The sequence below is a fragment of the Actinoallomurus sp. NPDC052274 genome (assembly GCF_040679475.1).
Lineage (GTDB): Bacteria > Actinomycetota > Actinomycetes > Streptosporangiales > Streptosporangiaceae > Actinoallomurus > Actinoallomurus liliacearum.
The window spans coordinates 1-45,305 of record NZ_JBFAUT010000065.1 but is presented as its reverse complement, the minus strand read 5'-3'; the positions used below and the strand labels follow the sequence as shown (position 1 = coordinate 45,305).

At 72.3% G+C, this 45,305-nt stretch carries 46 protein-coding genes and 1 tRNA gene; 13 read left to right on the top strand and 34 right to left on the bottom strand.

Translation table 11 applies throughout. The features are described 5' to 3' along the window. Nucleotides 1–79: 79 nt before the first annotated feature. The 5 genes from AB0K82_RS37265 to AB0K82_RS37245 all read right to left on the bottom strand — a co-directional run bounded on the left by AB0K82_RS37265 (nucleotide 80) and on the right by AB0K82_RS37245 (nucleotide 4,491). Entirely contained in the window at nucleotides 80–1,210 is a 1,131-nt protein-coding gene (locus AB0K82_RS37265) for a hypothetical protein (RefSeq protein ID WP_364406181.1), read from the bottom strand. Further along, nucleotides 1,203–1,619 (bottom strand): hypothetical protein, encoded by a 417-nt coding sequence (locus AB0K82_RS37260; protein ID WP_364406178.1) that lies wholly within the window; start codon nucleotides 1,617–1,619, stop codon nucleotides 1,203–1,205. Before AB0K82_RS37260 ends, AB0K82_RS37265 begins: the two co-directional genes overlap by 8 nt. Next, nucleotides 1,616–2,146: a sigma-70 family RNA polymerase sigma factor gene (locus AB0K82_RS37255; RefSeq protein ID WP_364406176.1), complete on the bottom strand. Its 531-nt coding sequence runs from the start codon at nucleotides 2,144–2,146 to the stop codon at nucleotides 1,616–1,618. Before AB0K82_RS37255 ends, AB0K82_RS37260 begins: the two co-directional genes overlap by 4 nt. Before the next feature lie 102 nt (nucleotides 2,147–2,248). After that, nucleotides 2,249–3,007, bottom strand: a complete 759-nt coding sequence (locus AB0K82_RS37250; protein ID WP_364406173.1) for a hypothetical protein — start codon at nucleotides 3,005–3,007, stop codon at nucleotides 2,249–2,251. 320 nt (nucleotides 3,008–3,327) lie between these two features. Then, on the bottom strand, nucleotides 3,328–4,491 hold the full coding sequence (locus tag AB0K82_RS37245; protein WP_364406170.1) for a S8 family serine peptidase: 1,164 nt from the start codon (nucleotides 4,489–4,491) through the stop codon (nucleotides 3,328–3,330). A 142-nt stretch (nucleotides 4,492–4,633) separates the two neighbouring features. Here AB0K82_RS37245 and lnt point away from each other — a divergent pair, with 142 nt between their 5' ends. Further along, nucleotides 4,634–6,142, top strand: coding sequence for an apolipoprotein N-acyltransferase (gene lnt, locus AB0K82_RS37240; protein WP_364406167.1), 1,509 nt, complete (start codon nucleotides 4,634–4,636; stop codon nucleotides 6,140–6,142). On the opposite strand, the gene AB0K82_RS37235 is transcribed toward lnt, so the two are convergent. Next, nucleotides 6,102–6,461, bottom strand: a complete 360-nt coding sequence (locus AB0K82_RS37235) for an FxLYD domain-containing protein (RefSeq protein WP_364406165.1) — start codon at nucleotides 6,459–6,461, stop codon at nucleotides 6,102–6,104. The genes lnt and AB0K82_RS37235 overlap by 41 nt on opposite strands. Nucleotides 6,462–6,686: 225 nt before the next feature. Here AB0K82_RS37235 and AB0K82_RS37230 point away from each other — a divergent pair, with 225 nt between their 5' ends. Together AB0K82_RS37230 and AB0K82_RS37225 are read left to right on the top strand one after the other, a co-directional pair. Next, on the top strand, nucleotides 6,687–7,181 hold the full coding sequence (locus AB0K82_RS37230) for a DUF3145 domain-containing protein (RefSeq protein WP_364406162.1): 495 nt from the start codon (nucleotides 6,687–6,689) through the stop codon (nucleotides 7,179–7,181). An 85-nt stretch (nucleotides 7,182–7,266) separates the two neighbouring features. After that, nucleotides 7,267–8,223, top strand: coding sequence for a TIGR03619 family F420-dependent LLM class oxidoreductase (locus AB0K82_RS37225; RefSeq protein WP_364406159.1), 957 nt, complete (start codon nucleotides 7,267–7,269; stop codon nucleotides 8,221–8,223). Here AB0K82_RS37225 and AB0K82_RS37220 read toward each other — a convergent pair. Beyond that, entirely contained in the window at nucleotides 8,220–8,678 is a 459-nt protein-coding gene (locus AB0K82_RS37220; protein ID WP_364406156.1) for a MarR family winged helix-turn-helix transcriptional regulator, read from the bottom strand. The genes AB0K82_RS37225 and AB0K82_RS37220 overlap by 4 nt on opposite strands. 97 nt (nucleotides 8,679–8,775) lie before the next feature. On the opposite strand from AB0K82_RS37220, the gene AB0K82_RS37215 reads away from it, so the two are divergent. Continuing rightward, nucleotides 8,776–9,999: an amidohydrolase family protein gene (locus AB0K82_RS37215; protein ID WP_364406153.1), complete on the top strand. Its 1,224-nt coding sequence runs from the start codon at nucleotides 8,776–8,778 to the stop codon at nucleotides 9,997–9,999. A 19-nt stretch (nucleotides 10,000–10,018) separates the two neighbouring features. On the opposite strand, the gene AB0K82_RS37210 is transcribed toward AB0K82_RS37215, so the two are convergent. Then, on the bottom strand, nucleotides 10,019–10,276 hold the full coding sequence (locus AB0K82_RS37210; protein ID WP_364406150.1) for a hypothetical protein: 258 nt from the start codon (nucleotides 10,274–10,276) through the stop codon (nucleotides 10,019–10,021). 86 nt (nucleotides 10,277–10,362) lie between these two features. Next, nucleotides 10,363–11,337, bottom strand: a complete 975-nt coding sequence (locus tag AB0K82_RS37205) for a C45 family peptidase (protein ID WP_364406148.1) — start codon at nucleotides 11,335–11,337, stop codon at nucleotides 10,363–10,365. Between the two features lie 455 nt (nucleotides 11,338–11,792). On the opposite strand from AB0K82_RS37205, the gene AB0K82_RS37200 reads away from it, so the two are divergent. After that, entirely contained in the window at nucleotides 11,793–12,197 is a 405-nt protein-coding gene (locus tag AB0K82_RS37200; protein ID WP_364406145.1) for a hypothetical protein, read from the top strand. A gap of 263 nt (nucleotides 12,198–12,460) precedes the next feature. Here AB0K82_RS37200 and AB0K82_RS37195 read toward each other — a convergent pair whose 3' ends face one another. After that, nucleotides 12,461–12,967, bottom strand: coding sequence for a MarR family transcriptional regulator (locus tag AB0K82_RS37195; RefSeq protein ID WP_364406142.1), 507 nt, complete (start codon nucleotides 12,965–12,967; stop codon nucleotides 12,461–12,463). A gap of 69 nt (nucleotides 12,968–13,036) precedes the next feature. Here AB0K82_RS37195 and AB0K82_RS37190 point away from each other — a divergent pair, with 69 nt between their 5' ends. Beyond that, nucleotides 13,037–14,314: an MFS transporter gene (locus AB0K82_RS37190; RefSeq protein ID WP_364406139.1), complete on the top strand. Its 1,278-nt coding sequence runs from the start codon at nucleotides 13,037–13,039 to the stop codon at nucleotides 14,312–14,314. A gap of 127 nt (nucleotides 14,315–14,441) precedes the next feature. Here the strand turns inward: AB0K82_RS37190 and AB0K82_RS37185 are convergent, their stop codons facing one another. The 11 genes from AB0K82_RS37185 to AB0K82_RS37135 form a co-directional block, all read right to left on the bottom strand. Next, nucleotides 14,442–14,852, bottom strand: coding sequence for a VOC family protein (locus tag AB0K82_RS37185; RefSeq protein WP_364406190.1), 411 nt, complete (start codon nucleotides 14,850–14,852; stop codon nucleotides 14,442–14,444). A gap of 271 nt (nucleotides 14,853–15,123) precedes the next feature. Beyond that, a complete protein-coding gene (locus tag AB0K82_RS37180; RefSeq protein WP_364406136.1) occupies nucleotides 15,124–16,572 on the bottom strand; it encodes a carboxyl transferase domain-containing protein in 1,449 nt (482 codons plus the stop codon). Then, the gene (gene fabF, locus AB0K82_RS37175; RefSeq protein ID WP_364406133.1) at nucleotides 16,569–17,822 is read right to left on the bottom strand and encodes a beta-ketoacyl-ACP synthase II; all 1,254 of its coding nucleotides are present in this window, start codon (nucleotides 17,820–17,822) and stop codon (nucleotides 16,569–16,571) included. The genes AB0K82_RS37180 and fabF overlap by 4 nt, the downstream gene beginning before the upstream one ends. Nucleotides 17,823–17,851: 29 nt before the next feature. Further along, a complete protein-coding gene (locus tag AB0K82_RS37170; protein ID WP_364406130.1) occupies nucleotides 17,852–18,106 on the bottom strand; it encodes an acyl carrier protein in 255 nt (84 codons plus the stop codon). Between the two features lie 79 nt (nucleotides 18,107–18,185). Next, nucleotides 18,186–19,151, bottom strand: coding sequence for a beta-ketoacyl-ACP synthase III (locus tag AB0K82_RS37165; RefSeq protein ID WP_364406127.1), 966 nt, complete (start codon nucleotides 19,149–19,151; stop codon nucleotides 18,186–18,188). After that, a complete protein-coding gene (locus AB0K82_RS37160; RefSeq protein WP_364406187.1) occupies nucleotides 19,148–20,083 on the bottom strand; it encodes an ACP S-malonyltransferase in 936 nt (311 codons plus the stop codon). The genes AB0K82_RS37165 and AB0K82_RS37160 overlap by 4 nt, the downstream gene beginning before the upstream one ends. 102 nt (nucleotides 20,084–20,185) lie before the next feature. After that, nucleotides 20,186–21,307, bottom strand: a complete 1,122-nt coding sequence (locus tag AB0K82_RS37155; RefSeq protein ID WP_364406184.1) for a helix-turn-helix domain-containing protein — start codon at nucleotides 21,305–21,307, stop codon at nucleotides 20,186–20,188. Between the two features lie 73 nt (nucleotides 21,308–21,380). Next, nucleotides 21,381–22,583, bottom strand: coding sequence for an acyltransferase (locus AB0K82_RS37150; protein ID WP_364406124.1), 1,203 nt, complete (start codon nucleotides 22,581–22,583; stop codon nucleotides 21,381–21,383). Between the two features lie 134 nt (nucleotides 22,584–22,717). After that, nucleotides 22,718–23,629: an alpha/beta hydrolase gene (locus tag AB0K82_RS37145; RefSeq protein ID WP_364406122.1), complete on the bottom strand. Its 912-nt coding sequence runs from the start codon at nucleotides 23,627–23,629 to the stop codon at nucleotides 22,718–22,720. Nucleotides 23,630–23,836: 207 nt separating this feature from the next. Continuing rightward, nucleotides 23,837–24,496 (bottom strand): response regulator transcription factor, encoded by a 660-nt coding sequence (locus AB0K82_RS37140; protein WP_364406119.1) that lies wholly within the window; start codon nucleotides 24,494–24,496, stop codon nucleotides 23,837–23,839. Continuing rightward, nucleotides 24,493–25,752: a sensor histidine kinase gene (locus tag AB0K82_RS37135; protein WP_364406116.1), complete on the bottom strand. Its 1,260-nt coding sequence runs from the start codon at nucleotides 25,750–25,752 to the stop codon at nucleotides 24,493–24,495. The genes AB0K82_RS37140 and AB0K82_RS37135 overlap by 4 nt, the downstream gene beginning before the upstream one ends. A gap of 107 nt (nucleotides 25,753–25,859) precedes the next feature. Here AB0K82_RS37135 and AB0K82_RS37130 point away from each other — a divergent pair, with 107 nt between their 5' ends. From AB0K82_RS37130 to AB0K82_RS37120, 3 genes are all read left to right on the top strand, one after another. Further along, entirely contained in the window at nucleotides 25,860–26,882 is a 1,023-nt protein-coding gene (locus AB0K82_RS37130; protein WP_364406113.1) for a PHP domain-containing protein, read from the top strand. Between the two features lie 169 nt (nucleotides 26,883–27,051). Further along, nucleotides 27,052–27,693, top strand: coding sequence for an amino acid-binding protein (locus AB0K82_RS37125; RefSeq protein ID WP_364406110.1), 642 nt, complete (start codon nucleotides 27,052–27,054; stop codon nucleotides 27,691–27,693). 29 nt (nucleotides 27,694–27,722) lie between these two features. Further along, nucleotides 27,723–28,724: a cation diffusion facilitator family transporter gene (locus tag AB0K82_RS37120; protein ID WP_364406107.1), complete on the top strand. Its 1,002-nt coding sequence runs from the start codon at nucleotides 27,723–27,725 to the stop codon at nucleotides 28,722–28,724. A gap of 92 nt (nucleotides 28,725–28,816) precedes the next feature. Here the strand turns inward: AB0K82_RS37120 and AB0K82_RS37115 are convergent, their stop codons facing one another. Next, the gene (locus AB0K82_RS37115) at nucleotides 28,817–29,194 is read right to left on the bottom strand and encodes a hypothetical protein (protein WP_364406105.1); all 378 of its coding nucleotides are present in this window, start codon (nucleotides 29,192–29,194) and stop codon (nucleotides 28,817–28,819) included. Between the two features lie 200 nt (nucleotides 29,195–29,394). Between AB0K82_RS37115 and AB0K82_RS37110 the strand changes: the two genes are divergently transcribed. Next, nucleotides 29,395–30,093: a WYL domain-containing protein gene (locus AB0K82_RS37110; RefSeq protein WP_364406103.1), complete on the top strand. Its 699-nt coding sequence runs from the start codon at nucleotides 29,395–29,397 to the stop codon at nucleotides 30,091–30,093. A 27-nt stretch (nucleotides 30,094–30,120) separates the two neighbouring features. On the opposite strand, the gene AB0K82_RS37105 is transcribed toward AB0K82_RS37110, so the two are convergent. After that, nucleotides 30,121–30,516 (bottom strand): hypothetical protein, encoded by a 396-nt coding sequence (locus AB0K82_RS37105; protein WP_364406100.1) that lies wholly within the window; start codon nucleotides 30,514–30,516, stop codon nucleotides 30,121–30,123. A gap of 56 nt (nucleotides 30,517–30,572) precedes the next feature. Further along, nucleotides 30,573–31,283: a hypothetical protein gene (locus AB0K82_RS37100; RefSeq protein WP_364406097.1), complete on the bottom strand. Its 711-nt coding sequence runs from the start codon at nucleotides 31,281–31,283 to the stop codon at nucleotides 30,573–30,575. A 244-nt stretch (nucleotides 31,284–31,527) separates the two neighbouring features. Here AB0K82_RS37100 and AB0K82_RS37095 point away from each other — a divergent pair, with 244 nt between their 5' ends. Beyond that, a complete protein-coding gene (locus tag AB0K82_RS37095; RefSeq protein ID WP_364406094.1) occupies nucleotides 31,528–32,139 on the top strand; it encodes a hypothetical protein in 612 nt (203 codons plus the stop codon). Between the two features lie 38 nt (nucleotides 32,140–32,177). On the opposite strand, the gene AB0K82_RS37090 is transcribed toward AB0K82_RS37095, so the two are convergent. From AB0K82_RS37090 to AB0K82_RS37055, 8 genes are all read right to left on the bottom strand, one after another. Beyond that, nucleotides 32,178–32,924, bottom strand: coding sequence for a glycosyltransferase (locus AB0K82_RS37090; RefSeq protein ID WP_364406091.1), 747 nt, complete (start codon nucleotides 32,922–32,924; stop codon nucleotides 32,178–32,180). A gap of 154 nt (nucleotides 32,925–33,078) precedes the next feature. Continuing rightward, nucleotides 33,079–33,154: transfer RNA gene (locus tag AB0K82_RS37085), tRNA-Val, on the bottom strand. Between the two features lie 63 nt (nucleotides 33,155–33,217). Then, on the bottom strand, nucleotides 33,218–35,323 hold the full coding sequence (locus AB0K82_RS37080; RefSeq protein WP_364406088.1) for a PIG-L family deacetylase: 2,106 nt from the start codon (nucleotides 35,321–35,323) through the stop codon (nucleotides 33,218–33,220). A 222-nt stretch (nucleotides 35,324–35,545) separates the two neighbouring features. Then, the gene (locus tag AB0K82_RS37075; protein ID WP_364406085.1) at nucleotides 35,546–35,878 is read right to left on the bottom strand and encodes a hypothetical protein; all 333 of its coding nucleotides are present in this window, start codon (nucleotides 35,876–35,878) and stop codon (nucleotides 35,546–35,548) included. Between the two features lie 53 nt (nucleotides 35,879–35,931). After that, nucleotides 35,932–36,393 carry a peroxiredoxin gene (locus AB0K82_RS37070; RefSeq protein ID WP_364406082.1) on the bottom strand — a complete coding sequence of 154 codons (462 nt, stop codon included), beginning with the start codon at nucleotides 36,391–36,393 and terminating at the stop codon, nucleotides 35,932–35,934. 145 nt (nucleotides 36,394–36,538) lie between these two features. Beyond that, entirely contained in the window at nucleotides 36,539–36,961 is a 423-nt protein-coding gene (locus AB0K82_RS37065) for a DUF3052 domain-containing protein (protein ID WP_345364100.1), read from the bottom strand. 155 nt (nucleotides 36,962–37,116) lie between these two features. Continuing rightward, nucleotides 37,117–37,530, bottom strand: coding sequence for a secondary thiamine-phosphate synthase enzyme YjbQ (locus AB0K82_RS37060; RefSeq protein ID WP_364406079.1), 414 nt, complete (start codon nucleotides 37,528–37,530; stop codon nucleotides 37,117–37,119). A 10-nt stretch (nucleotides 37,531–37,540) separates the two neighbouring features. Then, the gene (locus tag AB0K82_RS37055) at nucleotides 37,541–37,726 is read right to left on the bottom strand and encodes a DUF1918 domain-containing protein (RefSeq protein ID WP_345364104.1); all 186 of its coding nucleotides are present in this window, start codon (nucleotides 37,724–37,726) and stop codon (nucleotides 37,541–37,543) included. Nucleotides 37,727–37,925: 199 nt separating this feature from the next. Between AB0K82_RS37055 and aceE the strand changes: the two genes are divergently transcribed. Beyond that, a complete protein-coding gene (aceE, locus tag AB0K82_RS37050; protein ID WP_364406076.1) occupies nucleotides 37,926–40,712 on the top strand; it encodes a pyruvate dehydrogenase (acetyl-transferring), homodimeric type in 2,787 nt (928 codons plus the stop codon). A gap of 98 nt (nucleotides 40,713–40,810) precedes the next feature. On the opposite strand, the gene AB0K82_RS37045 is transcribed toward aceE, so the two are convergent. Both AB0K82_RS37045 and AB0K82_RS37040 read right to left on the bottom strand, forming a co-directional pair. Continuing rightward, nucleotides 40,811–41,770: a CU044_5270 family protein gene (locus AB0K82_RS37045; RefSeq protein ID WP_364406073.1), complete on the bottom strand. Its 960-nt coding sequence runs from the start codon at nucleotides 41,768–41,770 to the stop codon at nucleotides 40,811–40,813. Continuing rightward, the gene (locus AB0K82_RS37040) at nucleotides 41,763–42,362 is read right to left on the bottom strand and encodes an RNA polymerase sigma factor (RefSeq protein ID WP_364406070.1); all 600 of its coding nucleotides are present in this window, start codon (nucleotides 42,360–42,362) and stop codon (nucleotides 41,763–41,765) included. The genes AB0K82_RS37045 and AB0K82_RS37040 overlap by 8 nt, the downstream gene beginning before the upstream one ends. Nucleotides 42,363–42,829: 467 nt before the next feature. Here AB0K82_RS37040 and AB0K82_RS37035 point away from each other — a divergent pair. Further along, nucleotides 42,830–45,305 (top strand): hypothetical protein (locus tag AB0K82_RS37035; RefSeq protein WP_364406067.1); only part of this gene is annotated, 2,476 nt, incomplete at its 3' end.

Sequence of the window (45,305 nt, the reverse complement as noted above, 5' to 3'; positions counted from 1 at the left end):
CCCGGAACGTCCGACCTCCGAAGCGGGCTTCGATCACTTACCGGTGGCCTCGACGTAGGCGTCGACGACCGTGTCGGTGTCACAGGCCCGCGACCCGGGCGCTCACGGTGCCACCGCCGACCCGGTGGAGGAGGCGTTCGGCGTGCTCCTGGTCGCCGTGCGCGAGGGCGACCAGGCCCGCCAGCGTACGGGCGTCGGCCGCGGCGGACGCCCAGCCGTGGCCCGCCAGCCGTTCGGCGGCCCGCTCGGCGGCCGCGAGCAGGGAGGCGGACCGGTCACCGGCCGCCCAGCGGGCGCGCAGGCCGACCTGCCCGGCCAGCAGGGCGAATCCGGTGCGGTCCGCGAACTCCGCCTGGGCCCGCCGGGCGGTCGCCGCGGCGGCCCCAGGATCGCCGTCGGCCAGTTCGGCGTGCGCGAGGAGCAGGAGCGCGTCGGCGGTGTCGCATCGGTAGCCGCCGGCCGTCGACCGTTCGAGGGTGTCCGCCAGCACGACGCGGGCCTCGCCGGGCAGCCGGGCGGCGATGAGCGCCTCCGCCCGGTCGATGCGCAGCTGGCAGAGGCGCTCTTCCGCGCCGACGAGCGCCGGCTCGACCGCGTCGTACAGGGCGAGCGCGCGGGGCAGGTCGCCGCGCCGCATGGCGACGAACGCGAGGTTGTGCCGGACCATCGCCGCCTGGTGCCGCAGGCCCGTCCGTTCGGCCACCGCGAGGGCGGCGCGAAGGTCGGCCTCCCCGCCCCCGAGCCGCCCGGCGTACGCCTTGGCCAGCCCGGTGTTGATGCGCAGGCCCACGAGGACCTCCGGGTCGGCGCAGGTCCGTGCGATGCGGGCGACCTCCCGGATCCGCCCGCTCCGGGCGAGGAGGTACGCGCGGTTGGCGCGCAGCCGGTCGGCGTCGGCGCCGGTCAGCACCGGCGCGGCGGCGTCGGCGGCGGCGAGCGCGCCCTCGATGTCCCCGCCGGTGGCCAGGAGGCCGACCAGGTTCATCCGCACCTGGGCGGCGGCGTAGTCGAGGCGCGCGGACTCGGCGACGTCCAGTGCCTCGCGCAGGTGCGCGATGCCCTCCCCGAGCCGGCCGAGCTCCTTGTCGGCCAGGCCGAGGGCGCGCAGTGCCAGCACGCGCTGTCCGGGGTCGCCGGTGTTCCGCAGCGCCGACGCGGTGGCGTACGCGCCGCGCGGATCGGCGGCCGCGCGCGCCAGGAGGTCAGACATGGATCCAGCTCGTCACGATCGATGTGCCGTCGGCCGGCCGGAACAGGAGGCTGACCAGGCCGGCCGGGACGTCGGACAGCACGAACCCGCCCGACTCGTCGGTGCGGGTGCCGCGCTCACCGCGAGGCGATCGGAGGACCACCTCCGCGGCCGCGCCGGGGGCCAGCTGCCCGACGATCTCCCGCCCGTGAACCTCGATCTCCACCCGGACGCCCGGCCCGGCGAACGTCAGCGTCCGCGGCTCGCCGCCGCGCACCCCGGCCGGCGTGTCCGCCGCGTCGTAGGCGAGCGTCGCCAGCGTCGCGTCCGGGGCCAGCCAGCCGAACGCGGCCAGCCCCAGGGCGAACAGACGGCCCGGCACCGGCGGGAACGCCGCGCGCAGGCGCTCGATCAGCTCGTCGTCGGTCACGTCACCCCCAGTCGGCGCCGCAGGTGGAGGAGGCAGCGGGTGCGGGTCGGGCCGACGCTGCCCAGCGGAACGCCCAGTGCCGTCGAGATCTCCGCGTAGCTGAGGCGCGGAGAGGCGATGGACAGCTCGAGCAGCGCCCGGCAACGGGGCGGCACGGCGTCGAGCGCGGCCGCGACCGAGCCGGCGAGCTCCCGCCCGAACACCACGTGGTGCGGCCCGGTCACCACCGGGGTGTGGCCGGTGAGAGGGCGTTCGCGCCCGCGTCGCCGCAGCACGGCCTGACTCTCCCGGCGGGCGGTGACGGCCAGCCAGGCGCCCGCCCGCGCCGGGTCGCGCAGCCGGGGCAGCCGCTCGACGAGCCGCAGCCACGTCGTCTGCACCACGTCGTCGATGTCCGCGCCGCTCAGTCCGTACGATCGCGCGATCGCGCACAGCAGCCGTGAGTAACGGGCGACGAGCGCCCGCCAGGCCGCCGGATCGCCCGCCCGGGCCCGTCTCACCAGTTCGCCGGTCTCGTGACACTCCACGCGCCGGGATATTAGCGGAAAGTGGTCGAGCGATTACAATCGGTTGACGAAGGGGTGGCGCTCCGAAGGCGGCGAGACGCCGCCCCTTCGAACGTCCAGCGGTCAGCCGATGGCGTACGAGAAGTTGTTCACGGCGAGGCCGACGCCGCCGACCCACGGCTCGAAGCCCGCCTGGACGCTCGTGATGTACCAGGAGCGCTGCGCGTAGCCGCGTTGCACCATGTCGTCGTAGAAGGTGTGCACCGGGAAGGAGATCGAGGAGGTCGGGGAGGTGCGCACGTACGACACGACGTTCCAGCCGCTGTTGCCGTACCAGACGTCCCAGGTGCCGCCGGCGAGGCTGACGGTGGCGACCTTGGAGCCGACGGGCTGGACCGAGCCGGTGTGGTTCAGCCAGACCATGAGCTCCGCGCCGGTGTTCTGGCCGTTCGTGCGGGCCGTCGGGTCGAACCAGATGTCGTACGAGGCGTCGTACACCCCGGAGCCGGGGTACGACATGCTCACGCTCGTCTGGATCGTGGCGAACCGGCCGTCGTCGGTCCGCAGGGGCAGGCCGCTGCCGGTGGAGCAGTTCCCGTAGTGGCAGCCGGCGTAGATCGACGGGTAGGAGCCGGGCGCGCCGTTCTGCGGCTTGTTGTGGCTGGCGGTGGTGACCGAGAACCCGGTGCCGGTGACGTTGACGCACTGCGTCGTGCTGTCGCCCCAGTTGTTGTTCTGGACGACGTACCGGCCGTTCTGGATCGTGGTCGAGCCGTACTGCGCGCAGATCTGGGTGTCGGCGTGCGCCGGGGTGCCGGCCATCGCCGGGAGGAGGACCGAGCCGGCCAGTGCCAGGGCGGCCGAGAGGGCTCGACATCTCATGGGGAACCTCCGGGGGTTCGCGAGCGGGTACGGGGAGCCGTACGACCGCCGGGCGGCCGTACGGGCTGAGAGCGCTCTCAAACGTCGAGATGCTAACCCGATGCCACGGAAGCCGCACGGCCCGCGGCCCCTGCCCCGCGCGAGCGATCAGGCGGCAACGGGCCGACGAGGCACGATCGCTCCGCGTGTCCGCCGGACGGGTGAAAAGTCCTTTCACGGCGGACCGGACCGGGGCGGCGAGGCGACCGCCGGCGAGGCGCACGCGATGCCGATGGCCGCCCGTGACTCGCCGCCGAGGAGGGCACAGCCTTCGAGCCCGGTCAGGTGACGAGCACGCCGAGGTCGGGGTGAGCGGGATGGGCCGCGGGGTCGAGGAGGCGGTCGGCGGCGGCCGGGGCGGGCAGCTCCTCGGCGGCGGCGAGCCCGGCGATGGCGCCCGCGACGGCGGGCGTCGCGAAGGACGTGCCGCTCCAGTACGCGTACCCGGTGAAGTCGTCGGGGTCGGTCCCTCCGACGCGCGGCCGGGGGCCGTCGAAGCGGACGAAGCAGCTGTGGACGTCGACGCCGGGCGCGCAGGCGTCCACCCACCAGCCGTAGCCGGAGAACGCCGCGCGCTCGTCGCCGTCCAGGGCGGCCACCGCGATGACGTTCTTGAGGGCGGCCGGCCAGAACGGCCGGTCGCTCGCGTGGTTGCCCGCGCACGCCACGACGACCGTGCGGCGGCCCAGGGCGGCGATGGCGCGGGACACCAGGGGAGAGGGGCGGTCGTCGTACGTGTGGCAGCCGAGGGACAGGTTGACGACGTCCGCGCGTCCCCAGCCGGCCAGCCAGGCCAGGGCGTGCAGGACGCCGAACTCGTCGCCCACGCCGTCACCGCCGAGCACGCGCTTGGCGCGGATCCGCGCCGACGGCGCGCGGCGCAGCAGCACGCCGGCGATGAACGTGCCGTGTCCGGCCTGCGCGTCGAGCGTGTGGTCCAGGTCGGCGTCCAGGACCTCGGTGACCTCCGCGCGCTGCTCGGCGTACCAGGGGGTGGCGGAGTACCAGGGGTGCGGTGACAGGCCCGTGTCGAGGACGGCGACCGTGACCGTACGGCGGGCCGTCCCGTCGGCGGCGGGCGCGTCGAACGCCGGCGCGGGGCGGGGCGCTCCGGCGGGGCCGCTCCACCACATCGGCTGGCCGTGGACGAGGTGGTTCGGCGCGACGGCCAGCCGCCGATGCGGCGCGTCCCCGGCCAGCCGGGCGGACAGGTCGCAGACGTCCACCTTCGCGCCGGCGCGGAGCAGCAGCCGGGCCACTCCCGGCCCGTCGTGCCGCGCGTCGTGCCAGCGGCGCACGGCGTCCTCGACGGCCGGCACGTCGGGGGCCGCGACGAGGATCTGGTCGCGGCGGACGAGCGCCGGGCGGCCGGGAAGCGCCTCGACCACGGTCGCGTCGCGGTGGCGGGCGAGGAGGCGTTCGAGCCGTGCGTCCTGTTCCGTCATCTGCCACCTTCTCGGCGTGTCCGTGTGATTACTCATCGTCGCCGGACGGTTCCGTGTTTCCCGGACAGGGCGGTGTTTCCGGGCGGGCCCGGCCGGGCGGCGGGTCCTTGCCGCCGGGTCACCCCAGGGTCACTCTGGAGCGATGAGAACGGCGGCGGAGCGCACCGGCTCGAGTGATCCCGCGCCGGACGGACGTTCGCCCGCGCCGAAGGGGGCCCGCGCCCGGCCGCGGCTCGCCGCGCTGGCCGCCGGGGCGCTTCCGGTCCTCGCGTTCCCCCGCGCGGGGCTCGACTGGTTCGCATGGGTCGCGCTCGTGCCAGGCCTGCTGGTCATGCGGTCCGCGGCGACTGGCCGGGAGGCCGCGGTACGCGGCTGGTGGTTCGGCGCCGGGTTCCTCGCCGCCGCGCTGTACTGGCTGATCCCCAACATCGGTCCGGCGCTGGCGCTGGTGGCCGCGGGCGCCGGCGTCCTGTGGGCCGGCTGGGGCTTCGCCGCGTGGGCGCTGCTGCGGCCGGGCCGGCTCCTCGCGGCGTTGGTCGTGGTGCCGAGCGTCTGGGTGGCGGGGGAGTGGGCGCGTTCGTGGCACGCCCTGGGCGGGCCGTGGGCGCTGTACGGCGCGACGCAGTGGCGGCATCCGGCGGTGCTGAGCCTGGCCTCGCTCGGCGGCGTCTGGCTGGTGGCCTTCGCTCTCGTGGCGGTCAACACCGCGGTGGCGATGGTCCTCGTCACCCGATCGGCGTCCGCGGCGGTCCTGGCCGCGCTGATCGCGCTGTCCGGACCGGCCCTGTACACCCCCTCGTCCGAGGCCGCGGGCCGGCCGATGCGCGTCGCGCTCGTGCAGCCCGGCGTCGTGGACGGCCCGGACCGCCGGTTCGCCGACGGTGAGCGGATCACGTCCGCGCTGCCGGCCGCCGACCTGGTCGTCTGGGGGGAGAGCAGCGTGGGCTTCGACCTGGACCGGCGGCCCGACCTGGTCGCGCGGCTGACGGCGCTCGCCCGGGCGCACGGCCCGCTGCTGGTCAACGAGGACGCGCGGGACGCGTCCGGGCGCATCGCCAAGAGCGCGGTGTTCATCGGTCCGGACGGCGTCCAGGGCCGGTACGTCAAGAACCGGCTCGTGCCGTTCGGGGAGTACATCCCGCTGCGCAGGGAGCTCGGATGGGTCGCCCGCATCAGCGAGGCGGCGAAGGAGGACCGGCTGCCCGGCACGGGCCTGGTGCTGATGCGGGCGGGCGGCGGCCCGGACGCCGTGACCTTCGCGCCCCTCGTCTGCTTCGAGTCGGCGTTCCCGGACCTGAGCCGGGCGGTCGTCCGCCGGGGCGCGCGGCTCATCGTGTACGAGTCGGCGACGTCGACCTTCCAGGACAGCTGGGCTCCGGCGCAGCACGCGTCGCTCGGCGCGCTGCGCGCGGCCGAGACCGGGCGTCCCGTCGTCCAGGCCGCGCTCACCGGGGTGTCGGCCGCGTTCGACGCGAAGGGGCGCCGGCTCGCCTGGTCGGACACGTCCCGCCGGGGGTCGGTGCTGGTCGAGGTGGTGCCCGCCGGGGGCCGTACGCCGTATGACCGGTTCGGTGACTATGCGGCCTGGGCGGCGGTGGGAGTGGTGCTCGTCAGCGGAGCGTTCGCTCTACGGAGGCGACGCGGCAGGTGATCTTCCCGTTGTAGGTCTGCACGCCGCTGGCGGAGAACTTCACGTTCGCGTCCGGCGCGACCTCCGGCTCGGCGTGCAGCGCGGTGTCGACCGGGTTGCCGCCGCCGTCGATGATGTCGATCTGGACGACGTATCCCGCTGTACGGCCGGCCGTGTTGGTTATCACACCGTGGACGACCCCGGCGTGCAGTTTCCGGTTGAGCACACAAGAGGTGAGCCGGACGTCCTTTTCCGGCGGTCCGGCGGCGGAACCGCGATGCTGACCACCACACCCGGCGAGGAGCCCCGCGGTCGCGGCCAGGATCAGGGCTCTTCGCATACGGCAATCTCCTCGAATGTCATCACCGAACCACGTAGTGGCTCCTGTTGATCACGCACGACCGCCGAGCCTACCAACGAGTAGGAAACGCCCGGGGCGCACCCGCGGCCGGGATCCCGGGCTGGTGCGACTGGTGATGATGAGGCACAATAACCAGGCGGTCATCTACCTGGAGCGCCGAGGACGTAGGGGAAGACGAACCTCGCGACGTTCCCAGGAGGTCCGGTGTCCGCACGTGGCGTTTTCTACGTCCACTCAGCGCCACCTGCGCTGTGCCCGCATGTGGAGTGGGCCGCCGCAGGTGTACTCGGCGTGCCCGTGTCACTGCCGTGGAGCGATCAGCCCGCGGCGCCCGGCACGATGCGCGCCGAGCTGTGCTGGGAGGGCCAGCCGGGCACGGCTGCCGGCATCGTTTCCGCGCTGCGCCAGTGGCGGCTGCTGCGCTTCGAGGCGACCGAGGACGCCAGTCCGGGCTGCGACGGTGTCCGCTACAGCTTCACGCCGTCCCTCGGCGTGTTCACGGCGGTCATCGGCGCCAACGGGGACATCCACGTGCCGGAGGACCGCCTCCGCGCCGCCATGGCCAACGCGCTCGCCGGCAAGGCCGCGTTCGAGCACGAGGTCGACCGCCTCCTCGGCAAGCCCTGGGACGACGAGCTCGAGCCCTTCCGCCGGGCCGGCGACGGCGCGCCCGTCCGCTGGCTGCACGCGGCGGGCTGAGGTCCTCACCAGGAGTCCTCGCCGGTCGGGAACACGGCGAGGACTCCTCGCCCGATCCTCGATCCGCCGCGGGAGGAACACCGGCATGTCGCAGGAGCCACGACCACGGCCCGAGTTGTCGGCGGCGCTGGTGTCGTTCGCGGCCGCCGATCCGGGCGGCTGGGACCACCTCTTCCGCGCCGCGCGCCTGCTCGACCAGGCGGGGTTCGATCGTCTGGTCGTCTCCGACCACGTCGTCCTCGGTGAGCGTCTGGACGAGTACGGCAGGCCGGAGATCGGCGGGCAGCGGGGCGGCCGGCAGCCCACGGGTCCCGACGGCCACTGGCTGGAACCGCTGACCACGCTCTCGGTGCTGGCCGGGATGACCTCGCGGATCCGGCTCGGCACCAACATCCTGATCGCCGCGCTCCGCCGTCCGGCCGTCCTGGCGAAGAGCACCGCCACCCTCGACGTGCTGTCCGGCGGTCGGCTCGACCTCGGCGTCGGGGTCGGCTGGCAGCGCGAGGAGTACGAGGCGGCCGGCCTGGCCTTCGAGGACCGTGGTCGGCTGCTCGACCACACCCTGGAGGTCTGCCAGACCCTGTGGCGGCAGACCCGGGCGTCGTACACATCACCGGAGCTGCGCTTCGAGAACCTCCACATGATGCCCAAGCCGCTCCGGGCGGAGGGGGTGCCCGTCTGGATCAGCGGCACGATCAACCCTCGCGTCGTCCGGCGGCTGGCCCGCTTCGGCACCGGCTGGATCCCCTGGGGCCCGGACGCCGCCGACCTGCCCCGCGCCATCCCGAGGATGCGCGCCGCGCTGCGCGAGGCCGGCCGTGACCCGTCCGGTCTTCAGGTCGTCGGGCGGCCGCCCGTCCACCACCACACCGACGGCACCCTCGACGTGCCTCGCACGATGGCCGAGGTCCCCCCGCTGCTGGCCGCCGGGGTCACCGACGTGCGGCTCGCCGTCGGAGCGCCCGAAGACGACTCGGCGGCGCTCGACCACCTGTCCGCCATCACCGCGCACTTCCGCGCCACGGTGCGGAACCACGCCTAACCGGGCTCGTGCTGCTCCTGCCGGCGCAGCCGAGCGCTGTCCTCGACGTATCTGAGCAGCAGCCGGGCGAACTGGAGCCGCTCTTCCACGGGCCAGTCCCGGGTGATCTCTTCGAACGCCAGGCGTTGGGCCTTCGCGAAACCGTCCCGCGCGGCGGCGCCTTCCGGGGTGACCTCGAGGACGGTCCGCCGGCCGTCCCGCTGCGAGGCCGCACGGAGCAGGTGCCCGGCCGCTATGCAGTCGGAGACCATGCGGCTCGCCACCGACTGGTCCACGCCGAGTTCCTCCGCGACGCCGCCGACGGTCATCTCGCCGTCCCCGGCGGTGACGATGTTCAGGATGAGACTGCGGGACGCGTCCCTGCGTGAGGTGGGCACGCGCCGCCGCAACCGGGAGAAGGCCGGTCCGATGCCGTCGAGGATGGCGTCGTCCTCCGGTTTCGCGCCGCTCGTCATGCGGACATCTTAGAGCGCATGTATGCGGTTGGGAATATGTATGCTGTAAGTCATGCTTCTGCATGAGAGCATGTTCTTGGGAACGAAACGAGGGACAGTGACCACTACAGCCATCACCGGCGCGCGTGTCTTCGACGGGGAGCGGGTGCTGCCGCAGACCACCGTCCTGATCGGCGAGGGCCGGATCGTCGCCGTCGGCGGCGACGTGCCCGCGGGCGCGCACGTCGTGGATGCGAGGGGCGGAACCCTGCTGCCCGGCTTGTTCGACGCCCATGTCCACACCTCCGAGCAGGCGCTGGCGTGCGCACTGAGGTTCGGGGTCACGACCGAGCTGGAGATGCAGGGACGGTGGACGAAGCACAACCGGGCGCACATCAGTGAGGACGACTCCCTGGCGGACGTCCGCTCCGCGGGGTTCGGCCTCACCCCGCCCGGCGGACACCCCAGCGAGCTCTTCCCCGAGGGCTTCCGCCCGGGAGGGGGCGATCGCTCCGCCTTCGAGAACGTCGTGATGCCGTTCTCCACCACTCCGGAGGAGGCGGTGAGCCACATCCCGAAGCTCGTGGCGGCGGGCTCGGACTACATCAAGTTCATGGTCGACGACGGCACGGTCGAGGGCCACCCTGGCCTGCCGATGCTCGACCAGGCGACGTTGAACGCCGGTGTCGCCGAAGCCCGCCGGCACGGAATGCTGACCGTCGCGCACACGCTCACGGTCGACGCGACACGGATGGCGATCGAGGCCGGCATCGACGGCCTCGCCCACCTGTTCATGGACCGGCCGCACGACGAGGAGATCATCGAGCTCATCGCGGGATCGGGAGCGTTCGTCGTGCCCTGCGTCGTCCTCGACGCTTCGATGATGGGCATCACCGGCGCGGCCCTCGCGGACGACCCGCGCGTCAGCACGCGTCTGGACGAGGCGTGGCTCACGACGCTGCGCAGCAGCTTCGACCGATACCCCCAGGGCCGCATCGCGGACGTGCTGGACTCGGTGCGCGCGCTCCACGCCGCCGGCGTCGACCTCCTCGTCGGAACCGACGCCTCTTTCCCGCTGCCCTTCCTCGGCGGCCTCGCCCACGGCGCCAGCGTCCACCAGGAGCTGGGCTACCTGGTCCAGGCGGGCCTGACCCCCATCGAGGCGCTGCGGGCCGCGACGAGCACTCCCGCCCGCCGCTTCGGCCTCGGCGACCGGGGTCGCATCGCGGCCGGTCAGCGCGCCGACCTGCTCCTCGTCGACGGCGATCCCACGGCCGACATCTCAGACACGCTGAACATCCGCGCCGTGTGGCGTCGCGGCGTACGGCTCGCCGGCGGCTGACCGGCGCCGCGCGGGTGGCTCAGTGCACGCGTTCGGCACAGACCGCGGGATACAGCACCGCACCCGCGCGGACGCGGTCTACCGGCACGCCGATGAGGCGTAGGCATGCCTCGTCCGAGTCGGCATCCGGAGGGACCTCAAGCGTCACCGCCGCGATCTGAATGGCGGCGGCGCACTCTGGGCTGTACCAGCCGGCACGGCCGGGGATGGCCGCCCAGTCCACGGCATTGACGGAATTGAGCACATCGGCATTGTCCAGCCTCTGCCGAAGCAGCATCTGTCCGCCATCACCACGCGCTTCCGCGCCACGTCGGCTGAGCGTGAACTCGCAGCGGGCGGGCCTCCGATACCCGGGAGAGGAACTCAGCGATCCATCGGGCAAGGGGCGTCCACGACTCGGGACCCTCCGAGGGTCACGGTGCGCCGGCCGGGCGTGAAGTCGTCGAATGACTGCTCCCAGCTCGCGCCCGGCCAGTGATAGGTCACCCGGCCCTCGGCCGGACGGTAGTGCGCCGTGTAGACCGTCCCCTGCCCCGTCTCGTAGGCGGTCTGGTACAGCGGCGGCCGGAGCATCGCCCCGACGTCCGGGCCGGCGGCGCGAACGGCGGCGAGCCGCTCATGGGTTCGGGTGAACGCCTCCTGGTCCTGCGGTGTCGGCAGGTGCTGGTGGTTCGCGGCGCAGGCGTCCGTCGCCTCGATCAGCGGGGTGTCGGGCCCTACGTACACGGTCGCCGCGCGGTCGTGGTCGGCGAGGGTGACGTTCTGCGGGATGGCGATGGGGAGTTCGCGCAGCCGGCCGATCGCCTGGCCGACGGTCTCGCAGGTCTCCAGCAGATAGCGGAGCACGATGAGGATGGTGAAGCCCGGCCCGTGGACGAAGCGTCCGCCGAACGTCAGCGAGACCGCGAGCCCGGCGTCGTTCATTCCGTCCAGCAGGCCCCACCCCGCCTCCCGCATTCCGATCACCGGCCGCAGGAATCGGGACGAGACGATCGTGCCTTCGCACTCATCGGGCGGGAAATCATAATTGCGCAGCAGAACGCCCTTGCCGCCGATCTGAGTGCAGCCGGAGAAGAACGGCCGGATGGCGGCGTGGGTGAGATACGTCTCGCCGCCGGGCCGGCCGAGTTGCCCGGCGAGCAGGTCGAGGATCGGCACGAGCTCCGGCATGTGCGTCTCGAACAACGCCCGCGCCCTGGCAGCGCCCTCTTCCGTCCGGCCCTCGTCGGTCAACCAGGCCTCTTCGGCCGGCCACAGCACCTGGGCGTGTTCGGCCCACCGTCCGTCGCCGCCGTCACCGATCTCAAGAGCGTGGAAGGTCTTCTGCCGTCTGCTCATGGGACTGTCACTCCCTGCTGCGATGAGCCAGAGACGGCAAGCTAGCGAATTTTCGGGCCGATTTTCCAGCGCTTGACGAGAGGGGGTCAGGCTCTTGCCATCACATCTGGCGGTCCCTACTGTTTGAGCAGTTGCTTGATCCGGCCACTCAATGTCGGGGAGCGGCATGGCCCGAGCAGGTCCGCCGCCCAGTTCACCTCCGGGCTCGGCCCGGAAGTCGCCGCCCGCATTCGCCTCTGGCGCGCGTTCGCCACCGGCAGCGTCCGGGCCGCGCTCGCGGGCTCCCGGCCGCGCGACCGCTACGCCCGAGGAACTCGCCCACGCGGTCGTGGCTCTGTACCCGGGCGGGAAATGCTCGCCGACCTCGAAGGGGAGCGCGAGCCCGCACCGGCGCCGTTCGACCGTGCCGGGAAAGTCGCTTCCGTGCTCGGCATCTTCCGACGAAAGAAGAGGGCATGACCGGAAACAAGCGTGACTGGCTGATGTTCACCGGCTGGCTCCTGATCGGGGCCTGCTACCTCCTCGGCCTGCTGAGCATCCTGTCGATAGGGATCTTCATCCTGCCCATCACCATGGTGGGCACCGTCGCGCTGGCCACGCGCCGGGACACCCAGCGGGGCCTGCCCGGCTTGGTCTCCAGCGCGAGCCTGCCGCTGTTCCTGCTCACGTACCTCAACCGGCACGGCCCCGGCACCCACTGCGCCATCTCTGCCAACGGCGGGAGCGACTGCACCGAGGGGCTGCTGGACCCGTGGCCCCTGCTGGCCGGCGGCCTGCTCTTCCTGGTCGCCGGGGTCGCGCTGTTCCAGCTCCTACGGAGACGGCCGGTGATCGGGCCCGCGCCGGGACGGTCGCGGTAGTCGTCGTGCCGCCCGAGCAGCTCGCGTACCGAATGCTCGGTGATCGGGACCGTGATACCGGGCGAAGCGGTGCGTATGGCTCGCCTGCCTCCGCATTACCCGAGCGTTCGGTTCGCCCGACCTTCCAGCGGCGGCAAGGTGGCCATTGCGGCGGCGAAGCGGACGTCTTGGTGGTCCGGTGAGCAGCGGCTCGATCTTCGGGGGTGCGGAGGCCGCGCCGTACGGATGACGAACGCCCCGCGGATGCGTTCCGAGCGCTGGTGTCAGTGGGGGGAGGTGAAGGCGTCCCGGGTGGTTTCGACCTTGGCGAGCATGCGTTTGAGCAGTTCGTTCAGCGTCTCCCGCGAGGCCGGGTCCAGCGTGGCGATCATGTCGCTTTCGACCACCGCGCGCAGTTCCATCGCGGCCAGCCACTTCGCGTGGCCGGCTTCGGTGAGCTCCACCTCGACCCGGCGCCGGTCGCCGGTGCCGCGTAGCCGCCTGATCAGCCCGGCCTGTTCCAGCGTGTCCAGCCGCCCGGTGGTCCCGGCGGGGGACAACAGCAGCTCCTTGGCCAGCTCCGAGGGCGTCATCGACCCTTCGTGAGAGACCAGCCGGTGCAGAGTCTCGAACTCGAACTCCTGTAGCCCGACGTTGGACAGCGCCCGGTCCTTGGCCTGGCGGATGTGCTTCACCAGGAACTGCATGCGGGTGACGATCGCCTCGGTGCGCTCGTCGTAGGGCGCCTTGCCGCGCCAGCGGGCCAGGTGCTGATCGACGGAATCCTCCATACGGACAGTATGGTACGCCAGCAAAAATTTCGTTGACGAAACATACGCCAACGAACTAACTTTCGGCGCATGCGACGATTGATCTTCGGCCGGACCAACGCGGCCCTGGCCACCGCGCTCATCCCGACGACACTGACGCTCGCGGTGGTGCGGGCCACCGGATCTTCCGGCGCGCTCGGCGTCGTGCTGGCCTGTGAGCTGATCCCGATGCTGCTCCTGTTGCCGGTCGCCGGGGTGGTCGCCGATCGGTTCCCGGCCCAGCGGGTGGTGTTCACCGCCGACCTGCTGCGGGGCGCCGCCCAGGCCGCGATCGGCGTGGAACTGCTGCGCGGCCCGGTCCGAATCCCGGAGCTGGCCGCCCTCGCGGCCGTCACCGGCGCCGGGGTGGCGTTCGGCACGCCGGCGGTGCGGCGGCTGGTCGCGGGCATCGTCGATGGCGCGGACCGCCTCCGGGCGAACGCCCGGCTCGGCGTCGCCGAGGGGCTGGCCCAGATGGCCGCCCCGGCCGCGGCCGGCGGGCTGGTGCTGGCCGCCGGGCCCGGGTGGTCATCGCTGCTCACCGCCGGGCTCTTCGCCGTCTCCGCGACGACGCTCGGGGGACTCGTCCCGCGCCACGCCGCGCCGGTCGTCGAGAGGGAGCGGTTCACGGCGGAGCTTCGCGAGGGCTGGCGGGAGACCCGGCGGCACCCGTGGTTCCTGACCATCGTGACCGGGCACGGTGTCTGGCACCTGGCGGCGGGCTTCCTGCTGACGCTGGCCCCGGTCATCGCGGTCCGGCACCTGGGCGGGGACGCCGCCTGGGTGGTCATCGCCCAGGCCGGTACCGCGGGCATGCTGATCGGGGTGTTCGGCGCGGGGCGGCTACGGATCCGCCGCCCGCTGGTGGCGGTCGCGTTCGGTGGCGCGGCGTACGGGCTGCCGCTGGCCGCGCTGGGGGTGGCCGCGCTCGCCCCGTCCGCCGCGCTGCTGGCGGTCGTCGTCCTGGCCTATTTCACGGCCATGTTGGGACTCGGCGTGCTCAGCCCGCTATGGGAGACGACCTTGCAGCGCCGGATCCCGCAGGACGTCCTGGGCCGGGTCGGCTCGTTCGATTCACTGATCTCCTTCGCCAGCCGGCCGTTCGGGATGGCGGTGGCGGCCCCGGTCGCGGCGGTGACCGGGACGGCCGCGCCGCTGCTGGGACTCGCGGTCCTGGTCGCCGGGGCGAACCTGGCCGTGCTGCTCCTCGCCGACGTCCGGGGGTACCGGGGCGATCCGCTCGGCGAGCCCCACCCGCGAGAGCGAGAGGCGGCGACGGCCGGTGCCGACGAGCGCGACGTGCGACACCTCGTCCGGGACGCTGATTGACGTCGGGCGCGCCGGCGACGTTCGCCGCTCCTGGTGGGCATACCGAATGCTCGGTGATCGAGGTCGCGTGACCGAACGAACCGGCACGAATGACTCGCCCGCGACCCGCCTCATCCGAGCGTTCGGCTCACTCGGCGCTCCCGCCGTAGGCCGGTCCGAGCAGGTCCCAGCGGTTCCCGGCGATGTCGACGAATACGGCGACCCGTCCATAAGCCTCTGTACGTGGTGAGGTGACGAACTCGACCCCGGCAGCCACCATCCGCCGGTAGACGGCGTCGAAGTCATCCACCCGGAGGAAGAATCCCACTCGGCCGGCGACCTGGTTCCCAACGGCCACCGCCTGCCGCTCCCCGTCCACACGGGCGAGCAGGATGCCCGTTTCGGCACCGGGCGGCCGGACAACGACCCACCGTTTCGGACGACCATCGTTCGTCAGCGACGGTGAGTCCTCGATCAGATCGAAGCCGAGCACGTCGACGAAGAACTCGATGGCCGGGTCGTAGTCGTCCACGACCAGCGTTACAAGATCGACTCGCACGCTCCCTGAGCATACGACCTGCCCGGATACCGAATGCTCGGATACCGAATGCTCGGCCATCGAGGTCGCATGACCGGGTGAACCGGTGCGAACGGCCCGCCTGCGGTCGCCTTGACCGAGGGGGCGGCCCGCTCGCCGTTCCCGCAGCCCACCGTCACCGATTCCGCCGCTCCGCGTGATCGCCCTCCACCCATGCGGGGCCGCGCGCGGCGCACGGATGACGAACGCCCCGCCCAGGTCATCCTGGACGGGGCGCTCGGGTCTTCGCGGGCTACAGGGGGATGTTGCCGTGGGCGCCCCGGGCCGGGGTCGCCTCGGCGATGGCCTGCGCGATCGCGCGCCGGGTCTTGGCCGGCTCGATGATCTCGTCGATCACACCGAGGTCATGGGCCCGCTCGACGCCACCGGCGATCTTCACGTGCTCGGCGGCGAGCTGCTCCTCCAGCGCGTGCCGCTCCTCCTCCGGGACGGCCGCCAGCTTGCGGCGGTGCAGGATGCGCACGGCGGCGACGGCGCCCATCACCGCGATCTCGGCGGTCGGCCAGGCGAAGACGCGCGTCGCGCCCAGCGCACGGGAGTTCATCGCGATGTACGCGCCGCCGTACGACTTGCGGGTCACGAGCGTGACGCGCGGCACGACCGCCTCGGCGAACGCGTGCAGCAGCTTCGCGCCACGGCGTACGACGCCGTCGTGCTCCTGGCCGACACCCGGCAGGTAGCCGGGCACGTCCACGATGACCACCAGCGGCACCCCGAACGCGTCGCACATCCGCACGAACCGCGACGCCTTCTCCGCCGACGTGGAGTCCAGGCAGCCGCCCAGCCGCATCGGGTTGTTGGCGATGACGCCGACGGTACGGCCGCCGAAACGGCCGAGCGTCGTGACGATGTTCGGCGCCCACTTCGGGTGCAGCTCGATGGCCTCCGCCGGGTCGTCGAGCAGCTTGTTGATGATGGGGTGCACGTCGTACGCGCGGCGCGGGTTGTCGGGCAGCACGCCGCCGAGGTCGATCTCCTCGACCTCCTCCGGCCGCATGCGGCCCTGGTGGCCGAGGAGGGACGCGACCCGCCGGGCCTTGACGAGGGCCTCGGTGTCGTCCTTGGCCACGACGTGCACGACGCCGCTGCGCTTGCTGTGCGGCTCGGGCCCGCCGAGCGCCGCCATGTCGACGACCTCGCCGGTGACCGACCGTACGACGTCCGGGCCGGTCACGAAGATGCGGCCGCCCTCGGACAGGATGACGATGTCGGTCAGCGCCGGGCCGTACGCGGCCCCGCCGGCGGCGGCGCCGAGCACGACCGAGATCTGCGGGACCACGCCCGACGCCTTGGTCATGGCCGCGAACACGCGCCCGACCCCGTGCAGGGACTCGACACCCTCGGCGAGGCGCGCCCCGCCGGAGTGCCACAGGCCGATGATCGGCAGCCGCTCGCGTACCGCGTGGTCGTAGGCGTGGACGATGGCCTCGCAGCCTTCCGAGCCCATCGCGCCGCCCTGGACGCGCGGGTCGCTGGCGAACGCCACGACCGGCATGCCCTCGACCCGGCCGACGCCCGCGAGGGCGCCGCTGGTGTCCTCATCGGTGAGGAGCCGCAGCGACCCCTCGTCGAAGAGCGCCTCCAGCCGTACGCGCGGATCCCGCGGGTCCGGCGCGGCGGGTTCAGGGGGTGCCGTGGGCTCGGGCGCCCGGGTGGCGGACCTGCTGTCGACAACGGTCACGACTCATGCCTCCTCAGCGCGACGGTCACGTTGTGCCCGCCGAATCCGAACGAGTTGTTCAGGGCGGCGGCGGGACCGCCGGGCAGCTTCCGGGGTTCGTCTCGAACGATGTCCAGGTCGACGTCGTCGTCGAGGTTCTCGATGTTGATCGTCGGCGGTACGAGGCCCTCGCGCAGGGCGAGGATCGCGGCGATCGACTCGACCGCTCCCGTGCCGCCGAGCAGGTGGCCGGTCATCGACTTGGTGCTGGTGATGGCGACCTGGTGGGCCGCCTCGCCGAGCGCCAGCTTGATCGCCTTGATCTCGCCGGTGTCGCCGACCGGGGTGGACGTGCCGTGCGCGTTGATGTGCACGATGTCCGACGGCTCCAGCCCGGCGTCGGCCAGCGCGCGGAGCATCGCCTTCGACATGCCCTCGGGGTCGTTCGACACGATGTCGACCGCGTCGGCGGAGTAGCCGACACCAGCGGCGATGGCGTAGATCCGGGCGCCGCGGGCCCGCGCGTGCTCCTCCGACTCCAGGATGAGGATCCCGGAGCCCTCGCCGAGCACGAACCCGTCCCGGTCCTTGTCGTACGGGCGCGAGGCGTGGTCGGGGTCGTCGTTGCGCGTGGACATCGCGCGCATCGAGCCGAACGCGGCGAGGTTGAGCCGGTGGATCGCGGCCTCGGTGCCGCCGGCGATGACGACGTCGGCCCGCCCGGAACGGATCATGTCGATGCCGTAGCCGATGGCCTCCGCGCTGGACGCGCAGGCGCTGGCGAGCGCGTGCGCGCCGGCCTTCGCCCCGAACTCGATGCTGACGACTCCGGCGCCGCCGTTCGGCATCAGCATGGGGACGGCGAACGGCGAGACCCGCTGCCAGCCCTTCTCGTTCAGGATGTCGTAGTTGTCGAGGGTCGTGATGATCCCGCCGATCCCCGACGACACGACTGCGCCGACCCGGTCGCCGTCGACCTGGAAGCCCGCCTCGTCGCCGAACGCGAAGCCGGCGTCGAGCCAGGCTTCGCGGGCGGCGATGAGGGCGAACTGCTGGCAACGGTCCAGCCGGCGCAGCCGGTGCCGCGGCAGGACCTCGGAGGGTTCCACCGCGATCGGAGCCGCGATTCGCACCGAGAGGCTCTCCGCCCACTCGGCGGTGAGCCGCTTCACGCCGGACCGGCCCGCCAGCAGAGCGGACCAGGTCGATGCCACGTCGCCGCCGAGAGGCGTAGTAGCGCCGAGTCCGGTCACGACGACGGAGGTACTCATATGGTCACGCTCTCCCTTGCTGCTCGACTTCAGGCAGAGACGTCCTTGCTCTGCACGTAGACGACGACGTCCTTGACCGTCTTGAGGTTCTTCAGCTCGTCGTCGGGAATCTCGACGTGGAACTTGTCCTGCGCGGCGACGGCGATCTCGACCATCGACAGGGAGTCGATGTCCAGGTCGTCGACGAAGGACTTGTCCGGGGTCACCTCGGACGGGTCGACACCCGCGATCTCCTCGATGATCTCGCCGAGGCCGTCGAGGATCTGCTGCTCGGAAAGAGCCATGGGGTATTTCTCCATTTCCTGTTGTTGCGATCGTGCTTCGAAGGGAGTTCAGGGGGACGAACGCGCGCGAACGGTCCGGCTACGGAATCCGGACCACCTGCGCGGCGTAGGTCATGCCGGCGCCGAAACCGATCAGCAGGGCCGGCGCGCCGGAGGGCACGTCACCGCGCTCGATCATGCGGGACAACGCCAGGGGGATCGAGGCGGCCGAGGTGTTGCCGGCGTTGACGATGTCGTCGGCGACGACGGCGTTCTCGGCCTTGAGCTTACGCGCGATCGCCTCGATGATGCGCAGGTTCGCCTGGTGCGGGATGAAGGCGGCGAGCTCGGAGGGGTCGACGCCCGCGCGTTCGCACGCCTCTCGCGCGATGGGGTGCAGGGCCGTCGTCGCCCACCGGAAGACGGCCTGCCCCTCCTGGAAGAGGAAGCCGGCACGGTCCTTGATGTAGATCCGGTCGGCCATGTCACCGGCGCTGCCCCAGACCACGGGGCCGACGGCGGCCTCCTCCGCACCGGTCACCACCGCGGCGCCGGCGCCGTCGGCGAAGATGATGGAGGTCGAACGGTCCGTCCAGTCCACCCACTGCGACAGCTTCTCCGAGCCGACCACCAGCACGTTGCGCGCCGAGCCGGCGCGGACCGCGTCGGAGGCGTTGGACAGCGCGTAGCAGAAGCCCGCGCACGCCGCGTTGACGTCGTACGCTCCGGGCGCGGTGATACCGAGCCGGTCGGCCACGCGCGCCGACGCGTTGGGGATCTGCGCCTCCTGTGTGCAGGTCGCGACGATGACCAGGTCGATGTCCTCCGGGGACAGGCCGCTGCTCGCCAGGGCCTTGCCGCCGGCCTGGACGGCCATGTCGACGACCGACTCCTCCGGGCCCGCGATGCGGCGCTGCTTGATGCCGACGCGGCTCTGGATCCACTCGTCGTTGGTGTCCATCGTCTTGGCGAGGTCGTCGTTGGTGACGACGTTCGACGGCTGGTAGTGGCCGAACGCGAGGATGCGCGCCCCGGGGGCGCCGGTGCGAAGCTGGAATGACGTCACGCGTTCTCCAAAGTGTCGTCGCCGGCGCGCGTCTCCTGCTGGATGAGGGCGCGCGCCTTGTCGAGGTCGTCGGGCGTCTTCAGCGCGACCCGCTCCACGTCGGGGAGCGCGCGCCTGGCCAGACCGACGAGAGTGCCCGCCGGGGGCAGTTCGATGATCGCCGTGACGCCGAGGTCCGCCATCGTCGCCATGCAGAGGTCCCAGCGCACCGGCGCGCTGACCTGCTCGACGAGACGGGCGACGAAGTCGGGGCCGTGGTCCACGACAGCACCGTCGCGGTTGGAGAGCAGCCGGGTGACGGGGTCGGCCACCGGCATGCCCGGGGTGATCCGCCGCAGCGTGGCGACCGCGGGGGCCATGTGATGCGTGTGGAAGGCTCCGGCCACCGACAGCGAACGCAGCCGCGCGCCGGCGGGCGGCGCCTCCGCGAACGCGGCCAGCTGCTCCTTCGTGCCGGCCGCGACCACCTGGCCGGCGCCGTTGGCGTTCGCCGGGGTGAGGCCGTGTTTCTCGATCGTCGCGAGGACCTCCTCGGCGTCGCCGCCGAGCACGGCGGTCATGCCGGTCTCGGTGACGGCGGCGGCCTCGGCCATCGCCCGGCCGCGCTCCCGTACGAGCACCATGGCGGACTCGGGGGAGATGACACCGGCGATCGCCGCGGCGGCGAGCTCGCCCACGCTGTGCCCGGCCGTCACGTCCGGCCGCACGCCCAGCGCCTCGTAGGCGGCGAGCGCGGCGGCCACCAGGAGAGGCTGCGCGACGGCGGTGTCGCGGATCTCATCGGCGTCGGCGGTCGTGCCGTAGCGGATCAGGTCGAGTCCGGTGACGGCGGACCACCACGCGAGACGGTCGGCGACACCCGGCACTTCGAGCCAGGCGTTGAGGAATCCCGGGGTCTGGGCGCCCTGCCCGGGCGCGGCGATGACGAGCACGCACTCAACCATGCACTGTAGGACTCCGCCATGTTCATGCGGTGAGGTACGAATCTCCGGCGGCGAGCCTTGTGAGGGTCCTACAAGGCGACGCCGGGTCGGTCACAACGAAAGGGACCGGTCGGCGAAACGGCCGAGAACCAGGGCGATGCGGAGAGTGAACGCCGCCCGGCCGTCGGCGGGGACGTATCCGGTCAGCTCGGTGACCCGGCGCAGGCGGTACCGCACCGTGTTGGGGTGCACGAACAACAGCCGGGCGGTGGCCTCCAGCGACGAGCCCTGCTCCAGGTAGGTCGTCAGCGTGTCGAGCAGCGGGGCCCCGGCCACGCGCAGCGGTTCGTAGACCTCCTCCACCAGGAACCCCCGCGCGTCCGGGTCGCCGTCGAGGGCGCGCTCGGCGAGCAGGTCGCCGGCGAGCACCGGCCGGGGCGCGTCCGGCCAGCCCGCCACCGCCCGCAGGCCGGCCAGCGCCGCCCGCGCGGACATCGTCGCGGCGTACAGGTCGTCGACGCGCGGCCCGATCACCACCGCGCCCGGACCGAACTTGGACGTGAACGGCTTGGCCGCGGCGAGGGGGTCGTCCTCGACGCCCCCGACGATGACGATGAGACGGCTGCCCTGCACCCCGGCGAGCACGTCGACGCGCGCCCGGCGGGACGCGATGCGGATGTCGTCGATGATGGCCTCGGGCTCGTCCTCGGGGGTGTTGCCCGCCATGACGGCCACCGACGTCGACGCCCAGCCGAGCGCGGCGGCCCACGAGTGCAGCGACTCGTCGACCTCGCCGCGCAGCAGCGCGTCGACGATGAGGGCCTCCAGCCGGGCGTCCCACGCGCCGCGGGTCTCCGCCGCCCGCGCGTACACCTGGGCCGCGCCGAAGGCGACCTCACGGGTGTAGCGCAGGATCGCCTCCCGCAGCTGCGTCTCGCCGCCGGGGGCCGCGAGCTCGTTCACCTGCGCCTCGACGACGTCGATGACGACCCGGACGATCTCCACGGTCTGCTGGAGCCGCACGGCCCGCATCAGCTCGCGCGGCGCGGTGCCGAACACCTCGCCGGCGATGGCCGGCCGGATCTTCTCCTCGTGCTTGAACCACTCGACGAACCCGGCGATGCCCGCCTGGGCGACCAGGCCGACCCACGAGCGGTACTCCGCCGACATCGCACGGAACCACGGCAGGCGCTCCTCCATGCTGGCCGTCGCGGCGGTGCCCAGCGCCCCCATCGCCTGTTCGAGCCGCTCGGTGGTCTGCTCGCGGATGTCGAGGTCTTTCTTCACCCGAACAGCCTCCCACCTATCAGTCGTGCCGGCGGCACCGCCTCCGCCCACGTGTCACGCTCGTACCCTCGAACCGCTGGAACACCGCCCGGCACCCGGCCAGCACCGACGCGAACACCGGCAGCCACGCCATCCGGGCCGCGATCCAGCTCCAGTGGTCGGGGACGTCGTGCAGTCCGGGCAGCCTACCGAAGGGCCTGGTCACGATCGTCACCAGCATGAACGCCGTCTGGTGCCAGCAGAACACCGTCATCGCCGACAGGTTCGCCAGCGCCACCGGCGCCCACGCGAGGGGCCGCCGCATCCAGCGCGCCAGCCGGTCGTGCAGGAGCAGCGCGGCGCCGACCTGCGCGGCCCCGAACGCCACCGCGGCCGCCGTCGGCGGGCTCAGGTTGGACACCCGCGCGCCCGGCAGGCCGACCATGCTCGCCGGATACCCGGCGAACGCGACGAGCGCGACCGCGGCCGCCGCACCGCCGACGAGAAGGACCACGGCCGTACGCCGCGAGCCGAGCCGGCCCTTCGCCCAGGCGATGCCGAGCAGGTAAGGCACCGCCCAGGCGGCGGGCACGTTCAGCCAGCCGAGCCAGGCGGGACCGTCCAGGCCGAACCTGACCAGGTCGACGCCGCCCACGACGGCCGCCGCGACCGCCGCGGCGTACGGTCCGCAGCGCGCGAGCAGCGGGGTGAGCGCGGTCAGGCCGATGAAGACGCACAGGAACCACAGCGGGCTGTACATGAGACGGACCAGCGGCATCGGGTCCGTCCCGGTCGCCGCGAGCAGCAGCGTGAGCGGCACCCAGGCCGCCACCAGCACCGCCGGGGGCGTGCCCAGCCGCACCGACCGGGCGCGGACCCACCCGCCGGCGCGCTGGGGGCGGCGCAGGCTCCTGGCCGCCGAGTACCCGCCGACGAAGAAGAACAGCGCCAGCGTCTGCAACACCCAGGACACCGGTGCCAGCGACGGCAGGAAGGACAGCGGGCTGCGCGCACTCCACGTGTGGCCGTCCCCCGGGGCGGACGAGGCGACGAGCGCGGTGACCAGCCAGTGCCCGAGGACGACGCCGAGGATGGCGAACGCCCGCAGCGCGTCCACGGCCCGGTCACGATGCTCCGGTGTCGCGGCGTCGAGGCGCCGGGCCAGCGCGCCGAACGACCCGCGTCGCGCGAGCCCGTCCGGCTCGGGCACCGGACGCGGACGGAGGGCGGGTTCAACGGTCATGGGACACCCCCGTCGCGGAGCGCGGCGCGAGCCGGCGACGGCCGGTCCCGGGACGTCCCGTCGCCGGGCGCGGACGGAGGACGCGTCCAGCGGTCGCGGGACGCTCCGTCGCCGGGCGTGGGCGGAGGACGGGGTCAGCGCACACGGGACACCTCCGCGCCGCGGCCGAGGGCGATGAGCGCCAGGTCGCGCAGGGCGATCCCGCCCGGCCGGAGGTAGTCGCCGTGACCGCCGGCGCCGGCCGCGAAGACGCGGGCGCCGAAACCCCGGCCCGTCGGGTCCGTGCCGAAGCCCAGCCCCAGCACCCGGACCTTCGGCACGTACGCCATCCAGTCGCCGGACGCGCGGCCCGCCCACACCCGCGCGCGGGTGTGCAGCGCCGCCGCGGACGAGACGGCCATCCCGGGGCTGCCGAACACCGCGATGTCGGTCGCGTCGACGTGACGGGCGGCCCGGCCGCAGACGACCGAGCCGTAGCTGTGGCACAGCAGGCTCACCGCGACGCCATGGGCGTTCAGGGTGTTCACGAGCGGCCGCAGGGCGCGGGCGCCCTGGTCGGCGCGGCCGGTGGTCGCGACGTCCAGGCTGATGGTGCTCGGCGCGCCGTAGCCCAGCCAGGCGAGCACGGCCAGCCGGGCGTGCGGGTCGATCCGCCGGGCCTCGGCCAGCACCGCGCGGGCCCCGCCGCCGGGAGAGGCGGTGCCCCGCGAGTCGAAACCGCGCAGCGTGGTGTCCGAGCCGGGGACCAGGATCGCCACCCGCCGGGCCGTGGCCAGGTCGCCGACGACCTCCACGGCCCGGCCGCGCGGGTCGAACGCGACGAACGTACGGTCCGGCGCGGCCAGCGGCGTCAGCCGGGGGTCGCGCCGGGCGGCGGCCTCGATGGCCTGCCGCTCCGCCGCGTACCGAGCGGTGAGCGCGCGGTACGTCAGCGCGGGCAGCGGCTGTACGGTCGGCGACACGGAGGGGCGGCCGCCGGCGGCCCCGGTCGTGAGCATGATGCCGCCGACGGCGAGGGCGGCGAGTGCCGCCCGGCGCTTCTTCACGGGCCCGTCCTTCCTGATCAACGAGTGATCAGGAAGCTACGGATCGTCCGTTGTAACCCGCGTCCTCCCGAGGACCGCACTTGCCGCGTACATCCCCGGTAGGGGGAGGATGACGGCCGGACCGGTCACTCATCCGGGCGGAGGGTCAGTCGCCCGGGGCCGGAGCGGTCACTCATCCGGGCGGAGGGTCGTCCGGGGCCGGAGCGGTCACCCGCCCGGGCGCACCAGTCCGGTCTCGTACGCGTAGACCACGGCCTGGGTGCGGTCGCGCAGTTCCAGCTTCATCAGGATGCGGCCGACATGCGTCTTGACCGTCTGCTCGGCGACGACGAGGCGTTCGGCGACCTCGGCGTTGGACAGCCCGCGCGCGACCAGGCCGAGCACTTCGGTCTCCCGGTCCGTCAGGCCCTCCAGCCGCCTGCGGTCCGGGGCCTTCGGCGCGCCCATCCGCGCGAACTCCGCGATCAGCCGCCGGGTCACGGTCGGCGCCAGCAGCGCCTCGCCCGCCGCGACCACGCGCACCGCGTCCGCCAGTTCCCCCGCCGAGGCGTCCTTGAGGAGGAATCCGCTGGCCCCGGCGCGCAGGGCCTCGTACACGTAGTCGTCCAGGTCGAACGTCGTCAGCACCAGAATGCCGGGGTGGCCGGGCCGTTCGGTGATCCGGCGGGTGGCCGCGAGACCGTCCAGGACCGGCATCCGCACGTCCATCAGCACCACGTCGGGCCGCAGGCCGGCGGCCTTGTGCACGGCCTCCTCGCCGTTGCCGGCCTCGCCGACGACCTCGATGTCCGGCTGGGCGTTCAGCAGGATCGAGAAGCCGGAGCGCACCATTCCCTGGTCGTCGGCGATGACCACACGAATGCTCATGAGTCCCTTTCCTCGGGGGCGTTCCGCTCCAGCGGCAGGGCCGCCAGCACGACGAAGCCGCCGTCGGCGGTCGGGCCCGCGCCGAGCTCACCGCCGAGCATCGTGGCACGTTCGCGCATGCCGACCAGGCCGTGACCGCCGCCCGCCCGCACCACCCGGACCGGTTCGGCGCCCGGACCGTTGTGCACCCGGAGCCGTAGCACGTCCGGCTCATAGCCGATCTCCACGCGCACCGACGCGCCGGGCGCGTGCCGCATCGCGTTGCTCAGCGACTCCTGCAGGATCCGGTAGGCCGACAGCCCGACTCCGCCCGGCAGGACCGGCGGGTCCCCGGTCACCGACGTCTCGACCTCGAGCCCGCCGGCGCGCGCCGAGGCGACGACCTCTTCCAGGCGTTCCAGGCCCGGCTGCGGCGCGGTCTGCGCCGAGGGATCGGTGCGCAGCACGCCGAGGATCCGGCGCAGTTCGGTGAGCCCTTCGAGCGCGCTGGCGCGGATGTCGGCGAAGCTCTCGGCCAGCTCCGGCGGCGGGTCGGTGACCTTGTACGGGGCGGCCTCCGCCTGGATGGCGATCACCGACATGTGGTGGGCGACGACGTCGTGCAGCTCACGGGCGATCCGCTGCCGCTCCTGCAGCACGGCCGTCTCCGCCTCGTGCCGGGCCTCCTGCTCGGCGAGCGCCTGCCGGGCCGTGCGGCGGAGCCGCACCGTGTAGCCGAGCAGGAGCGGAACCGCGCACAGCAGCGCGAACGCCTTGGTCGGCGGATCGAGGAGGACGCAGCCGATCGCCGAGACCACCGTGGCGCCGGCGGTGACCGTACGCTCGCAGCGCACCGCCAACGAGTACAGGCACAGCAGGTAGGTGATGCCGAGCGTCGGCAGGTACGGCACGCCGTACGCCGCGCGCGGATGGAGGACGACGCTCGCGAAGAGCATCATCCCCAGGGCCACCCGCCAGGCGACCAGCGGGCGGCTGCCGCGCAAGAGCAGCGGGACCACGCCGCCGAAGGCCACCACCGTCAGGAAGATCGGAGAGGCCGGACCGCCGGACTCGGGATGCGGCGACTGCAACTGCGCGTACCCGCTGATGGCCAGGATCAGCGCCAGCGCCGGCTCCACCGCGTCGGCGAGGTGGACCGGGCCGATCCTCAGCCGGCGACGAGGCCTGGGCACCGGGGGATCGGTGCGGCCTCCGACGAAGACGGCGAACATCGGGCGCAGCGCACCGGAGATCCCCGCACGTCCTCCACCGGCCATGGGCCGAGCGTACGGTCCGGCCGCTGTCCGCCTCGTACCCCTGCGGACTGATTCGGGGATGCTACCCAGGTATGGGGTGGCCGCCGTGGGGCGGGTAGGAGGAGGGCATGGAGCCGATCGAGGCGTTGAAGCGCATCGCGTTCCTGCTGGAGCGGGCGCACGAGGCGACGTACCGGGTGCGGGCGTTCCGGCGGGCCGCCGAGACGGTGGAGCGGACCTCCGCCGACGAACTGGCCGCCCGGGCGCAGGCCGGCACGCTGGAGGCGCTGCCCGGCGTCGGTAAGGTGACGGCGCTGGTCATCGGGGAGGCGCTGCGCGGGGAGACGCCGACGTACCTGCGGCGTCTCGAGGCGACGGAGGGGACCCCGATCGACGAGGCGGCCGCGGCCCTGCGCGCGGCGCTCAGGGGCGACCTGCACACGCACTCGGACTGGTCCGACGGGGGCTCGCCGATCGAGGAGATGGCCGAGGCTGCGATCGGCATCGGCCACGACTACATCGCGCTCACCGACCACTCGCCGCGGCTGAAGGTCGCGAACGGACTGTCGCCGGAGCGACTGCGCGAGCAGCTGAAGATCGTGGCCACGCTGAACGAGCGGCTCGCGCCGTTCCGCGTCCTCACCGGCATCGAGGTCGACATCCTCGACGACGGGTCGCTCGACCAGGACCCGGCGCTGCTCGCCGAGCTCGACGTCGTCGTGGCCAGCGTCCATTCCAAGCTGCGGATGCCGGGCCCGGACATGACCCGGCGGATGCTCGCCGCCGTCGCGAACCCCCGGGTCAACGTGCTCGGGCACTGCACCGGGCGGATCGTCCAGGGCGGCGGCCGGCGGGGGAACAAACGGCCGGAGTCGGAGTTCGACGCCGAGCGCGTGTTCGCCGCGTGCGCCGCGAACGACACCGCGGTCGAGATCAACAGCAGGCCGGAGCGCCTCGACCCGCCGAAGCGCCTGCTGCGGCTGGCGGTCGAGGCGGGCTGCCGGTTCTCCATCGACTCCGACGCGCACGCCCCCGGTCAGCTCGACTGGCAGCCGTACGGGTGTGAGCGGGCCGCCCGCTGCGGCGTCGACCCGGCGCGGATCGTGAACACCATGACCGCCGAGGACCTCCTCGCCTGGACCGGCCGGTGACTCCTCGCCCGCGCACCGCGCCCGCGCCGGCGAGCAGGGCACCGGCGTGCGGGCCGTACGCCTTCCGCCGCCGCGGCCCACGCGCCGATCCGGATACCGGGGCCGACATCCGACGGCAACATGCCTGAAACGTGACTATGGCAGCCTGTTCGTCCAGGAGGTGAGCAGTATGCCGCTTTTGCGGATACGACTCAGGCTGCCGGACCGACCCGGATCGCTCGGTACGGTCGCCCGTACGCTGGGTGCCGCAGGCGCCGACATCGTGCAGGTCGTCGTGTTGGAACGCTCCGGAGGCCGGGCGGTCGACGACATCACCGTCTCGTGGCCCCGGGGCGCGTCACTCGACGTCCTCTGCGACGCCCTCGTCTCGGCCCGCGGTGTCGAGGTCGACGGCGTCTGGCGGACCCACGAGGCGCCCGGCGTCTTCTCCGACGTCGAGGTGGTCGGCCAGATCGCCGCCAACCCGCCGAACGGAGTCGTCGCCCTCGTCGAGGCCGTTCCCAAGATCTTCGGCGGCGACTGGGCCGCGATGCTGAACTGGGACGGGCTCGTCGTGCACGCGAGTTGGCAGGCCCCCGATCCGCTGACGCCTCCGGCCGTCCCCGTGTCCGGCGCCCGCGCGTTCACCGGCGCCGACGGGGTCCGCTACGCGTTCGTCCCGGTCGGCCGGTCCCGGCAAACGCTGCTGCTCGCCCGCGTGGCCGCCCCGCCGTTCCACCGGACCGAGCTCGAGCGGCTGATCCAGTTGACCACCGCCGCCGAGGCGGTCCTCGGCGTGGGCTCGCCGGCGATCGGACGGCCGGTTCCGTGACACGAGTCCTCCCGTGAAACCCTGACCAGGTGGTCGAGGAACAGGAACAGCAGGAGAGCCGGCTGACCGTCGTCCTCGCGCTCGCGGCCAACCTCGGCATCGCGCTCGCGAAGACGGTGGCCGCGGTGATCACCGGCTCGGCGTCGATGGCCTCGGAGGCGGGGCACTCATTCGCCGACACCGCCAACGAGGTCCTGCTGCTCACCGCGCTGCGCCGGAGCCGGCGGCCCGCCGACCGGCGGCACCCGTTCGGGCACGGCACCGAGCGGTACATCTGGTCGCTGCTCGTGGCCGTGTGCATCTTCGGCATGGGGGCGCTGTTCGCCTTCGTCCAGGGCGCGCAGGCGATCCTGAGCGGGGAGGCCGAGCACAAGAACGCGTCGGTCGGCTACCTGGTGCTGGCCGTGTCGGCGGTGCTGGAGTCCATCTCGTGGCGGCAGGCGTTCCGGCAGACCCGGCAGGGGGCCCGCGCCGATGGGCAGTCGCTCCTCGCGTTCCTGCGCAGCACCGACGACCCGACCACCAAGTCGGTGCTCTACGAGGACTCGGCCGCGCTGATCGGTCTCCTCCTCGCCGCCGCCGGCCTCGGCCTGCACCAGGTCACCGGCTCCGCGGTCTGGGACGGCGTCGCCTCGCTGCTCATCGGGGTCGTGCTGACGGTGGCGGCGTTCCTCCTCGGCCGGACCAACCTCGACCTGCTCATCGGCCGGCAGGCCCAGCCGCGGATCCTGGAGGGGGTGAAACGCCTCCTCATGGCCGCGCCGGAGGTCGAGGCGCTGGTCGACCTGATGACCATGACCGTCGGCACCGGCGAGGTGCTCGTCTGCGCCAGGCTGGACTTCCGCGACGACCTGGGCGCCGCCGACGTCGAACGCGCGTGTGTACGCCTCAGCGAAGAGCTCCGCGCGAGCCACCCGGACGTCTATGAGGTCTTCCTGGAGCCGGTGCCGAGAGACGACCCCGGCCTGCGCCGGCGCGTCATCGAACGGTACGGCCGCCCGCCGTCCTACTGGGCGGCGGGCGAGCGCTGACCGCGGAGTCCGGTCGGGCGACGACCGCGCGGGCGCGTTCGTTCCGCCGGGCGCGATCCTCCGGCGCGCCGCGGTAGCGTCCGACGCGGAGTTCAGCCGAGCTGGACGCCGAAGAAGAGGGCGACCAGCGCGCCGAGCGCCCCGAGGGCGCCCCAGATCGCCAGTCCCCGCTTTGAGGTGGCGCGCATGTGCAGGAACGCCGCCACGCCGGACAGCACCACGAAGACCATCTTGACGTTCAGCGTCATCCGGTAGGCGTCGCTGGGGTGGTCGAGCGCGACGATGTTCCAGACGCCGGTGAGGACGAGCACCGCGAACGCGGGCCACGCCACCACGTTGAAACGGCGCGCCGCGACCTTGGTCACGCCCTCGTAGCCGCGCAGGGCGGGGACCAGCGCCCCCAGGGTCAGCTGGCCGCCGACCCAGACGGTCGCCGCCAGAACGTGCAGGAAGACACGCACCGTGTCCATCGAAACCGCGAGCAACGTCCTTCGCCTCTCTCTCGGGGGAACGGTTCAGATCATTCCGGTACGTCAGGCCGAGTCCGCACCGGGGCCGTCATTGCGCTCCCGAGCGGATCCGTGGCGCCGTTCCGTACGGCTTTGGCGATACCGTGACCGAACCGGCGCGTCAGCTTGAATCGGCCGATTAATGATCTACGGTCGGTTTCGTGACCCGTACGGACCGCTTGCTCGCCCTGGTGGAGGAGCTGCGTGCGGGTGCCCCCCGGCCCTTCAGCGCCGGTGAGCTGGCCGGGCGGCTCAAGGTCGGCGAGCGGACCATCGAGCGGGACGTCGAGGAGCTGCGCGAGGCCGGCGTCCCCATCAAGGCCGACGCGACCGGAACCGGCTGGTTCCTGGACACCGTCGGGACCCTGCCGCCGGTCGTTCTCTCCCCGGCCGAGGCCGTGGCCCTGGCCACCGCGGTGGGCCGCGACGGCGCGTCGCCCTTCGCCCCCTCTGGCCGTACCGCCCTGCTCAAGATGGTCGCGGCCATGTCCACGGCGGAGGCCCCGGAGGACCGGCGACTCGCCGAGCGGATCCGCGGGCTGATCCTCGACGGTGCCCCGGGAGTGTCCGCCGCGGCGGTCGTGGAGGAGGCGGTCGCCACCCGCCGGGTCGTCCGGTTCGCCTACGCCGGCCGCGACGGCACGCGGACCGAGCGCGAGGTGGAACCGGCCGCGCTCGTCGCCGGCGCCCGTGACTGGCACCTCATCGGCTGGTGCCGGCTCCGCGGCGCGCCCCGGATCTTCCGGGTCGACCGCATCCGGCAGGCCGCGCTACTGGAGGAGATCGCCCCGCCCCGCGACTACTCCCGCGCGACCCCGCACGTCTCCGACCTCCTGGCCGCCGCCCTCCGCCTCGACTGACACTCCACTGCCGGAGCCGCGCGGCGTTCAGCCCCGATCGGCGGTGGACGCCGCGCCGACCTCGTCGAGGTCGTCGACGAGCGCATCCGGCGCACGCACCCGCCACGCGTCGGTCACGAGTTCCTCCAACCGTTCGAACGTCACTTCCGCCAGGCGCAGCATGACCAGGGGCCTGCCGTCGTAGCCGGGCGTCGTGAAGAAGACGTCGGGCTCGCCGAGCAGGAGAGCCTGCTTCTCGGCCTCATCGCCGACGAAGAGCACCGCGATATCGGTTCTGATCACGCGTGGCCTCCCCGGCGTGCGCTCGGGGTAGGACCAGACGAACCCCTTGTCGGCCACCCGGAAGTCGAAGCCGTCACTTTCGATCTCCACCACGTGCGGCAGAGCCAGCGCCAACCGGCGCACATCGTCGGCGTCAGCCACCGGGATTCCTCCCAGAACACGTGATCCGCATGTGCAGATGCTACGCGCCGACGGGATCAGCCGGTGAAGTGCGGCTGGCTCTTCACCGGGGACGCCGGGGGAGCCTCGGCCGCCGGAGAGGACGTGTCCGAATCGCTCGGGGTCGTGTCACTCGCGGACGGCTCCGGCTCCGACGGGGACGGCTCCGGCGTGGAATCCGTCGGCGTGGGCGTCGGTGTCGGCGTCGGGCAGTCCTTCCCGGTCAGGTGTCCGTCCACCTTGGAGTACCGGCTGTCCTCCACCATGCGCTCGCAGTACGTCCGGTACACCCACCGCCACGGGTCGATGCCGCTCGCGGTGGCGTCGGCGTCCGCCGCGAAGTAGTGCAGCGGCCACTGCCCGGTCGCGGGACCGGCCGTGCCGTCGTAGTGCTCGGCGTCGGCGCACCGCGGTGCGGTGGTGCTCGTCACCGTGTAGTCGCCGTCGCCGCGGAACGAGCCCGTGACCTTCAACCGGATCGGATCGCCACTGTCGGAGGTGGTCCCGGGAATCGTCGTGAAACTCCCGCGGTCGTGGATGTGCACCTTCCACGTCCCGTCGGTGTCGCCCGGCTTGAACGTCGTCGTCCGCGTGAAGTCATCGAGCGCCCACGCGGGCGAGGCGTTCTCCGGATGATCGGCGAACGTGGCCGTGCAGGTCGGCAGCTTGCCGCCGGTCCGTGCGTACGCGACGGCCGGCACGGCGGCGACCGCGGTGGAAACGGCCATGGCGGCGAGAAGCTTCTTCACGAGGACTATGACGCCCCACACCCGCCGACGGATCGCGCCGTGTCCCATTCAGGACAATCATGACTGCGAATCAGATCCTTCCGAGCGTCGGCTTCATGCGGCAGAAGGGCCTGCGGACGCGGCATGTGGCGTCACGAGTCCGATGTACGCGTTTTCCCCGATGCGTCTTTCACAAATCACTCATAGTTTGATCAGGTCCGGCAGGCCCTGGCCGGTTTTCCGCTCCGAGCAGACGGGGAGAACCGTGAAGAGAACGAGGAAGATCACCACAGCGCCGCTCATCGACACGGCCGCACCGGCCGCTGTCGAGGTGCCCGCGCCGACGCCTGGTCGGCTCCATCGCACCGTCCCCGTCAGACTGCTGACCGCGGCCGGGCTGGCCGCGACCGTCACCTTCACCGTTCCCGTCCTCGCGCGACCGGCGTCGGCGGCCGCGGCCCATCAGCAGCACACGATGAGCACCACCGGTGTGTACGGGATAGGGCAATACACCCAGGCCGGCACCGGCTATACCTTGCAGGCATACGCACACGACACCAAATCGGACGGCTACTGCGCCGAAGTATGGCTGGACTTCAGGACCGACCCGCGCGAGCATCACGGGCCCCTGATGACCTACGCCTGCGGCACCGGCGTCGCCGGCTGGGGTACCACTCGACACGCCAATAGCCCGAAACACAAGATCAAGTCATTCCGTATGGCCGTCTGCCGAGCCAAGAAGCCCTGGGTGCGCTATTCCAAGAGCAACCAGGTCTCCCGCCCGGTGGGCTGCAAGGAATGGAACAACAGTCGCGCCGCGGGTTGGGCGGTGGTCGCCTGGAAAGCGAACGACGCCAAGATCACATCCGTCCGCTGAGGCTCGGCCCTCGCGGACACGGGGCAGGACGCGAACGGTCACCTGCTGCCGAGCGAGGCGAGCGCCTTCGCTCGTTCGATGATGAGCAGTCGCCTCTGGTGTTTCCTGCGTGGGTCGGTGTGGAAGTCCTGCGCGGTCGTCTGGCGTGGGTGCCGGCGGTAGAGCATGCTCGGCTCCCAGATGAAGTAACCGTCGGCCACGGCGTTCGCCGCGATGACCAACCCGGTGTCCTCGGATGTGTCGAGCGCCATCCATCCGCCGAGCGCGAGCAGGAGGTCGCGCCGTATGCAAAGGGTCCCCGGTACCAGCGGGAGCGTCCAGTCGTGCTCTTCCCAAGAGCGAAGGACCGCCCCCCGCTCGATGACGCCTTCCGGGAGGTCGTTCTCCTCAAAGCTCGCGGTCGATCCGTCGGACAGAAGGTCGAGCGCCCGAGACGCCGTCCAGCCGATCTCCGGCCTGCCGGTCAGCGACGCGATGTCCCGAAAGAGCGCACCGGGAAGGAGGCGGTCGTCGGAGTCGAGGTTGCGGACGAGTTCTCCGGTCGCGCGGGCCAGCGCGGTCGTACGGGTCACCGCCGGCCCACTGGCCGGGGTGGTGCCGAAACTGATGCGCGGGTCCTCGGGAAGCGCCGATTCGACCAGACCGCTTCTGCCGTCCTCTTGGACGACCCATTGCCAATCCCACCCGGCTGGAAGTGCTTGAGCTCTTAGCGATTCGTACGCTTCGCGGAGAAATGGCGCATTCGGCGGATGTACCGGAGTGACCACGGTGATGGTGCGTGTCATCGCTCCCACGGCTCCAACTGGTTGTATCCGACAGCTTGATGTGGATCGAGACGTCTGGAGCCGGTCCTCCGGGAGCCGTGGACGGTCGGACCTCATGCGAACGGCGCCTGACTCGGTAATCGCAGGTCAGACGCCGTTCGCGTAGATCGTCGACTGGTGGGCACAGCTGGATTCGAACCAGCGACTCCTGGTTTGTAAGACCAGTGCTCTAACCACTGAGCTATGCGCCCGCTGCCGGAAGGACCCGGCGCGCCACAGCCTACCGGGATCTTCCCCCTGCTCGCGAAACGGAATCAGGCCACGGGACGCCAGGGGCCGTAGATGCCGGCGGGGCCGCGCGAGGAGACGTACAGGCGGCCGTCCTCGGCCAGTGCGAGGGCGTACACCTGGCCGGTCCGGTCGGTGGCGACCATGGGGACGCCGATCGGCGGGAGCGGCAGGGCGGGCGGCGGGACGCGGCTGCCGGTCGGCACCGGAGCCTCGCCGGTCTCGTGGAACACCGCCCGCAACGGAGTGGCGGGGCCGCTCCACGTACGGCCGGTCTCCTTGGCCTGGCGGATCGCCGTGGTGCCCGCCTCCTCGTACACGAGGGTCGGGTTGCCGCCGGCGTCACGGGTGGCGGTGATGGGGCCGCCCGGCCGTACGCCGGGGACCGCGCCCGCGTACACGAAGGTGCAGCCCGTGCCCTGCCGCCACTGCAGCACCTGGGTGCGGGTCGGCGCGAACAGCTCGATCCCCGCGCCGCCGCCGACGGCGTCCATGCCGTCCTGGACGTCCCGGCCGGGAGGGATGACCCGGGGACGCTTGCGGGCGGGTGCCGCGGCGGCCGTCTTCCGGGGAGCCGCGGTGTGCCGGGGGGAGGCGGGGCCGCCGCCGCTCGGGGTCGTCCGCGGGGTCGCCGGTGTGCGCGCCGGAGCCGGCGTGGTGCTCGCGTGGGGCAGCGGGAGGGAGGGCAGGACGGGGCGGCGCGCCGACGGCGAGGCGCTGGGCGTCGGAGTCGTGCTCGGGGTGGCCGGCGCCGACGGGGAACGGCGCGGGACGGTCCTGCGGGGCGTGGGGGAGGAGGGCGCCACGGCCCGCCTGCGGGCGGTCCCGGCCGCGGGGCCGCGCAGTTCCTGCCACGAGGTCCACGATCCGTCCGTGGCCTGGCACCTCACGCTGACGCCGCCCTTGGCGTTCCGGACGAACAGGGCGGGACGGCCGGTACGGCCGGGTACGGCCACGGGGGTGCCCGTCGCGGCGCCGAGTCCGGTCCAGGCGGCCGTCCACCTGCCGCCGGTGTAGCGGGGGTGGGCGACGACGATCTGACCGCCCCGGCGGGCGAAGACCTGGCCGTCCGCGGTGGCGATGGAGGGCGCGAGGCCACTGCCGCCGAGCGAGACCGGCCCCGCCCAGCCGGTGGGCGTCTGCCACCACGTGTACAGCCGGCCGGAGAGGACCGCGAACGCCTGCAGTCGTCCGTCGTCCGCGCGGGTCGTCCACGAGGCTCCCCGGGGCCAGCGGTAGCGCATGCGCACCTGCCAGGACGCGAAGTTCTTGGCCTCCGGGTTGATCCGGTAGTCGTCGGCACGGTAGTCGGCGAAGAAGCGCTGCTTGGCGGTCGACGCGGCCCTGCCGAGGTTCACCGGGGTGTCGCTGAGGTTGTAGTCGCGGTAGTCGACCTGGGCCACGGGCCGGCCGTACGCGGCGACCGCCTCGGTCGCGAACTGAGCCGTCGCCTTGTGATCGGTGTGGTCGGCGGTGTAGCGCCGGTCGGGCGACGGGTCCTGCGTCCGTACGACCGTGGGACGGTACCGCCGGAACAGGGTGACCAGGGCGCGGATGACGTCGGCGTGGGTGTAGCAGTGGGCGTAGGGCGACAACGGCGGCGTCACGGTCGAGGCGCACTTGGCCGAGCCGCGGTCGGCCTCGAGCTGGGCGACCGCCCGTCTGCCGATGTGGACGCGGGGGTCGCGGCCGTCGGGCAGGCTGAGGAACGCCAGATGGACGTTCGGGCGCGCCGTCAGCGTGTGCACCTCGATGTTCACCCGTCCGGAGCGGACCGTCTCGACCGACCAGCCGTCGGCGACGCCGGCCATGGCGGCGTACGCGGCGTGCAGCCCCTGGCGACGTTGCGCGACGTACGCGAGGGCGTCGTGGGCGTCATTCATCCCGGCGTGGCCCTCGGCCGCGGTGAGCACGACCGTCGTGACGCTCTCGCCGCGGCGAAGGTCGTTCGTCAGGTCCGGGGACATGAACAGGAGATCGTCGTCCGGGTGGGCGATGACCTGGACGAGCCCGGCCCGGACCGGGAGCGTCCGCTGCCGGGCGGCCCCTGCCGGGCCGGCGATGCCGAGAAGTCCGGCACATGTCGCCGCAGCCGCCAGACCCGCGATCGTTCGCGCAGGGCTCCCCGCCACGCTCTTCCCCCTCAGCCCTGCGATCGCCCGTCACAGGAGCGGAAGGATCATGCCATACAGCAGGTTGACATTTCGTTAAATGCGGCTGAATGGGGCTTTGATCACATCATCTGGTCTAAAAGGTGCTCGCTTGATCGCATGACGGACCCCGCGCCGGAGACGTTCGGGATCAGGCGGCGGCCGGCACGATGACCAGGACGATCGGCCGGCGGCCAGAGTGGATCAGGAGGAGGTGGGGTCGCTCCCCAGCAAGCGGCTGAGCGCGGCGGCGACCTCTTCGGACAGCCCCGGACTGCCGGAGGGGGGCACCGGCGTCTCGGGCGCCCGTTCGACGGCCCGTACCTGCCCGCAGGCGCGGCACTCGACCTCGCCGAGGCGGCATACCAGCATGGTGGCCCCGCAGGCCGTGCAGTGATCGAGTTCCCGGGTCCAGTCCCGGCCGTGCTGGCAGCCGGGGCAGATCAGGACCTGCCGATCCGCGCGGACTCCCCGTCGCCAGGGACTGGGGCCGCGATCCGGGTCCGTCTGCCGGGCCCCGCAGCGGTAGCAGGGCATGGCGCCTCCGGTGGGATCCGGGACCGGGCCCGTACGGGCCCGGCCACAGGAGACTAAGCGATGTCGCCGAGCGCCTTGCGGTACTCGTCGAGGTCACGGGCGTCGGGGATGGCGTTCTCCACCTTCCACCGAACGACACCGGTCTTGTCGATGATGTAGGTGCCGCGCGTCGCGACGCCCCGGTCCTCGTCGAAGATCCCGTAGGCCTTGGCCACCGCACCGTGCGGCCAGAAGTCCGACAGCAGCGGGAACTGGTAGTTCTCCTGGTCGGCCCAGGCTCGATGCGAGAACATCGAGTCGACCGACACCGCGAGGACCTGCACGTCGTCGCCGCCCAGCGTGGGCAGCTCGTCGCGGATCGTGCAGAGCTCGCCGGTGCACACGCCGCTGAACGCCAGCGGGTAGAAGACCAGAACGACGGTCTTCTTCCCATGGAAGTCCGACAGCCGCACGGGTGTCCCGTGCTGATCCTTGAGCTCGAAGTCCGGTGCGGCTTCGCCGACCTCAACTGCCATGTGGTAGCACCCTTCCTCGCCGAGTCTGGCCGTACGCCAGTCTGCCACCCGGCGTATCGGCGGATCGAGGGAACCCCCGGGGGCTGACATGCCTCACACGCCCGTCAGCCCTCTCTCCGCACGGTCCGCTCCTCGGCGGGAAAGGTCAACGCCGTGCCTTGGGCGACACCAGACGCGTGCCCGACCACTCCTGGGCCGCGCTGATGCTCTTGGTCTGCGACAGCCCGGCCTGCTGGGCGGCCTCGAGGATGTCGCTCGGCTCGACGTGGCCCTCGCGCCCCGCCTTCGGCGTGAGCAGCCAGATGTGGCCGCCGTCCGCCAGTGTGGTGAGTGCGTCGGACAAGGCGTCGAACAGATCGCCGTCGTCCTCGCGCCACCACAGCAGCACGACGTCGACGACGTCGCCGTAGTCCTCGTCGACCAGCTCGCTACCCGAGACCGACTCGATGGAGCTGCGCAGCTCCTGGTCGGTGTCCTCGTCGTAGCCGATCTCCTGCACCACCTGGTTCGGCTTGATGCCGAGCCGTTCGGCCAGGCTGCTCTGCGCCTGACCCGCGGTCGCGCTCACGAACGTCCTCCCTGTGTTGTGGGCCGCGAATGTCAAACATGCCCATGTTGTTTACCGCCCGCCCCTCCGGGTGCGGCATTGCCGGACAGTTCACACGGCGGACCGCCCCGTGCGCAAGTGTCTGACCCGCAAGTGAGCGAACCCGGCCACTTCTCTCAACCCCCGGTGATGAAGCTGAGTCGCACCTTGCGCACGACATTGTCCACGTTGAGGTCGACCACAGCCACCGATTGCCAGGTGCCCATCGCCGGTTTCCCGTCGATGATCGGGATCGTGGCGTACGGCGCGATGAACGCCGGCATGACGTGGGAGCGGCCGTGGCCGCGGGATCCGTGTGCGTGAGCCCACCGATCGTCCGCCGGGAGCAATTCGCTCAACGCGGACAAGAGGTCTTGGTCACTGCCGGAGCCGAGCTCTATGAGCGCGACGCCGGCGGTCGCGTGCGGAACGAAGAGGTTGAGCAATCCGTCGGACGCCCCGATGTCTCGCAGGAAACTGAGGCATTCGCCGGTGATGTCGTGCACAGTCTCCTTGCTCCCGGTGGCCACGCTTATCACTTTGCTCATCATGCGTACATGTCTACTCTTCCGGCTCGATCACGGCATCCGGCCCCGGGTACACCAGACCGGTGTGCCCATCGTCAAAGCGGACGAGATAGGGGGGTCCTCCGGAGGTGCCGCGCACTTCAATGATCTTTCCGGTCCGGTCGGCCTGTCCGACGGTGTTGCCGTGGACGTGCAACCGGTCACCAACGGCCGCTTCCATCCTCGTTTCACCTCCCGACCGCGGGTATCCCCTGAGCGGTGGCTCTCCACACAGCCTCGTACGCCTCGAGGCCGATGGGAAGCCGTACCGAACGGTTACCCGGCAGTAGAGATGCGTTAACGGTCCTGACGTACGACGATGGTCGGGACAGCAACGATCCATCACCTGACCTGGGTGGGCACGAAGCGAAGGGGAACCCGTGGCTTCCGGACGCCAGCGCTTTTCGATCATCAGCGACGGCCTCCCCAGTCAGCTTCCGGACATCGACCCTGATGAGACCCGGGAGTGGCTGGAGTCGCTCGACACGGTCATCAAGACCGAGGGCCGCTCGCGCGCCCGCTACCTCATGCTGCGGCTGCTGGAGCGGGCACGAGAGCAGCAGGTCGGCGTGCCCGGCCTGCGCAGCACGGACTACATCAACACGATCCCGCCGGAGCGCGAGCCCTGGTTCCCCGGTGACGAGTACGTCGAACGCCGCATCCGCGCCTATATCCGGTGGAATGCCGCGATCATGGTCTCGCGGGCGAACCGTCCGGAGCTGTCGGTCGGCGGTCACATCGCGACCTACGCCTCCGCCGCGTCGCTGTACGAGGTCGGGTTCAACCACTTCTTTCGCGGCAAGGACCACGGCGAGTCCGGCGACCAGGTGTTCATCCAGGGCCACGCCGCGCCGGGCATCTACGCCCGCGCGTTCCTCGAGGGCCGGCTGCCCGAGGACAAGCTCGACGGGTTCCGCCAGGAGATCTCCCACCCGGGCGGCGGGCTCTCGTCCTACCCGCACCCGCGCCTGATGCCGGACTTCTGGGAGTTCCCCACGGTCTCCATGGGCCTCACCGCGATCAACTCGATCTATCAGGCCCGGTTCAACCGCTACCTGTACAACCGGAAGATCAAGGACACCTCGCGGTCGCACGTATGGGCGTTCCTCGGCGACGGCGAGATGGGCGAGCCCGAGTCGCTCGGCGCGATCGGCCTCGCCGCCCGTGAGGAGCTGGACAACCTCACCTTCGTCATCAACTGCAACCTGCAGCAGCTCGACGGGCCGGTCCGCGGCAACGGCAAGATCATCCAGGAGCTGGAGTCGTTCTTCCGCGGCGCCGGCTGGAACGTCATCAAGGTCATCTGGGGCCGCGACTGGGACCCGCTGCTCGCCCAGGACGTCGACGGCGCGCTCGTCAACAAGATGAACACCACGCCGGACGGCCAGTTCCAGACCTACACCGTCGAGACCGGCGAGTACATCCGCGAGCACTTCTTCGGCGACGACCCTCGGCTGCGCAAGATGGTCGAGCACATGTCCGACGACGACATCCGCAAGCTGTCGCGCGGCGGCCACGACTACCGCAAGCTGTACGCCGCGTTCAAGGCGGCCCGTGAGCACGTCGGCCAGCCGACCGTCATCCTCACCCACACGATCAAGGGGTGGACGCTCGGGCCGGACTTCGAGGCGCGCAACGCCACGCACCAGATGAAGAAGCTCACCAAGGCCGAGCTGAAGGAGTTCCGCGACCGGCTCTACCTCGACATCCCCGACTCGGCCCTCGAGGCGGAGCTGCCGCCGTACTACCACCCGGGCGAGGACTCCGACGAGGTGCAGTACATGCGCGAGCGGCGCATGGCCCTCGGCGGCTACCTGCCCAAGCGCCTCAACCGGGCGAAGGCCCTCAAGCTCCCCGGCGACCCGGTCTACGCCGAGCTGAAGAAGGGCTCCGGCAAGCAGAACGTCGCGACGACGATGGCGTTCGTCCGGCTGCTCAAGGACCTGATCAAGGACGAGAACATCGGCGCCCGCTTCGTGCCGATCGCCCCGGACGAGTACCGCACGTTCGGCATGGACTCGCTCTTCCCGTCGGCGAAGATCTACTCGCCGCACGGGCAGACGTACGAAGCGGTCGACCGCAAGCTGCTGCTGTCCTACAAGGAGTCCGAGCAGGGCCAGATGCTGCACGAGGGCATCAGCGAGGCGGGCGCCGTCGGCTCCGCCATCGCGGCCGGCACGGCGTACGCCACGCACGGCGTGCACATGATCCCCGTCTACATCTTCTACTCGATGTTCGGGTTCCAGCGGACCGGCGACAGCATCTGGGCGATGGCCGACCAGATGAGCCGCGGCTTCCTGCTCGGCGCGACCGCCGGGCGCACCACCCTCACCGGTGAGGGCCTGCAGCACAACGACGGCCACTCGCCGCTGCTCGCCGCGACCAACCCGGCGTGCGTCTACTACGACCCGGCGTGGGCGTTCGAGCTGGCGCACATCATCAAGGACGCGCTGCGGCGCATGTACGGCTCGAGCGAGGAGCACCCGAACGGCGAGGACGTCTTCTACTACCTCACCGTCTACAACGAGCCGTACCAGCAGCCCGCCGAGCCGGCCGACCTCGACGTCGGCGGCCTGCTCAAGGGCCTGTACCGGTACGCCGAGGCGCCGCAGGTCGAGGGCGAGGCGCCGGGCGCGCAGATCCTCGGCTCCGGCGTCGGGCTCCGGTGGGCCCTGGAGGCCCAGCGGATGCTCGCCGAGGAGTGGGGCGTGGCCGCCGACGTCTGGTCCGCCACCTCCTGGACCGAACTGCGCCGGGAGGCCGTCGCCTGCGACGAGTGGAACCTCCTGCACCCCGACGACGAGCAGCGCGTCCCGTACGTCACCCGCACGCTCGACGGGCAGCCCGGCCCGGTCGTCGCGGTCAGCGACTTCATGCGCGCCGTCCCGGACCAGATCGCGCCGTGGGTGCCGGGCGACTGGTCGTCGCTGGGCACCGACGGGTTCGGGTTCTCCGACACCCGGGCCGCCGCCCGCCGCTTCTTCCACGTGGACGCGGCGTCGATCACCCTCGCCGTGCTGACCCGGCTGGCCCGGCGCGGTGAGATCAAGCAGGAGGTCCTGCAGAAGGCGATCGACCGGTACCAGCTCGGCGAGGGCGCCGAGGTGGTCGTCGGCGCCGGCAGCACCCCGCCGGAGAGCGAGACCGGCGGCATGAGCGCCGGCTGAGACACCGAGAACACGGCGGCCGGAGCATCCCACGGGCGGGGTGCCCCGGCCGCCGTCTTCCGGAGGGTCGTCGCCGCAGGACGTCCGGAGTCAGTGGATCAGGCGGGGCCGGGGACGTGTGGTGCGGTGTCGGTCCAGCCGACCTCGTAGTAGAGCGTCGACGCCCGTTTCGGACTCCTTGCCGTCCCCGCCGTCTCCTGCAGGACGAACGCGGTCTTCGGATCGATGATCAGGTGGAAGCCTCCCCCGATCGTGACTCCTTGCCCGATACGTCCCCGAGCGTCCTTGACCCGGCCCTCGCTCGTGACGTCGGGCCGCTGGGCGAGTGCCCGGAAGGCGGCCGCCCGCACCTTGGGAGACACCGGGACCGCGTACAGCAGCGCGCTCAGCGTGTTGGTGGCCACATCCTCCATGTCCTTCTTCCGCCAGTGCGGATTCATCTTCCGGGCGTACGAGAGCGCCCAGGCGGTGAGCCGCCGCGGGTCGGCCGGCAGCCGCTGGAGCTCGTCGAAGGACAGCGTGTGATCCACCAGCTCGAAGGACCTGCCGTCCTTGTTCTTGTGCTTGATCAACCCCAGGCCGCGGCCATCCAGCGTGGCATCGCCTTCGTACCACCAGCCGTCCTTGGCGGCCCAGATCTCTATCACGTTGCCCACGGGCGGCCCGCCCGCGAAGATCATGTGGACCCGTCGGACGTGCCAGTATCTCCCGGTCGTCGCCGGTTCGGCCTCCGCACTCGCCGCTGCGGCCAGCAGTACTTCCCGGCCCGACAGCCGCTGGGACGTCTCCATCGGCCGGGGGCGCGATCGGTCCGGCGGAGCCGACGTCGTCGTGAGGGCCATCGCGGCGGCCGTTCCGGCGGCGACCAGTCCGAGCCCCGGCAGCGCCCAGCGGAGCCGACGGCGCCCCCGCCGCCTCCGGCCACCGGGAACCTCGCGCGGGGCCGCAGCCGGTTCCTGACGGATCAGCTCGTCCAGCCGCCGTCGGCCCATCGCCAGCACCGCCGCCGACGGGTCGCCCTCCTCCAGCAGCTCGGCGACCTCTCGGATGTCATCCATGGGACTCCTCCTCCGTAGATGTGGGATCGGTCCCGCCCAGTGCCTCCCGCAGCTTCGTCCGAGCCCTGTTCAGCCGCGATCCGACGGTGCCTCCCGGGATCTCCAGCGCCTGCGCGACCTCCTCGTAGGCGAGGCCGCCCAGCGCCACGAGCAGCAGTACGTCCCGGTCTCCCTCCGGCAACGCCACGAGAGCTCGCGCGAGCTGCGGCCGTACGCCCTCCGCGGTGACCCGGGACGCGACCCGCTCCTCGTGCTCGCCGCCCGCCTGGTCGCCGCCCAGGCGGGCCAGCGCCGTGTAGCGCCTGCTCTCGTCGCGCCGGTACTGCCCGACCAGGTTGGTGGCGATGCCGAACAGCCAGGGGCGTACGGCGCCACGCTCCGGGTCGAAGCGGTCGCGCTTGCGGAACGCGGTCAGGAACGTCTCAGCGGCGACGTCGTCGGCGACGTCACGGCCGAGACGCCCGGCCACGTACCGGTAGATCTGCGGGAAGTATCTGTCGTAGATCACTCGGAACTGATCGGGCTCATGCCACGACCGCTTGATCACCACGGCGTCGTCGTGTGAGTCGACGACGCCGGCTGCGGCGGTCATCCGTGGCTCCTTGTCATGTCGGGCCTTTCCGAGGTGTTCGGCGGTCACCCGTACTCAGTCGCACGCCGGAATCTTCTTCACGACGCCGTCGGAGGAGTGCCGTCGGGGAGTTGCGCCGGCCCGGGAACAGATGTTGTGAATTTGCGTAAACGCCCGACTCCTCCTGCTGATCTGTCCGCGGAGTTAGCGTTGTGACTACCTGGAGACACGCGGACGACCCGTTCAGGATCCACCGTGATCCCGCCTCTCCACATCGCTCCGATCCGCTTCTCCAGGCGACCGAGTGGAGGAGGGAAGGGCCCGGCACACCGCCGCTGCCGGGCCCTTCCGAATGTCCGGGCACCGAACCTCGCCGTTGCGTTCCCCGGAGGGGACGAAGGGAGATACGGTCTTCGAGCTGACAGTCGAGATCATCCCGATTACGGATCGCAGGGGGGATGAGAGTGTCCGGCCCGACGGACGACAACGTGCCCGAGTCCGATGCCGCCGTGCCCTCCGGCGACGGCGTCGCCCCGGGCCCTGCCGGCCCGCCCGGTACGGACCGGTCCGCGACCGGCGCCGACGCCTCTCCACCATCGGCGGAAGAGGCCACCACGGCGGCGGACGGCCCGCGAGGGAACGTCCCCGCCCAGGATGACGACGTACGGGACGAGACCCCGGTGGAGGACGACGGCCCCCCGCAGACGGGCTCCGGGCCCGTGACCGGCGGGAAGGGCGGGCGGAGCCCCGCGGACCACCCGCCGGGGCCGGGCACCCACCTGGCGGACGGCACGCCGGGTCCGGGCACCGACCTGGCGGGTGGCGCACCAGGATCGGGCGCCCGCCCGGCGGATGGCATGCCGGGGCCGGGCACCCGCCCGGTGGACGGCATGCCGGGGACCCGCCAGGCCGTGCCTCCGCTCCAGGACGGGGACGACGCCGGCGCGCGCCCCTGTGCCTACTGCGGGCGTCCGATCCCTCAGCCGGGCGAGGCGGGACCCGTCCTGCGGTACTGCGTCGACAACGACGGGGCCTGTGCCCGTGCCGCGGCCGAGCGGCGCCGCCGCGACCAGGACTCCCCGGGCCTCGCCGGCCAGGTCGCGCGGACCTGGGACATGGTCGAACGTCTGGAGGACGTCGCCGAGCTCCTGGCGATGTCCCTGACGGCGGATCTGAGTGTCGCGGGCGTCGAGCGGCGGATCGCGGAGGCGAGGGCGGAGGCGGCCGCCGCCGTCGCCGAGGCCCAGCGGGACCGCGAGGCGGCCCGGCTGGACGCCGAGCAGGTGCTCGCCCAGCTCGGAGACGTACGGCGCCGCGCCGAGCAGGCCGAGGCCGGCGTCGCCGAACTGACCGCCCGGCTGGAGGCCGCCCGTACGGACCGGGACGCCGCGCGCGACCTCGGCGACCAGGCGACCCGGACGGCGGAGGCGGCGACCGAGGCGGCGACCGCCGTACGCGAGGAGCGCGACCGTCTCACGCACCGGACCGCCGAGCTGACCTCGGCGTTGGACCTGGCCCGCGACGAGATCGCGCGATACCGGGCGGAACTGGCCGAGGCCAAGGAACTGCAGAAGCGGGCCGTGGCGGTGGAGGAGATGCGCTCGCGGCTCCGGGCCGCCGAGTCCGAGCTGGACAAGATGCGCACCACGGCCGAACTCGCACAGAACTCCCGGGCGGCCGCGGAGCAGGCACGGGCCGCGGCGGACCGCCAGGCCCTGGAGGCACGGGCGCACGCCGATGAGGTGAGCGGCCAGCGGGAGACGGCCCTGGCCGAGCTCGAAGAGCTCCGTGGCGAGCTGGAACGCACCCGAACTGAGCGGAACGAGGCGCACAGCGAGCTGGAACGCACCCGCGCTGAGCAGGACGAGACGCGTACGGAGCTGGAACAGACACGTACTGAACGGGACGAGGCCCGTACGGAACTGGAACGCACCCGCACTGAGCGGGACGAAGCCCGTACCGAGCTGAAGGGCGTCCGTACCGAGCTGGAGAGCGCTCGCGGCGAGTTGGAGACGGTCCGGGCCGACCTCGCGACTTCGCGTGGTGAGCTCGACGCGGCGCGGCCTCGGCTGGACGAGGGCGCCCGGCGCACCGAGGAGCTGGAGTCGGCCCGCCGTGAGCTGGAGAAGGCGCAGGCCCGGCTGGATCAGTACCAGTTGCAGGCCAAGGAGCGTTCGAGCATGCTGGACCAGCTCCGCGCCGCGCTCGCCACGATGATCGCCGAGCGTGACGCCGCACGGGTCGAGGCCGACGAGGCCAAGGCGCGCGTGGAGCAGTTCGCCAAAGGTCAGCTGGGACCCACGATCTCGGCTCGGCACGCGCGGCCGGCCGCCGATCCGCAGGCCCAGGCCGACTCATCGGCCGGTCCGCAGGAGCCGCGCGACCCGTCGGCCGTTCCTCAGGTCCCCACCGACCCGCCGGCCGACCGGCAGGGCCCGGCCGATCCGCCGTCCGATCCGCGGAGCCCGAGCCTCCCGGTGGCCGACCTGCGGGGTCCGAGCGCCCCGTTGGGCGATCCGCGGGGTGAGGGCGATCCGTTGGCCGACCGGCAGGGGCCGGGCTTCCCGGTGGGCGATCCGCGCCGACCGGGGGGCCCGCCGATCGACCCGCGCTTCCGGCCGCGGGGACCGCTTGATCCGCGACTGCCCGGCCGGGCGGCGGCCGATCCGCAGGGCCCGCCGCCCGCCGACCCGCTCGGTCCCGCACCGTCACCATCGCCGCCGGGTCAGCGGCCGGTACCCCCGTCTCCGCCGTCGTTCCCCGGCACGGGGCCAGGCGCGGGAGGCGCCCCTTCTCTTCCGGGCGGAACCCGACCCGTCTCGCCGGCGTACGGCGCGACGTCGTACCCCGCGCCCGCCCAGCCCGGTCAGCCCGCCGGGTGGGGCGTCGGTTCTGGTGGGTGTCTACTCAGCGGAGACCATTCTCCGCTGAGTGGACACCGGTGGAAGAGGACGGGCGACCCGG

Coding starts and splice junctions, on each gene's coding strand:
- AB0K82_RS37220 (WP_364406156.1), bottom strand. CDS start 8,678: ATGACGAGCGGCGCGAAACCGGAGGACGACGCCATCCTCGACGGCATC.
- AB0K82_RS37055 (WP_345364104.1), bottom strand. CDS start 37,726: ATGGAAGCGGCCGTTGGTGACCGGTTGCACGTCCACGGCAACACCGTC.
- lnt (WP_364406167.1), top strand. CDS start 4,634: ATGAGAACGGCGGCGGAGCGCACCGGCTCGAGTGATCCCGCGCCGGAC.
- AB0K82_RS37070 (WP_364406082.1), bottom strand. CDS start 36,393: ATGGCAGTTGAGGTCGGCGAAGCCGCACCGGACTTCGAGCTCAAGGAT.
- AB0K82_RS37060 (WP_364406079.1), bottom strand. CDS start 37,530: ATGATGAGCAAAGTGATAAGCGTGGCCACCGGGAGCAAGGAGACTGTG.
- AB0K82_RS37245 (WP_364406170.1), bottom strand. CDS start 4,491: ATGACGGAACAGGACGCACGGCTCGAACGCCTCCTCGCCCGCCACCGC.
- AB0K82_RS37155 (WP_364406184.1), bottom strand. CDS start 21,307: ATGGGGGCGCTGGGCACCGCCGCGACGGCCAGCATGGAGGAGCGCCTG.
- AB0K82_RS37170 (WP_364406130.1), bottom strand. CDS start 18,106: ATGGCTCTTTCCGAGCAGCAGATCCTCGACGGCCTCGGCGAGATCATC.
- AB0K82_RS37125 (WP_364406110.1), top strand. CDS start 27,052: ATGCCGCTTTTGCGGATACGACTCAGGCTGCCGGACCGACCCGGATCG.
- AB0K82_RS37195 (WP_364406142.1), bottom strand. CDS start 12,967: ATGGAGGATTCCGTCGATCAGCACCTGGCCCGCTGGCGCGGCAAGGCG.
- AB0K82_RS37140 (WP_364406119.1), bottom strand. CDS start 24,496: ATGAGCATTCGTGTGGTCATCGCCGACGACCAGGGAATGGTGCGCTCC.
- AB0K82_RS37205 (WP_364406148.1), bottom strand. CDS start 11,337: ATGAGCAGACGGCAGAAGACCTTCCACGCTCTTGAGATCGGTGACGGC.
- AB0K82_RS37075 (WP_364406085.1), bottom strand. CDS start 35,878: ATGCCCTGCTACCGCTGCGGGGCCCGGCAGACGGACCCGGATCGCGGC.
- AB0K82_RS37040 (WP_364406070.1), bottom strand. CDS start 42,362: ATGACCGCCGCAGCCGGCGTCGTCGACTCACACGACGACGCCGTGGTG.
- AB0K82_RS37200 (WP_364406145.1), top strand. CDS start 11,793: ATGACCGGAAACAAGCGTGACTGGCTGATGTTCACCGGCTGGCTCCTG.
- AB0K82_RS37210 (WP_364406150.1), bottom strand. CDS start 10,276: ATGCTGCTTCGGCAGAGGCTGGACAATGCCGATGTGCTCAATTCCGTC.
- AB0K82_RS37190 (WP_364406139.1), top strand. CDS start 13,037: ATGCGACGATTGATCTTCGGCCGGACCAACGCGGCCCTGGCCACCGCG.
- AB0K82_RS37130 (WP_364406113.1), top strand. CDS start 25,860: ATGGAGCCGATCGAGGCGTTGAAGCGCATCGCGTTCCTGCTGGAGCGG.
- AB0K82_RS37115 (WP_364406105.1), bottom strand. CDS start 29,194: ATGGACACGGTGCGTGTCTTCCTGCACGTTCTGGCGGCGACCGTCTGG.
- AB0K82_RS37235 (WP_364406165.1), bottom strand. CDS start 6,461: ATGCGAAGAGCCCTGATCCTGGCCGCGACCGCGGGGCTCCTCGCCGGG.
- AB0K82_RS37150 (WP_364406124.1), bottom strand. CDS start 22,583: ATGACCGTTGAACCCGCCCTCCGTCCGCGTCCGGTGCCCGAGCCGGAC.
- AB0K82_RS37135 (WP_364406116.1), bottom strand. CDS start 25,752: ATGGCCGGTGGAGGACGTGCGGGGATCTCCGGTGCGCTGCGCCCGATG.
- AB0K82_RS37265 (WP_364406181.1), bottom strand. CDS start 1,210: ATGTCTGACCTCCTGGCGCGCGCGGCCGCCGATCCGCGCGGCGCGTAC.
- AB0K82_RS37225 (WP_364406159.1), top strand. CDS start 7,267: ATGTCGCAGGAGCCACGACCACGGCCCGAGTTGTCGGCGGCGCTGGTG.
- fabF (WP_364406133.1), bottom strand. CDS start 17,822: ATGAGTACCTCCGTCGTCGTGACCGGACTCGGCGCTACTACGCCTCTC.
- AB0K82_RS37045 (WP_364406073.1), bottom strand. CDS start 41,770: ATGGATGACATCCGAGAGGTCGCCGAGCTGCTGGAGGAGGGCGACCCG.
- AB0K82_RS37250 (WP_364406173.1), bottom strand. CDS start 3,007: ATGAGATGTCGAGCCCTCTCGGCCGCCCTGGCACTGGCCGGCTCGGTC.
- AB0K82_RS37090 (WP_364406091.1), bottom strand. CDS start 32,924: ATGACACGCACCATCACCGTGGTCACTCCGGTACATCCGCCGAATGCG.